At 60.7% G+C, this 55,641-nt stretch carries 55 protein-coding genes (1 of these 55 only partly in view); 36 read left to right on the top strand and 19 right to left on the bottom strand.

Going from position 1 to position 55,641, the window contains the following annotated elements; all coding sequences use genetic code 11:
• Window positions 1-275: 275 nt before the first annotated feature.
• From cobJ to cobG, 4 genes are read right to left on the bottom strand one after another with little or no spacing between them, the layout of a single operon-like run.
• Complete coding sequence (gene cobJ / locus ACP7BO_RS15760) at window positions 276-1,943, bottom strand: precorrin-3B C(17)-methyltransferase (RefSeq protein ID WP_426211312.1); 1,668 nt, start codon at window positions 1,941-1,943, stop codon at window positions 276-278.
• On the bottom strand, window positions 1,940-2,674 hold the full coding sequence (locus tag ACP7BO_RS15755) for a precorrin-2 C(20)-methyltransferase (protein ID WP_171970594.1): 735 nt from the start codon (window positions 2,672-2,674) through the stop codon (window positions 1,940-1,942). Before ACP7BO_RS15755 ends, cobJ begins: the two co-directional genes overlap by 4 nt.
• Window positions 2,671-3,297, bottom strand: coding sequence for a precorrin-8X methylmutase (locus ACP7BO_RS15750; RefSeq protein ID WP_426211310.1), 627 nt, complete (start codon window positions 3,295-3,297; stop codon window positions 2,671-2,673). The genes ACP7BO_RS15755 and ACP7BO_RS15750 overlap by 4 nt, the downstream gene beginning before the upstream one ends.
• Complete coding sequence (gene cobG, locus ACP7BO_RS15745; protein ID WP_426211419.1) at window positions 3,290-4,594, bottom strand: precorrin-3B synthase; 1,305 nt, start codon at window positions 4,592-4,594, stop codon at window positions 3,290-3,292. The genes ACP7BO_RS15750 and cobG overlap by 8 nt, the downstream gene beginning before the upstream one ends.
• A 280-nt stretch (window positions 4,595-4,874) precedes the next feature.
• On the opposite strand from cobG, the gene cbiE reads away from it, so the two are divergent.
• The 26 genes from cbiE (at window position 4,875) to ACP7BO_RS15615 (ending at window position 30,510) form a co-directional block, all read left to right on the top strand.
• Window positions 4,875-6,086 carry a precorrin-6y C5,15-methyltransferase (decarboxylating) subunit CbiE gene (cbiE, locus tag ACP7BO_RS15740; protein WP_426211308.1) on the top strand — a complete coding sequence of 404 codons (1,212 nt, stop codon included), beginning with the start codon at window positions 4,875-4,877 and terminating at the stop codon, window positions 6,084-6,086.
• Window positions 6,079-7,176 (top strand): cobalt-precorrin-5B (C(1))-methyltransferase, encoded by a 1,098-nt coding sequence (locus ACP7BO_RS15735; RefSeq protein ID WP_426211306.1) that lies wholly within the window; start codon window positions 6,079-6,081, stop codon window positions 7,174-7,176. Before cbiE ends, ACP7BO_RS15735 begins: the two co-directional genes overlap by 8 nt.
• Window positions 7,173-7,901, top strand: a complete 729-nt coding sequence (locus tag ACP7BO_RS15730) for a cobalt-precorrin-6A reductase (protein WP_426211304.1) — start codon at window positions 7,173-7,175, stop codon at window positions 7,899-7,901. Before ACP7BO_RS15735 ends, ACP7BO_RS15730 begins: the two co-directional genes overlap by 4 nt.
• Window positions 7,902-7,949: 48 nt before the next feature.
• Entirely contained in the window at window positions 7,950-8,252 is a 303-nt protein-coding gene (locus ACP7BO_RS15725) for a type II toxin-antitoxin system RelE/ParE family toxin (RefSeq protein WP_426211302.1), read from the top strand.
• A gap of 3 nt (window positions 8,253-8,255) precedes the next feature.
• Window positions 8,256-8,546 carry an addiction module antidote protein gene (locus ACP7BO_RS15720; protein ID WP_426211299.1) on the top strand — a complete coding sequence of 97 codons (291 nt, stop codon included), beginning with the start codon at window positions 8,256-8,258 and terminating at the stop codon, window positions 8,544-8,546.
• 112 nt (window positions 8,547-8,658) lie between these two features.
• The gene (locus ACP7BO_RS15715) at window positions 8,659-9,057 is read left to right on the top strand and encodes a DUF2946 domain-containing protein (protein ID WP_426211297.1); all 399 of its coding nucleotides are present in this window, start codon (window positions 8,659-8,661) and stop codon (window positions 9,055-9,057) included.
• A gap of 47 nt (window positions 9,058-9,104) precedes the next feature.
• Window positions 9,105-9,599 (top strand): copper chaperone PCu(A)C, encoded by a 495-nt coding sequence (locus ACP7BO_RS15710; RefSeq protein WP_426211295.1) that lies wholly within the window; start codon window positions 9,105-9,107, stop codon window positions 9,597-9,599.
• A 42-nt stretch (window positions 9,600-9,641) separates the two neighbouring features.
• A complete protein-coding gene (locus ACP7BO_RS15705; protein WP_426211293.1) occupies window positions 9,642-10,013 on the top strand; it encodes a DUF2946 domain-containing protein in 372 nt (123 codons plus the stop codon).
• A gap of 98 nt (window positions 10,014-10,111) precedes the next feature.
• On the top strand, window positions 10,112-12,190 hold the full coding sequence (locus ACP7BO_RS15700; protein ID WP_426211291.1) for a TonB-dependent copper receptor: 2,079 nt from the start codon (window positions 10,112-10,114) through the stop codon (window positions 12,188-12,190).
• Between the two features lie 137 nt (window positions 12,191-12,327).
• Complete coding sequence (locus ACP7BO_RS15695; protein ID WP_426211289.1) at window positions 12,328-13,704, top strand: PepSY-associated TM helix domain-containing protein; 1,377 nt, start codon at window positions 12,328-12,330, stop codon at window positions 13,702-13,704.
• Between the two features lie 165 nt (window positions 13,705-13,869).
• Complete coding sequence (locus ACP7BO_RS15690) at window positions 13,870-15,987, top strand: TonB-dependent receptor (RefSeq protein ID WP_426211287.1); 2,118 nt, start codon at window positions 13,870-13,872, stop codon at window positions 15,985-15,987.
• A 90-nt stretch (window positions 15,988-16,077) separates the two neighbouring features.
• Entirely contained in the window at window positions 16,078-16,866 is a 789-nt protein-coding gene (locus tag ACP7BO_RS15685; RefSeq protein ID WP_426211285.1) for an ABC transporter ATP-binding protein, read from the top strand.
• Window positions 16,863-17,813 (top strand): ABC transporter substrate-binding protein, encoded by a 951-nt coding sequence (locus ACP7BO_RS15680; protein WP_426211283.1) that lies wholly within the window; start codon window positions 16,863-16,865, stop codon window positions 17,811-17,813. Before ACP7BO_RS15685 ends, ACP7BO_RS15680 begins: the two co-directional genes overlap by 4 nt.
• Window positions 17,810-18,820 (top strand): FecCD family ABC transporter permease, encoded by a 1,011-nt coding sequence (locus ACP7BO_RS15675; protein WP_397455013.1) that lies wholly within the window; start codon window positions 17,810-17,812, stop codon window positions 18,818-18,820. Before ACP7BO_RS15680 ends, ACP7BO_RS15675 begins: the two co-directional genes overlap by 4 nt.
• Before the next feature lie 333 nt (window positions 18,821-19,153).
• A complete protein-coding gene (urtA, locus tag ACP7BO_RS15670) occupies window positions 19,154-20,419 on the top strand; it encodes an urea ABC transporter substrate-binding protein (protein WP_397455014.1) in 1,266 nt (421 codons plus the stop codon).
• A gap of 140 nt (window positions 20,420-20,559) precedes the next feature.
• Window positions 20,560-22,062 (top strand): urea ABC transporter permease subunit UrtB, encoded by a 1,503-nt coding sequence (gene urtB / locus ACP7BO_RS15665; RefSeq protein ID WP_426211281.1) that lies wholly within the window; start codon window positions 20,560-20,562, stop codon window positions 22,060-22,062.
• Window positions 22,062-23,141, top strand: a complete 1,080-nt coding sequence (urtC, locus tag ACP7BO_RS15660) for an urea ABC transporter permease subunit UrtC (RefSeq protein ID WP_397455016.1) — start codon at window positions 22,062-22,064, stop codon at window positions 23,139-23,141. The genes urtB and urtC overlap by 1 nt, the downstream gene beginning before the upstream one ends.
• Window positions 23,138-23,998: an urea ABC transporter ATP-binding protein UrtD gene (gene urtD / locus ACP7BO_RS15655; protein ID WP_426211278.1), complete on the top strand. Its 861-nt coding sequence runs from the start codon at window positions 23,138-23,140 to the stop codon at window positions 23,996-23,998. Before urtC ends, urtD begins: the two co-directional genes overlap by 4 nt.
• A 55-nt stretch (window positions 23,999-24,053) precedes the next feature.
• On the top strand, window positions 24,054-24,752 hold the full coding sequence (urtE, locus tag ACP7BO_RS15650; RefSeq protein ID WP_397455018.1) for an urea ABC transporter ATP-binding subunit UrtE: 699 nt from the start codon (window positions 24,054-24,056) through the stop codon (window positions 24,750-24,752).
• 32 nt (window positions 24,753-24,784) lie between these two features.
• On the top strand, window positions 24,785-25,624 hold the full coding sequence (locus ACP7BO_RS15645) for an urease accessory protein UreD (RefSeq protein WP_426211276.1): 840 nt from the start codon (window positions 24,785-24,787) through the stop codon (window positions 25,622-25,624).
• A gap of 156 nt (window positions 25,625-25,780) precedes the next feature.
• Window positions 25,781-26,083, top strand: a complete 303-nt coding sequence (gene ureA / locus ACP7BO_RS15640) for an urease subunit gamma (protein WP_397455020.1) — start codon at window positions 25,781-25,783, stop codon at window positions 26,081-26,083.
• A gap of 9 nt (window positions 26,084-26,092) precedes the next feature.
• Window positions 26,093-26,626, top strand: coding sequence for a GNAT family N-acetyltransferase (locus ACP7BO_RS15635; RefSeq protein ID WP_426211274.1), 534 nt, complete (start codon window positions 26,093-26,095; stop codon window positions 26,624-26,626).
• The gene (locus tag ACP7BO_RS15630; protein WP_397455022.1) at window positions 26,623-27,156 is read left to right on the top strand and encodes a GNAT family N-acetyltransferase; all 534 of its coding nucleotides are present in this window, start codon (window positions 26,623-26,625) and stop codon (window positions 27,154-27,156) included. The genes ACP7BO_RS15635 and ACP7BO_RS15630 overlap by 4 nt, the downstream gene beginning before the upstream one ends.
• Window positions 27,153-27,461, top strand: coding sequence for an urease subunit beta (locus tag ACP7BO_RS15625; protein WP_397455023.1), 309 nt, complete (start codon window positions 27,153-27,155; stop codon window positions 27,459-27,461). Before ACP7BO_RS15630 ends, ACP7BO_RS15625 begins: the two co-directional genes overlap by 4 nt.
• Before the next feature lie 115 nt (window positions 27,462-27,576).
• Window positions 27,577-29,277, top strand: a complete 1,701-nt coding sequence (ureC, locus tag ACP7BO_RS15620) for an urease subunit alpha (protein ID WP_397455024.1) — start codon at window positions 27,577-27,579, stop codon at window positions 29,275-29,277.
• A gap of 99 nt (window positions 29,278-29,376) precedes the next feature.
• Window positions 29,377-30,510, top strand: a complete 1,134-nt coding sequence (locus tag ACP7BO_RS15615; RefSeq protein ID WP_426211271.1) for a sensor histidine kinase — start codon at window positions 29,377-29,379, stop codon at window positions 30,508-30,510.
• 119 nt (window positions 30,511-30,629) lie between these two features.
• Here the strand turns inward: ACP7BO_RS15615 and ACP7BO_RS15610 are convergent, their stop codons facing one another.
• Window positions 30,630-30,938, bottom strand: a complete 309-nt coding sequence (locus tag ACP7BO_RS15610) for a chaperone modulator CbpM (RefSeq protein WP_060695693.1) — start codon at window positions 30,936-30,938, stop codon at window positions 30,630-30,632.
• A gap of 2 nt (window positions 30,939-30,940) precedes the next feature.
• Complete coding sequence (gene cbpA, locus ACP7BO_RS15605) at window positions 30,941-31,852, bottom strand: curved DNA-binding protein (protein ID WP_397455026.1); 912 nt, start codon at window positions 31,850-31,852, stop codon at window positions 30,941-30,943.
• A 281-nt stretch (window positions 31,853-32,133) separates the two neighbouring features.
• Here cbpA and ACP7BO_RS15600 point away from each other — a divergent pair, with 281 nt between their 5' ends.
• On the top strand, window positions 32,134-33,399 hold the full coding sequence (locus ACP7BO_RS15600; protein ID WP_073509438.1) for an Hsp70 family protein: 1,266 nt from the start codon (window positions 32,134-32,136) through the stop codon (window positions 33,397-33,399).
• A 176-nt stretch (window positions 33,400-33,575) separates the two neighbouring features.
• Here the strand turns inward: ACP7BO_RS15600 and ACP7BO_RS15595 are convergent, their stop codons facing one another.
• The 3 genes from ACP7BO_RS15595 to ACP7BO_RS15585 all read right to left on the bottom strand — a co-directional run bounded on the left by ACP7BO_RS15595 (window position 33,576) and on the right by ACP7BO_RS15585 (window position 35,887).
• Window positions 33,576-34,586: an AI-2E family transporter gene (locus tag ACP7BO_RS15595; protein WP_060695699.1), complete on the bottom strand. Its 1,011-nt coding sequence runs from the start codon at window positions 34,584-34,586 to the stop codon at window positions 33,576-33,578.
• Window positions 34,587-34,743: 157 nt separating this feature from the next.
• The gene (locus tag ACP7BO_RS15590) at window positions 34,744-35,034 is read right to left on the bottom strand and encodes a PsiF family protein (RefSeq protein WP_060695701.1); all 291 of its coding nucleotides are present in this window, start codon (window positions 35,032-35,034) and stop codon (window positions 34,744-34,746) included.
• A 64-nt stretch (window positions 35,035-35,098) separates the two neighbouring features.
• Entirely contained in the window at window positions 35,099-35,887 is a 789-nt protein-coding gene (locus ACP7BO_RS15585; RefSeq protein ID WP_397455027.1) for an AraC family transcriptional regulator, read from the bottom strand.
• Window positions 35,888-35,984: 97 nt separating this feature from the next.
• Here ACP7BO_RS15585 and ACP7BO_RS15580 point away from each other — a divergent pair, with 97 nt between their 5' ends.
• Together ACP7BO_RS15580 and ACP7BO_RS15575 are read left to right on the top strand one after the other, a co-directional pair.
• On the top strand, window positions 35,985-36,872 hold the full coding sequence (locus tag ACP7BO_RS15580) for a DMT family transporter (RefSeq protein ID WP_397455028.1): 888 nt from the start codon (window positions 35,985-35,987) through the stop codon (window positions 36,870-36,872).
• Window positions 36,873-36,958: 86 nt separating this feature from the next.
• The gene (locus ACP7BO_RS15575; RefSeq protein WP_003439105.1) at window positions 36,959-37,489 is read left to right on the top strand and encodes a ferritin-like domain-containing protein; all 531 of its coding nucleotides are present in this window, start codon (window positions 36,959-36,961) and stop codon (window positions 37,487-37,489) included.
• A gap of 146 nt (window positions 37,490-37,635) precedes the next feature.
• On the opposite strand, the gene ACP7BO_RS15570 is transcribed toward ACP7BO_RS15575, so the two are convergent.
• Window positions 37,636-39,702 (bottom strand): AsmA family protein, encoded by a 2,067-nt coding sequence (locus ACP7BO_RS15570; RefSeq protein ID WP_397455029.1) that lies wholly within the window; start codon window positions 39,700-39,702, stop codon window positions 37,636-37,638.
• A 275-nt stretch (window positions 39,703-39,977) separates the two neighbouring features.
• On the opposite strand from ACP7BO_RS15570, the gene ACP7BO_RS15565 reads away from it, so the two are divergent.
• The 6 genes from ACP7BO_RS15565 to ACP7BO_RS15540 all read left to right on the top strand — a co-directional run bounded on the left by ACP7BO_RS15565 (window position 39,978) and on the right by ACP7BO_RS15540 (window position 44,293).
• Window positions 39,978-40,253 carry a hypothetical protein gene (locus tag ACP7BO_RS15565; RefSeq protein ID WP_397455030.1) on the top strand — a complete coding sequence of 92 codons (276 nt, stop codon included), beginning with the start codon at window positions 39,978-39,980 and terminating at the stop codon, window positions 40,251-40,253.
• Between the two features lie 186 nt (window positions 40,254-40,439).
• Window positions 40,440-41,072 (top strand): TetR family transcriptional regulator, encoded by a 633-nt coding sequence (locus tag ACP7BO_RS15560; RefSeq protein ID WP_003439093.1) that lies wholly within the window; start codon window positions 40,440-40,442, stop codon window positions 41,070-41,072.
• 160 nt (window positions 41,073-41,232) lie between these two features.
• Complete coding sequence (ureE, locus tag ACP7BO_RS15555; RefSeq protein ID WP_060695711.1) at window positions 41,233-41,733, top strand: urease accessory protein UreE; 501 nt, start codon at window positions 41,233-41,235, stop codon at window positions 41,731-41,733.
• Entirely contained in the window at window positions 41,730-42,404 is a 675-nt protein-coding gene (locus tag ACP7BO_RS15550) for an urease accessory protein UreF (protein ID WP_397455031.1), read from the top strand. Before ureE ends, ACP7BO_RS15550 begins: the two co-directional genes overlap by 4 nt.
• Before the next feature lie 9 nt (window positions 42,405-42,413).
• Window positions 42,414-43,025 carry an urease accessory protein UreG gene (gene ureG, locus ACP7BO_RS15545; protein WP_060695715.1) on the top strand — a complete coding sequence of 204 codons (612 nt, stop codon included), beginning with the start codon at window positions 42,414-42,416 and terminating at the stop codon, window positions 43,023-43,025.
• Window positions 43,026-43,162: 137 nt separating this feature from the next.
• Window positions 43,163-44,293 (top strand): AGE family epimerase/isomerase, encoded by a 1,131-nt coding sequence (locus tag ACP7BO_RS15540; RefSeq protein ID WP_426211265.1) that lies wholly within the window; start codon window positions 43,163-43,165, stop codon window positions 44,291-44,293.
• 89 nt (window positions 44,294-44,382) lie between these two features.
• Here ACP7BO_RS15540 and ACP7BO_RS15535 read toward each other — a convergent pair whose 3' ends face one another.
• The 9 genes from ACP7BO_RS15535 to ACP7BO_RS15495 form a co-directional block, all read right to left on the bottom strand.
• On the bottom strand, window positions 44,383-45,288 hold the full coding sequence (locus ACP7BO_RS15535; protein ID WP_060695717.1) for a cation diffusion facilitator family transporter: 906 nt from the start codon (window positions 45,286-45,288) through the stop codon (window positions 44,383-44,385).
• Between the two features lie 70 nt (window positions 45,289-45,358).
• On the bottom strand, window positions 45,359-46,126 hold the full coding sequence (locus ACP7BO_RS15530) for an SDR family oxidoreductase (protein WP_060695720.1): 768 nt from the start codon (window positions 46,124-46,126) through the stop codon (window positions 45,359-45,361).
• Between the two features lie 792 nt (window positions 46,127-46,918).
• On the bottom strand, window positions 46,919-47,635 hold the full coding sequence (locus ACP7BO_RS15525) for an ABC transporter ATP-binding protein (RefSeq protein ID WP_060695722.1): 717 nt from the start codon (window positions 47,633-47,635) through the stop codon (window positions 46,919-46,921).
• Complete coding sequence (locus ACP7BO_RS15520; RefSeq protein ID WP_426211262.1) at window positions 47,632-48,522, bottom strand: ABC transporter ATP-binding protein; 891 nt, start codon at window positions 48,520-48,522, stop codon at window positions 47,632-47,634. Before ACP7BO_RS15520 ends, ACP7BO_RS15525 begins: the two co-directional genes overlap by 4 nt.
• Window positions 48,519-49,802: a high-affinity branched-chain amino acid ABC transporter permease LivM gene (gene livM / locus ACP7BO_RS15515; RefSeq protein ID WP_060695726.1), complete on the bottom strand. Its 1,284-nt coding sequence runs from the start codon at window positions 49,800-49,802 to the stop codon at window positions 48,519-48,521. The genes ACP7BO_RS15520 and livM overlap by 4 nt, the downstream gene beginning before the upstream one ends.
• Before the next feature lie 2 nt (window positions 49,803-49,804).
• Complete coding sequence (locus ACP7BO_RS15510) at window positions 49,805-50,719, bottom strand: ABC transporter permease subunit (protein ID WP_003439067.1); 915 nt, start codon at window positions 50,717-50,719, stop codon at window positions 49,805-49,807.
• A gap of 189 nt (window positions 50,720-50,908) precedes the next feature.
• Window positions 50,909-52,045 (bottom strand): branched-chain amino acid ABC transporter substrate-binding protein, encoded by a 1,137-nt coding sequence (locus tag ACP7BO_RS15505; RefSeq protein WP_060695730.1) that lies wholly within the window; start codon window positions 52,043-52,045, stop codon window positions 50,909-50,911.
• Between the two features lie 362 nt (window positions 52,046-52,407).
• Window positions 52,408-53,691 (bottom strand): NAD(P)/FAD-dependent oxidoreductase, encoded by a 1,284-nt coding sequence (locus ACP7BO_RS15500; RefSeq protein ID WP_426211259.1) that lies wholly within the window; start codon window positions 53,689-53,691, stop codon window positions 52,408-52,410.
• Window positions 53,692-53,785: 94 nt separating this feature from the next.
• Window positions 53,786-55,276: an L-piperidine-6-carboxylate dehydrogenase gene (locus ACP7BO_RS15495; protein ID WP_397455034.1), complete on the bottom strand. Its 1,491-nt coding sequence runs from the start codon at window positions 55,274-55,276 to the stop codon at window positions 53,786-53,788.
• A gap of 165 nt (window positions 55,277-55,441) precedes the next feature.
• Between ACP7BO_RS15495 and ACP7BO_RS15490 the strand changes: the two genes are divergently transcribed.
• Window positions 55,442-55,641: the 5' portion of a LysR family transcriptional regulator gene (locus ACP7BO_RS15490; RefSeq protein WP_397455035.1), read on the top strand. It continues 706 nt past the right edge of the window; 200 of the gene's 906 nt are visible here — the first part of the coding sequence; it begins with the start codon at window positions 55,442-55,444; its stop codon lies off the right edge, out of view.

The raw sequence follows: 55,641 nt of genomic DNA, 5'->3' as shown, positions 1-55,641 counted from the left end.
AATAAACCGGGCACTGTGGATTACGATCGCTGCGCAATCGGACGTAGCCTTCGGCAACTGCTACGAACCAATCAGCACCATCGTGCGCAACCGGGCCCCGTAGCAGCTGACGAGTGACACGAGGCTGCGTCCGGCGGCGAAGCCGTCGTAAGCTCAGCCCCTGCGATCCCTCACATAAACCGGGCACTGTGGATTACGATCGCTGCGCAATCGGACGTAGCCTTCGGCAGCTGCTACGAACCGCCCATGGCCCCATTGCGGGGCCAGGGTGCCTGTCAGGGCTTTTCGCCGTACCAGCGCGGCGTGTACACCCACTCTCCGCCGTCGGCACGCGGGAAGGTGCAGGTGGTCGACGAACCAATCAGCACCATCGTGCGCATGTCCACCTGGTCCGGGGTCAACGCACCCAATGTGGTTGCCCGTAACGTCTGGCCGGGGCGGCCAATGTCACGGCCCAATACCACTGGCGTCTCTGCGCTGCGGTGCCTGGCCACGATCTCCAGTGCAACCCCCAACTGCCAGGGCCGCGAGCGGGAAATCGGGTTGTAGAAGGCCAGCGCCAGATCCGCCTCGCCAGCAAGGTCCAGGCGCTTTTCGATAATGCTCCACGGCTTGAGGTTGTCCGACAGCGACATAACGCAGAAGTCATGCCCCAATGGCGCACCGGCCTGGGCGGCAGTCGCCAGCGATGCCGAGACCCCGGGCAGGATTTCCAGGTCGACGCTGTGCCACTGTGCATCGCCGGACTCGTGCAAGGCTTCAAGCACGGCAGCAGCCATGGCAAACACCCCCGGATCACCCGAGGACACCACCACCACCGAACGGCCCTGGGCGGCCAGTTCGAAGGCATGGCGCGCGCGCTGCATTTCTTCGCGGTTGTCGGTGCAATGCAGCACCTGATCGTCGCGAAACGGCCCGGCCATCCGCACATAGGTTTCGTACCCCAGGACGTCATTGGCCCGCGCCAACTCGGCCTTGACCGCAGGCACCATCAACTCGGCAGCGCCAGGCCCGAGGCCGATAACGGCCAGGCGGCCCCGAGGACGGCCAATCAACTGTGGGTCCAGCGGCGCCGGAGCGATCCCCAGCAACAGACCATTGCCCGACTCATGCCACACCACCGGCAATACCTGCTCGCCGGCACTCACGAACCGTAACGGCACACCCAGCTCAGCCGCCGCCTCATGCAGTTGCGGGCTGACCATCAAGGCGTCGTCGGCAACAATGCAGGCCAGCGACTGCCAGGCCAACTGCATGTCATGCAACGCCTCGCGGATTGCCTGCGCCGGGACCACGGCTGCGACCCGCGCCACAACATTGCGCGGGTAGATCAGCAGTTCGTTTGCCGCGGGCTCACGCTCGGCACTGCTGACGTGGATCGCCAGCCGCGCCTGCGGGTTTTCAGGCAATTGTGCACCGGCCAGCCAGGGCGCATCGCCTTCGATACGCACTGACTCCCCCGCGAGCAAGTCCGAGACAAAGCGCTTGCCTGTCTCCAGATCGCCCAGGGCATAGCCGCTTGGCGGGTTCAGCAGGCACGTGCCAAAGCGCAATTCGCCACTGGTGGTGATTGCCGCAGCAACCTGCAGACTGGCAGCGATTGCCCGCGCCATGTCATTCACACCGCCCAGACCGCCCAGCAACGGCACTACCGCACTGGCGTCTTCGGCAACGGCCAGCACCGGCGGCTCGGCGCCTTTCTCAATCAGCAGCGGGGCCAGGGTGCGAATCACGATCCCTGCGGCGCACAGCGCAATAATCGGCGTGTCGTGCTGATACAGCTGGCGCAGGGTCGCGCCAAAGTCGCTGTAGGTGCAGTCTGGCGCTTCAACCCGCCCGGCCAGACCGTAAATCAGCGCCTGAGGGTAAAGCTGCTGAATGCGCCGGGCCGTGGCCAGGCTGCCATTGCCCAGAATCACAATGGCCGGGGCCGGGCGGCTCATCCTTGCCACCGTTCGCCGGGCACGATGATCAGCGAGAAGTAAGGCGACGACATCGGCTCCACGTCATTGAGCGCGACGATTTTCTGATTGCTCATGGTCGCGCGCTCGACATACAGCGCACGCTCGGCCAGCCCCAACTCCCCCAGCACCTCGCGGACTTTATGGAAGTTGCGCCCCAGCTTCATGATCACCGCAGCATCCGCATCGGCCAGACGACGCTTCAACTCATCGTGGGGCAACACCCCCGACAACACCGACAAGCTTTGATTGCGATACACCAGCGGCACGCCCAGCACCGAAGCGCCGCCCAGCATCGAGCACACTCCCGGCACCACTTGCGCTTCAAAGCGCTCGGCCAGCCGGTCATGCAAATACATGTAGGAGCCATAGAAGAACGGGTCGCCTTCACAGATCACCGCCACATCACGACCGGCCTGCAAGTGCACGGCCACCTCTTCGGCCGCCTGATCGTAGAAGTCGCTGATGATTTGCTCATACGACAACGGCTCGGGCAGTACCTCGGTGGTCACCGGGTACACCAGTGGCATCAAGGTTTGCGCGCCCTGCAGGTGCGCTTCGATGATGCCGAACGCGTTACCTTTTTTGCCCTTGGCAACGAAGTACGCCACCACCGGCGATTCGCGCAGCAAGCGCAGGGCTTTAACGGTAATCAGTTCCGGATCACCGGGCCCCACGCCCAGGCCGAGCAAACGTCCAGGTTGAGCCATCATTCGATCTCCGTAGCCAGTGCGTTAACGGCTGCCGCTGCCATCGCACTACCGCCGCGGCGGCCCTGCATGATCACAAACGGCACCCCGCGGCTGTCTGCCGCCAGCATCGCCTTGGACTCTGCCGCGCCGACAAAACCGACCGGGAAGCCCAAAATCAGGGCCGGTTTCGGAGCACCGGCATCAATCATCTCCAGCAGGTAAAACAGCGCGGTCGGCGCGTTGCCGATCACCACTACGCTGCCTTCCAGATACGGGCGCCACAGTTCAAGGGCCACCGCCGAGCGAGTATTGCCCTGCTCCAGCGCCATCTCGGCCACGCCCTCTTCCTTGAGCGTGCAAATCACCTTGTTATTGGCCGGCAAACGCGTGCGCGTCACGCCTTCGAGCACCATGCGCGCATCGCACAGGATCGGTGCACCGGCGGCCAGCGCATCACGCCCGGCCTTGCCCGCACCGGGCGAAAAACGCAGATATTCGATGGCATCGACCATGCCGCAGGCGTGAATTACCCGCACCGCGAGTTTTTCCAGGTCTGGCGGGATGCTCTCGAGGTTGGCTTCAGCCCGAATAATGGCGAAAGAGTTGCGATAGATCTCTTGACCATCGCGGATGTAATCAATCATCGGTGTTGCTCCGTTGGCGGGCCTCAAGCCAGGCGCCTGCCGCTTCAATAGTAAGGTTGCGCTCATGCAGAACGCCGAAACCCGGCTGTTCTGGAGCACGTAAATAGAGGTCGTAATGACCGGGCGCCACGGCCAGTAAAGTGACCGGCGCAACATGGGCTGCCGCGCACGAACGCCGGCAACCGGTGAGGTGCACATTCAGCCCCCGGGACAAGCGCCCGGCGAGCTCACGGGCATCCTGCTTGGTGTCCGCCAGGCCTTTGGCGCACGCGTCGGAGCCGGTGCAGGCAACCAGATGTGCCAGCGGCTGCGCCGCATCACACAGCAAACCCAGAGCCTCTAGCTGAAGGGTCACAGCTGGCGCATCGCGGGTCTTGATCTCAGGCAACAAAACGCTTTGCCAGGGGGTGAACCGCAGGGTGGCGTCGCCAAATTCGTCAGCCAGTTGCGCCAGCCCCCGCAGCATGGGGGCATCCAGTCGCCCCAGCCCGGGCACCGCGCCGATATACACCCGGCCTTCTTGACGCTGGGCAAAAGTCCCGATATGCAACACCTGCGGCGCCACACCCCGAGGCCCCAGGGCCAGCGCAATTAACGGCACACTGAGCCGTTGCTGCAACTGCTCGACAAAGCGCTCAACGGCAACCTCCTCAAGCAGATGTCGCATGCGCGTTTGCTCGGGCCGGGCCAGGTCGAGAAACAACAGCAGCACCTGCATGACCAGTTCATGGGCCTGTGCCAGCGGCACAGCGGCCAATGCCGGGTTGTGCGCCGGGCAGCCGGCAAGACCGAAAGCCATCACCCATTGGCCGTCCAGCTCAATCGCTGATAACCACAGATCGTGCGGATGCTCCAGCATCGCCAGGGCTTCGCCACCGTCCAGTTGCAGCGCGAACTTGGCTGACAACTCGGCCAGACGCGGGGTGTTTTGCAAACTGGCGAGCAGCGCCATGGCCAGCGGCCGTGTATCAATGCGCAGCTGCGGGTCGATGCCCGCGGCCGGGCTGAGCATCAGGTTGCGTACATCATCACCCGCCGCAGTGGCAGGCCCCAGCCCTGCCGCCATCAGCGGTTCAACCAGCGCCCGATGTTGCGCCCCGACCCCGCGAATCTGCAGGTTGCCGCGATTGGTCGCTTCAATGACACCACTGGCAAAGCGCTGCGCCACATCGGCGACCGCACGGGCCTGCACCGCAGTGATGCAGCCACCATCGAGCTTGACCCGGCAAATCCCGCCATCCAGCGCCTGCACGATGCGCAGTAACCCCGGGCAAGCCGTAGGGCGCACGGGCGTCATGACAGGGAGTTGAGGTGGCAAGGTCAAAGGTCGATCCAGGCAGGTAACGGGCTGTTGCAGGTGGCGCATTATGCCTGCTTTGGGCGACAGCATGAAAAGCTTGCCGGACGGAATACCCGCTGCGGGCCACCTTATGCGGCATTACCCGCGACGGCGCCCGCCCGGCGGCTTTATGGGCGAGGCGCCGGGAGGCCAAGGCGCGCTATCATGCGCGCCCTGCCCGCGCGTCTTGCAAGAGCGCTGGCGGATGAAAAAATCAGCGTTTACCAAGAGGATCGGCATGTCGCCCTGGCTAACAATTGTGGGAATAGGTGAAGACGGCTTCAGCGGTCTGGGCAAAAACGCCCGACGCGCGTTGCTCAGTGCCAGCAACGTATTCGGCGGCCCGCGCCAGCTGGACTTGCTGCCTGCCTGCATCCGCGCCGAACGCCAGGCATGGCCGAGCCCGTTCTCACTGGCGCCGGTCCTGGCGTTGCGCGGCGAACCGGTGTGCGTGCTCGCCAGCGGCGACCCCATGTGGTTCGGTGTGGGTGCCAGCCTTGCGCGGGTAGTTGCCCGCGATGAAATGCAGGTGCTGTCGGCGCCCTCATCCTTCTCGCTGGCCGCCGCCCGAATGGGCTGGGCCTTGCAGGATGTGCTGACGCTGTCGGTGGTGGCGCGGCCAGTCGCTGCTCTCAATGCACATTTGCACAGCGGCGCGCGCCTGCTGGTGCTGAGCAACGACGCCAGCAGCCCGGCCAGCGTGGCCGCCCTGCTACGCGAACGGGGCTTTGGCCCGAGCCGCCTGTGTGTACTGGAACACTTGGGTGGCCCGGCCGAACGCCGGGTCGAGGCCAGTGCCGATGACTGGAACGACCCGCCCGTGGCGGCGCTCAACCTGATCGCCATCGAGTGCCTGGCCGATGCCGACTGCCGCCCGCTGTCGCGAATCGGCGGGCTGCCCGACAGCGCGTTCCGCCATGACGGTCAACTGACCAAACGTGATGTGCGCGCCATCACCCTGGCCCGCCTGGCCCCCTTGCCGGGCCAGTTGTTGTGGGACGTGGGCGCCGGCAGTGGCTCGATCGGTATCGAGTGGATGCGCACTTACCCCAGCTGCCGCACCCTGGCCATCGAAGCCGATGCCGGGCGCCAGCAACTGATCGAACACAATCGCAAGGCGCTGGGTGTACCGGGCCTGCAACTGATTCGCGGCAAGGCTCCGCAAGCCCTTGAGGGGCTGGAGCGCCCGGACGCGATCTTTATCGGCGGCGGCGTGACCCGCGAAGGCGTGCTCGACACCTGCTGGCAACAGCTCAAACCCGGCGGGCGGCTGGTGGCCAATGCCGTCACCCTGCAAAGCGAAATGCTGCTGATGAACTGGCGCGAGCGCCATGGCGGCGAACTGACGCGAATTCATATCGCCCAGGCGCAACCGCTGGGCGAATTCGACACCTGGCGCCAGGCCTTGCCCATCACCCTGCTCGACATGACCAAGCCTCTCGATGCGTGACGAAACCGCTGAACAACCCGCACCGCTGCGCAGCGGCCTGACCACCGGCAGCTGCGCCACAGCCACCAGCCTGGCTGCGGCGCGCCTGCTGCTCAGTGGCGTCAGCAATGACGCCGTCGCCATCACCTTGCCCAAAGGCAAGGTCGTCACCATGCGCCTGGAGTTTTGCCGCCTGAGCGAACAGGGTGCCGAAGCCGGCACCATCAAGGACGCCGGGGATGACCCGGACGTGACCCACGGCGCGCTGCTTTACTCGCAGGTGAGTCTCAGGCCGCAACCGGGTGTCGGTTTTGTTGCAGGCCAGGGGGTGGGGACCGTGACCCGACCGGGGCTGGTGCTGGCCGTGGGGGAACCCGCGATCAACCCGGTGCCACGCAAAATGATCACCGATCACCTGCTGCTGCTGGCAGCCGAGCTGGGCTACCACGGCGGCTTTACCGTCACCGTCAACGTGCAAGACGGCGCGGCCCTGGCCTTGAAAACCATGAACCCGCGGCTGGGCATTCTGGGTGGCCTGTCGATATTGGGCACCAGCGGTATCGTCCGCCCGTTCTCCTGCGCGGCTTACATTGCCTCGATCCACCAAGGCATCGACGTGGCAAAAACCAACGGCTACCTGCACATCGCAGCCTGCACCGGCAATGCCAGCGAAGACACCATGCGCCGGGTCTACAACCTGCCGGAAATCGCCCTGATCGAAATGGGCGACTTTGTCGGAGCCGTACTCAAGCACCTGCGCAAAGTACCTGTGGATAAGTTGAGCCTCTGCGGTGGCTTCGGGAAAATCAGCAAACTGGCGGCCCGGCATATGGATTTGCACAGTCGCCATTCCAGTATCGACCTGCCGCAGTTGGCCGAATGGGCCGCCGCCATCGGCGCCGACAGCGCGCTGCAAGAAGCGATTCGCCAGGCCAATACCAGCCAGCAGGCACTGGCAATGGCCAGTGCTGAGGGCATCGCCCTGGGTGATGCGGTGTGCCAGCACGCCCTGGACTTCGCCCGCAGCGTGGTGCCGGCACAGGTGCAAGTTGAAGTATTTGCCATCGACCGCCAGGGTGAAATTGTCGGTCACGCCGGAGCCTTTGAATGAAGCGAATCCTGTTGTTGGGCGGCGTCACTGAAGCGCTGGCCATGGCCCGGCGCCTGGGACCGCAACACGTTTACAGCCTGGCCGGGGTCGGTCGCGTGCCCGCGGACTTGCCCTGTGAAGTGCGGGTTGGCGGTTATGGTGGCGCCGAAGGGCTGGCGCAGTACATCCGCGAGCAGCGCATTGATGTGCTGCTCGACGCCACTCACCCCTACGCGGCACAAATCAGCCACAACGCGGCCAGCGCTTCCGCCCTCGCCGGTATCCCGTGCTGGGCCTTGCGCCGCCAGGCCTGGCAGCCCCAGGCCGGCGATGACTGGCGCGAAGTGGCTGACTGGGCCGAACTGGTCGAGGCGCTAAAACCGTTTCAGCGCCCGCTGTTCACCCTGGGCCGCGAACCACTTGAGCATTTGCATGAAATCCCCGAAGGACAGTTCTGGGCTTTGCGCGCCCTGGACACTTACCCCGGCAATGCCCGTTGCGAAGTGATCGGCGCCCGGGGGCCATTTGTGATCGAAGATGAACGCGCCCTGTTCGCCCAACGCCGCATCGACGTACTGATCAGCAAAAACAGCGGCAGCAGCGCCACTGAACCCAAGCTCGAAGTCGCCCGCGAACGCGGGACTCCGGTGTTGATTCTCAAACGCCCGAAGTTGCCAGAGGTTGACCGGGCATTTTTGACCAGCGATGAGGTGCTGGAGGCGCTGAAGCGGGAGAGTTATTTGTGAATGTGTAATCGCTGGCGATGATGTATCCTTAGGGATACGATTTTAGCCATGATTACTTTCGAACAAACCCGTGAATTTGCCAAATGGCTGAGCGCTCTTAAAGACAAGACCGGACAGGCCCGTATTCTTGCTCGTCTAAGGGCCGCGACGATGGGCCACTTTGCGGACTGCGAGCCCATAGGTGGACGGGTTTACGAAATGCGCATTCATTGCGGGCCCGGGTACCGCGTTTACTACACACGCAAAGGTGCAGTGATTTACCTGCTGCTCATCGGCGGCAATAAAACCACTCAGGCACGAGACATAAAACGCGCAAAAGAAATCGCACACCTACTGGGTAGTGAGGACTGACAAATGACCGAGCAATTTACCCGCTTCGATAGCGCTGACTACCTGAAAACACCTGAAGACATGGCGGCGTATCTGGATGCCTGTTTCGAGGAAGACCCAGGTGATGGCAGCTTGATCCGCGCCGCCCTTAACGATATTGCCCGCGCCAAAGGCATGACTCAGATTGCCCGTGATACCGGACTGGGCCGCGAGAGCCTTTACAAGGCACTGGGCAGCACCGGTAATCCCGAATTCACGACTATCATCAAAATCATGAAGGCTCTGGGTCTCAAACTTCATGCAACTGCAGCATGAAACCGCTAGCCCCCGCACTGACGCGACATTTCGCCACACAGCCTGTGTTTTTACTTACGCCGGTCATTCAGGCTAAATAGCCGCCTTGATCGCATCACTCATGGAATTCTTCATGTCCCGACAACGCTTTGCATTTGCCTGGATCGCCTGCTTCGCAGTGCTGTTCAACATGCTCGCCATGTCGACGGCCGGAGCCATGGGCGGGGCAAGGCAAGATGCGAGCGAACAGTTTATGTGGAGCAGCTTTTGCACCTCCACCGGCACCAAGATGGTGGCCGTGTCACTGGGCAAGCTTGACGCCGGCGACAGTCGCAAAGACGATCACTCGAACATGCAGCATTGCTGGTGCTGCTCGGGCTCGTCGCCTCTGGTGGCCTTGCCGGCGCATATCCCGACACTCTATTTCGCCGCCATCGAACACGGCCACAGCCAAATCCCCGATCACCTCAAACGCCCCACCCCGCGCCAGCAATGGCCGAGCCTTAACCCCCGCGCGTCACCTCTGGCCTGATTCATCCTCGCAACCATTTTGCGTTTGAATCGTTCCGGAGAATTGCCATGTTGAACCTGTCACTGGTCAAAAACGTCCTGATTGCGGCGGCTGTGCTGCTGCCTGCCTGTTTCGCCAACGCTCACCAATACCAGAGCGGCGCGCTGCAAATCGCTCATCCGTGGTCCCAGCAATTGCCGCCCAACGCGCCGACCGTGGCCGCGTATTTCGTGATTCAAAACACCGGCAATAGCGCCGACCGCCTGGTCAGTGTCGACACGCCGATTGCCGATAAAGCCGAACTGCATCAACACGTGATGCAGGGGGACTTGATGAAGATGCAACCAGTGGCCAGCGTCGAGGTCCCGCCCGGCGGCACCGTCACGTTCGCGCCCATGGAGTACCACGTGATGTTGGTCGGCCTCAAAGACCGCAGCCTGCTGCAGGACGGCAAACACTTCCCCATGACCCTGCACTTTGAAAAGGCCGGTGCCATTACGTTTGATGTGAACGTGCAAAAACAGGCGCCGCCCGACAGCATGGAAGCCATGCACACCCACTAACGGTCACTGATCCCCGTGGGCGCCCCTCGCGCCAGGCACGCCATGTCGCAGATTCGCGGCAGCTGGCTGAGCCTGTTTGCCATGCTGATGATCTTTATCGGCCCGCTGATTTCCCAAGCGGTGCCGATGGATCATCACGCCTCCATGAACATGACCATGCCGATGGCGGCCGGCATGTCGATGGAGGCGCACGGCGAGCATGAAAAGCCGTCCGCCGATCACCACGCCATGTGGGAAAAGTGCGGCTATTGCACCCTGCTGTTCAGCTGCCCGGCCTTGCCCAACGCCTCGACCCTGACCCTCCACGCAGCGCCCCCAGCCGTCCATTATCTGGCGGCAACCACCCGGCTGGGCCACGCCCGGCAACCGGTCTTCCCCGGCGCCCGCTCCCGCGCCCCACCGGCATTCCTTTAAGCACCGACACAACAAACTCACAGGCCCGCCTGCTACTGCCGCTTTAGACGGCCGAAGGCCGCTGGCCGTGTTGTATTCGCTTGAATATTGGAATGTATATGTCCCGTTTTACTGCTGCCTCCCGTTTGCCTCATGCCCAAACGGTATTCCCTTTCGCCCTGAGCGCACTGTGCTGCGCCTTGTTCGCGCCGCTGGTTGCGGCCGACGAACACTCCGGGCATGCCAACGAAATCAGCCCGCTGGTGATCACGGCCATCGCTCCCAGCTCGCCACTGACCATCGTCACCAACCCCAAGGACCCGCGCCAGCCGGTACCGGCCAGTGACGGTGGCGACTACCTCAAGACCATTCCCGGCTTCGCCCTGATCCGCAACGGCGGCACCAACGGCGACCCGGTGTTGCGCGGCATGTTCGGTTCGCGCCTGAACATCCTCACCAATGGCGGCATGATGCTCGGCGCCTGCCCCGGCCGCATGGACGCCCCCACGTCCTACATCTCGCCGGAAACCTACGACAAACTCACCGTCATCAAAGGCCCGCAAACCGTACTCTGGGGCCCTGGAGCCTCAGCCGGCACCATCCTGTTCGAGCGCGAACCCGAGCACTTCGGTGAACTGGGCACGCGGGTCAACGCCAGCGTACTGGCCGGCTCCAACGGCCGTTTCGACAAGACCGTCGACGCGGCAGCCGGCGGCCCGCTGGGCTACGTGCGGGTGATCGGCAACACTGCGCACTCCGATGACTACAAGGACGGCAACGGCGACACCGTGCCGTCGCGCTACGACAAATGGAACGGCGATGTCGCCCTGGGCTGGACCCCGGACCCGGACACCCTGCTGGAACTCACTGCGGGCAAGGGCGATGGCGAAGCCCGCTCTGCCGGGCGCGGCATGGACGGCAGCCAGTACAAGCGCGAGAGCCTGGGCCTGCGCTTCGAGAAAGCAAATATCGGCGATGTTCTCGACAAGATCGAAGCACAGGTCTACTACAACTATGCCGATCACGTCATGGACAACTACAGCCTGCGTACGCCGTCAGGCACCGGCATGATGAGCGGGCCGATGGCCTCCAACGTCGACCGGCGCACCCTCGGCGCACGGATCAAGGCCACCTGGCACTGGGCCGACTACCAATTGATCAGCGGTATCGACGCGCAGACCAACGAACACCGCAAACGCTCCGGCATGGGCATCGATACGTATAAGGATCAGAACTGGAGCAAAGACGCCGACTTCCACAACTACGGTGTCTTCAGCGAACTGACCTGGTACGCCGCCGAGCGTGACCGGGTGATTACCGGGGCCCGTCTGGACCGTGCTTCGGCCAAGGATTACCGTGCCCGGATCGGCTCCGGGATGATGAGCAAACCCAACCCGACCCTGGATAAAACCCGCGCCGACACCCTGCCCAGCGGCTTTGTGCGTTACGAACATGACCTGGCCGACAGCCCGGCCACGCTGTATGCCGGCCTGGGTCACGCCGAACGCTTCCCGGATTACTGGGAGCTGTTCTCTCCGACCTCAGGGCCTGCCGGTTCGGTCAACGCTTTCGATGCAATCAAGCCGGAAAAAACCACTCAGCTCGACATGGGCCTGCAATACAAAACCCGGGACCTCGAAGCCTGGGTCTCGGCCTACGCCGGGGTGGTTCACGACTACATCCTGTTCGACTACGCCCAGGGCTCGTCCCAGGCACAAAACATCAACGCCCGGATCATGGGCGGCGAACTGGGCGCGGCGTATCAGCTGACTTCAAACTGGAAAGCCGACGCCACCCTGGCCTACGCCTGGGGCAAGAACACCACGGACGGCAAGGCACTGCCGCAAATGCCACCGCTGGACACCCGCCTGGGCCTCACTTACAGCCAGGACGACTGGAGTGCCGGGGCCTTGTGGCGGCTGGTTGCGCCACAAGACCGCATCGACCGCAACGCAGGCAACGTGGTCGGCAAGGACTTCGACAAGAGCGCCGGTTTTGGTGTGTTCTCGTTGAACGGCGCCTACCGCATCAACAAAAACCTCAAAGTCAGTGCCGGGGTCGACAACCTGCTGGACAAAAACTACAGCGAGCACCTGAACATGGCGGGCAACGCCGGTTACGGCTACCCGGCGAACGACCCGACCCCGATCAACGAACCGGGCCGCACGTTGTGGACCAAGGTTGATGTGAGCTTCTGACAACAGATTGCTCTGTAGGAGCTGGCTTGCCAGCGATGAACGCGACTCGGTATTTCTGGAAAACCGAGGTGATGCCATCGCTGGCAAGCCAGCTCCCACAGGGTTCAAAGACCAATTACCTTGCGGAGCCGCTCCTGATGAGCCGACCAACCCCCTCTTTCTACAACCTGGCCTGGCGCTGGCATTTTTATGCCGGGCTGTTTGTCGCCCCCTTCATGATTCTGCTGGCACTGACCGGGATCATTTACCTGTTCAAGCCCCAGCTCGATCCCTTGATGTATGACCACCTGCTCAATGTCACCCCGGGCCATCACCGCCTCAGTGCCGATGAGCAACTGCAACGCGTGCGCCTCGACTATCCACAGGGCCATGTCAGCCAGTACCTGCCCCCGGTCAACCCTGAGCGCAGCGCTCAATGGGTGGTCAGCAATGACGGGCGCGAGCTCAACGTGTTTATCAACCCCTACAGCGGCGAAGTGCTGGGCGAGCAGGATGCCAAGTTCAATCTGCAAGCCGTGGCCCGGGCGCTGCACGGGGAATTGATGATCGGCACTGTCGGAGATCGGCTGGTCGAGCTCGCCGCCGGCTGGGGCGTGGTGCTGGTGGTTTCCGGCCTGTACCTGTGGTGGCCGCGCGGGCAATCCGCCGCCGGGATTTTATGGCCACGCCTGAGCCGTCGCGGCCGCGTGCTGTGGCGCGACCTGCATGCTGTCACCGGCTTCTGGGGCGCCGCCCTGTTGCTGTTCATGCTGCTCAGCGGCATGACCTGGACCGGTTTCTGGGGCAAGCAATACGCCGATCTGTGGAACCGCTTCCCGGTGGCAATGTGGAATAACGTCCCGCAGTCAGACATCGAGGCACGCAGCCTCAACACGCCAACCCGTCAAACCGTGCCCTGGGCGCTGGAAAACACCCCGCTGCCGGTCTCCGGTGCCCACGCTGAACACATGGCCCATGCCGCCCACGCAAGCGGCCCGGCGGCACCCGGCATCAGCCTGCAACAGGTGGTCGACACCGCCACTGCTCGCAAGGTCGAACCCGGCTACAGCATCACCTTGCCCACCACCGCCACCGGCGTATTCACCATCGCCGTATTCGCGGACGACCCGCGCAACGACGCCACCCTGCATGTCGATCAATACAGCGGCCAGGTGCTGGCCGATGTGCGCTGGGAGCAATACGCCAACCTCGCCCGCGCCACCGAAATGGGGGTGATGCTGCATGAAGGCAAACTGTTCGGCACCTTGAACCAGATTGTGATTTTGCTGGTGTGCCTGATGATCCTGCTGAGCTCGGTCAGCGGTCTGGTGATCTGGTGGAAACGCCGTCCGAAGGGCCGCCTGGGCGTCCCGCCGCTGCGCCACGACTTGCCGATCTGGAAGACCGGCGTGCTGATCATGCTGGCCCTGGCGATTGCCTTTCCGCTGGTGGGCGCCTCGCTGCTCGCGGTGTGGCTGCTGGACCGCCTGCTGATGATTTTGCGCAAAACACCGCCGCTTGAGCTTCGCTCATAAACAACATGAAGCATCCGAGATGCGCGATCTAGAGCCTTGGCTATACTGGCATGCCAGTATCAGCCAGAAAACTATTGTTACTGTATAACAAATGCATTTAAGCTCCATCACCCGCCGCCAGGAGGCAGCGGGTACACCTCTTGAAATAAGCGACTCACTGCCCCGATGAACAAGTACCTTTTTTCCAGCCTTTGCCTGTTGGCGATCAACAACGCGCATGCGGATGACACCGCCCCGTCCCTGATGCTGCCGGCCGCGAGCATTACCGCACCTGAAATCGATGCCGAACACATCGACCTCAAGACCGCCACCAGCGCCGGTTCGCGCCTGAACCTCAACAGTCTCGAAACCCCGGCCAGCGTCGAAAGCCTGAGCGGCGAACGGATTCGCGCCCGCGGCGACCGCAGCGTCCAGGATGCCGTGACGCGGACCACCGGCATCACCAATAACGGCACCCCGGGCAACGGCGGCTCGTCGTACTCGGCCCGTGGCTTTGTCGGCCAGGGCTCGGTCATGCAGTTGTATGACGGGATTCGCATGTACAGCGGCGCCGGCACCGTGACCTTCCCCGTGGACGACTGGTCGGTGGAACGCATCGACGTGCTGCGCGGTCCGGCATCGGTGCTGTACGGCGAAGGTGCGACCGGCGCGGTGATCAACGTGATCCCGAAAAAACCGTTCAGCGGCGAAATCGAAAATCATCTGCGGGTTGGCTACGGCTCTTACGACAGCCAGCAGCAAGCGCTGGACAGCGGCGGCTCGCTGACCGACACCCTGAGCTACCGGTTGAACCTCAACCACACCCAAAGCAATGGCTGGATCGACCACGGCGACTCCGAAAACACCTTTATCAGCGCCGCCCTGCGCTGGCAGGCCCGGGATGATCTGGCGTTTACCCTGAGCCACGATTACGGCGACCAGGAGCCGCAGAACGACTTCGGCGTGCCCCTGATCAATGGCCGATATCACAAGAGCCTGCGGGACAAGAACTACAACGTGCGCGACGCCAAGCTGCATTACAACGATCAGTGGACGCGCCTCAATACCGAATGGCAGATCAACGACGACCTGGTTGCCAGCAACGAACTGTATTACCTCAAGGCCCAGCGCCGCTGGCAGAACGCTGAAAAACACGGCTGGGACGAAAACCGCCTAAGCCTGATACGCAGCGGTTACTACAGCATCAAACACCAACAGGAACAGGTCGGCGACCGTCAGACCTTCACCCTCAACCACGACCTGTTCGGCCTGAAAAGCAAAACCCTGGTGGGCGTGGACTACAACCGTATCCACTTCGACCTGCACAGCAACTCGCCTTACAAGGATGTAGTGGCTGGCGGCACACCGATTGACATGTACCACCCCGATCGCGGCGAGTTCACCAGCGATTCGCCCTACCGCGACCAGTTCAAGACCACCACCCGGCAAGTGTCGCTGTTTGCCGAAAACCGCACACAACTGAGCGAGCAACTGTCACTGGTCACCGGCGTGCGGCGCGATATCGTGCATCTGGACCGTGACGACTTGATCGAAGACTCGCGCAGTGATCGCAGCCTGTCGGCCAACAGCTGGAAAGTCGGCCTGGTGTATGAACTGACGCCGGACATGTCGGTGTATGCGCAACAAGCCACCAGTGTCGATGGCGTGGCCGGTCTGATCAGCCTGTACCCGGCCGAGCAAGGCTTTGACATGGCCCATGCGCGCCAGACCGAAGTCGGCTTCAAGCAAATGTTCTGGGACCAGCGCGGCGAGTGGACCCTGGCGGCGTATCACATCGTCAAAAAGGACTTGCTGACCCCCGACCCGAACACCCCGGGCAACTCGCTGCAAGTTGGCCAGCAGTCGTCCAACGGCCTTGAAGCCAGCCTCGATTTGCAACTGCCGAACCGCTGGCAGCTGCAGGCCAATGCCGCCTTCGTGAGGGCTGAATACGACAAGTTCGATGACGAAGGCGTGTCCCGCAAAGGCAACCGCCCCACCGACGTACCCCGTCGCACCGCCAACCTGTGGTTGAGCAAAACCCTTACCGACGACGTGAACGCCGGTGCCGGGGTGCGTTATGTGGACTCGCGTTACGCCGACCTTGCCAACACCGTCGAATTGCCGAGCTACACCGTGGTAGACGCCACTGTCAGCTGGAAAGCGCTGCCAAAAACCACCCTGGGCCTGCGCCTGAATAATTTGTTCAACCGCCAGTACGCTGTAAGCCAATACAATGGCGGCCAGCAATGGATCATGGGCGAACCGCGCTCGTTCTTCGTCACGGCGGATTACACCTTTTAAGCACCCACCCCCTGTAGGAGTGAGCGTGCTCGCGAGATTTTCAAAAGCTCGCGAGCACGCTCGCTCCTACAGGGTCAACACCGGAATTTTATGACCCGCCTCACCCTCACCCAACTCGCCTGGACCCCGCTGGGCCATGGTCACTGTCATCACCAGTTCCAGCTGCGTGATGCCAATCTGCACGTGGCCGCAGGCGAGTTCGTGGGGCTGATCGGGCCCAACGGCAGCGGCAAAACCAGCCTGCTGCGTTGCGCTTATCGCTTCAGCAAGCCCGAGTCGGGCCAGGTCAGCCTCGGCCCGCACAACCTCTGGCAACAATCGCCGCGCTGGTGTGCTCAACGCATCGCCGTGGTGCTGCAGGAATTTCCGGACGCCTTTGGCCTGACCGTCGATGAAGTGGTCGCCATGGGCCGTACCCCGCATAAAGGCCTGTTCGACGGCGACACCGAGGCCGACCGCGAGCTGGCGAAACACGCCCTCGAATCGGTGGGCCTGCAGGGCTTCGAAGACCACGCGTTCGCCACCCTGTCCGGCGGTGAAAAGCAGCGGGTGATTCTGGCCCGGGCCCTGGCCCAGCAACCCGAATTGCTGATCCTCGACGAGCCGACCAATCATCTCGACCCGCGCTACCAGCTGGAGTTGCTGCAACTGGTCAGGCGCCTGAACATCGGCACCCTGGCCAGCATCCACGACCTCAATCTGGCCGCGGCTTTTTGCGACCGGCTGTACGTGATCGACCACGGCAGGATCATCGCCAGCGGCACCCCGCGCGAGGTGCTGACGGTCGAGTTACTGCGTGAGGTGTTTGGCGTCGACGCGCTGATCGACGATCACCCGCTGTCCGGCTACCCGCGCATTACCTGGATAACCCAAGCATGAAATTGATCCGCCTGGCCCTCTGCCTCAGCGCATTGTCCGGTGCCCAGTGGGCACAGGCCCAAGTCACGAAATACCCGCTGACCGTCACCAGCTGCAACCGCGAGGTGACCTTCAACCAGGCGCCCGAACACGCCGTCAGCCATGACATCAACATGACGCAAATGATGCTCGCCCTGGGCCTCAAACCGCGCATGGCCGGCTACAGCGGCATCAGTGGCTGGAAAGCGGTAACGCCCGAGATGAAGGTCATTCTCGATGGCCTGCCAGAGCTCGCGAGCAAGTACCCGTCGGTGGAAACCCTGCTCAACGCCAACGTCGACTTCTTCTTTGCCGGCTGGGATTACGGCATGCGCGTAGGCGGCGACCTCACGCCGCAAACCCTGACCCCACTGGGCATCAATGTGTACGAGCTGACCGAGTCCTGCGCGTTCGTGATGAAGCGCCCGCCCGCCAGCATGGAGGACACTTACAACGACCTGCGTAACCTGGGCAAAATCTTCGACGTGCAAGACCGCGCCACCGCGCTGATCACGCAGATGCAGGAGAAAATCGCCACCGTGCAAAAGACCCTGCCCGCCTCAAGACCGCGGGTGTTCCTGTATGACAGCGGCGAAGACCGTGCCATGACCTCGGGCAAGCTGGGCATTCCCCATGCATTGATCGAAGCCGCGGGCGGCAACGATATTCTCAGTGACATCGACGCCAGCTGGACCCGCATCAACTGGGAAACTGTGGTCGAGCGCAACCCTGAAGTGATCGTCATCGTCGATTACAGCGAAGTCACCGCCGCGCAAAAACAGCGCTTCCTCGAAACCAGCCCCGCCCTGCAATCGGTCGACGCGATTCGCAACAAACGCTTCATCGTCATCCCTTACGTGCAGGCCACCCCCGGCATCGACAACGTGCTGGCCATCGAAACCCTGGCCAAAGGTTTCCACCCCCAATGATGACGCGCCGCTATGCCTTGTTGCTGGTCGGCCTCGGCGCGCTGCTGCTGGTGTCGTGCGTGGTCTCGCTGGGCTTTGGCCCGGCGCGGGTACCGGTGGACGTGGTGTGGCACATTTTGCTCAATAAACTGTTCGGCCTCGGCGAGGTCAGCTGGAGCGCCGGGCAGGAACATATCGTGTGGCTGATCCGCGTGCCGCGCATGCTGCTCGGGGCGCTGGTCGGCGCCGGGCTGGCATTGATCGGTGCTGTGTTGCAAGCCGTGACCCGTAACCCGCTGGCGGACCCGCACCTGCTGGGCGTAACCAGCGGCGCCACCCTCGGGGCAGTGATCGTGGTGCTGCACGTGGGCGAAATCGTCGGCTTGCTGACCTTGCCCATCGCGGCCTTTATCGGTGCGTTGCTGAGCATGGTTCTGGTGCTCGCCATTGCCAGCCGCCAGGGCCGCCTGGACAGCGACCGGCTGCTGCTGTGCGGCGTGGCCGTGTCATTCGTGATGATGGCCATCGCCAATACCCTGCTGTTTTTGGGCGACCACCGCGCCAGTTCGGCCGTACTGTTCTGGATGCTTGGCGGCCTGGGGCTGGCGCGCTGGGAGCTGCTGTTGGTGCCCAGTACCGTGGTGTTGCTGGGGCTAGTGCTGCTACTGGGCATGGCCCGCCCGCTCAACGCCTTGATGGCAGGCGAGCAAACCGCTGTCACCCTGGGCCTGAATGCACGCAATGTGCGGCTCAAGGTGTTCTTGATCGCCTCACTGATGACCGGCGTACTGGTGGCCATCAGCGGTTCGATCGGCTTTGTCGGGCTGATGATTCCGCACATCGCCCGACGCCTGGTGGGCGCCGAGCACCGACGCTTGCTGCCGGTGTCGGCGTTGCTGGGCAGCGTGTTCCTGGTGTGGGTCGACGTCGCCGCGCGCACCCTGATCGCCCCCGAAGACCTGCCCATCGGCGTGGCCACGGCAGCGATTGGCGGCCTGTTCTTTATTGGCCTGATGCGCAAGCGTTAACGCCTCCCCCCGTAGCAGTTGCCGAGTAGAACGAGGCTACGTCCGATTGCGCAGCGATCGTAAATCTTCAGCGCCCGGATTTACGACGGCTGCGCCGCCGGACGTAGCCTCGCTCCGCTCGGCAACTGCTACGGATCACAGGCCTGGCACCAACACGGCGCATGCCGCGCACCAAAAGCGTCTTTAGGCGCCGCGCTGGTGCACGGACGCCTCAAATATCACCGCAAAGCCCCGTTCCAGAGCCTACGCACCATTTCGGCACAGCCCTTGCTATAGACCTTCCCAGTGTCCCCGTCGAACCATTAAAAAAATCAGACATCTGGAGATCGCCCCATGAAGCGTCGTAGCTTGCTCAAAGCTTTTACCCTCACGGCATCCATTGCCGCCATGGGCATGACCTGGACGGTGCAAGCCGCCGAGACCATCAAGGTGGGGATTTTGCATTCGTTGTCCGGGACCATGGCGATCTCCGAAACGTCGCTCAAGGACATGGCGCTGATGACCATCGACGAGATCAACGCCAAAGGCGGCGTGAACGGCAAGATGCTCGAAGCGGTCGTGGTCGACCCGGCGTCCAACTGGCCGCTGTTTGCAGAAAAGGGTCGTCAGTTGCTGACCCAGGACAAGGTCGCCGTGGTGTTCGGTTGCTGGACCTCGGTGTCGCGCAAATCGGTGTTGCCGGTATTTGAAGAACTCAACGGCTTGCTCTTCTACCCGGTGCAATACGAAGGTGAAGAGATGTCGCCCAACGTCTTCTACACCGGCGCCGCACCTAACCAACAGGCCATTCCGGCCGTTGAGTATTTGATGAGCGAGGACGGCGGCAGCGCCAAACGCTTTGTGTTGCTGGGCACCGACTATGTGTACCCGCGCACCACCAACAAGATCCTGCGCGCCTTCCTGCATTCCAAAGGCGTGGCCGACAAGGATATCGACGAGGTCTACACCCCGTTTGGCCACAGCGATTACCAGACCATCGTCTCCAACATCAAAAAATTCTCCGCCGGTGGCAAGACGGCGGTGATCTCCACGGTCAACGGCGACTCCAACGTGCCGTTCTATAAAGAGCTGGCCAACCAGGGCCTGAAAGCCACCGACGTACCAGTGATTGCCTTCTCGGTGGGCGAAGAAGAACTGCGCGGCATCGACACCAAGCCGCTGGTGGGCAACCTCGCCGCCTGGAACTACTTTGAGTCGGTGCAGAACCCGGTGAACCAGAAGTTCGTCACCGACTGGAAAGCCTACGCCAAGGCCCACAACCTGCCGGGTGCAGACAAGGCCGTGACCAATGACCCGATGGAAGCCACCTACGTCGGCATCCACATGTGGGCGCAGGCAGCAGAAAAAGCCAAGTCCACCGATGTCGATAAAGTCCGTGAAGCCATGGCCGGCCAGACATTCGCCGCGCCGTCGGGCTACACCCTGACCATGGACAAGACCAACCATCACCTGCACAAGCCGGTGATGATCGGCGAGATCCAGGATGACGGTCAGTTCAACGTGGTGTGGCAAACCAAGGAGCCGATCCGCGCCCAGCCGTGGAGCCCGTATATCCCGGGCAATGACAAAAAGCCGGATTACGCAGTGAAGAGCAACTAACGGTCACTGTCATTCCCTTGTGGGAGCCGGCTTGCCGGCGATGCAGCCAACGTGGTCGATCATGAACCGACGCGACTCCATCGCCGGCAAGCCGGCTTCCACAGGATTTGAGTTAATCCTGTCAGCGCAAGGCCCTGTCTATGCCAACTGCCCTTTACCGTTTTATCTTCGCCTGCCTGCTGTTGCTGCCCCTGGGCGCATACGCCGACGATGCCAGCGACTTCGCAGCGGCCGACAATTCCCGCCAGGCCCAGCTGCTCGAAAGCTGGGCGGCACAACCGACACCTGAGCGCGCGGCGCTGATCAACGAGTTGCAGCAAGGCCAGATCAGCATCGACGGTCAAACCAGAGCGCTGCGCCTGAACAACCGTCTGCGTGGTTTGATTGAAACCGCGCAGGCCAGTCAGCAATTGCTCGCCACAGACCCGGCACTGCGTCTGGCGGCCGCCCTGCAATTGCAAAAATCCGCCAAACCGGCACAACGGGTATTCCTCGACCGGCAACTGGCCGGCGAAACCGACAGCGCTGTGCATACCGCTTTGAGCCTGGCGCTGGCCAACCTGCAACTGGTGGACCCCGACCCGGCAGTGCGTCTGGCGGCCGTGCGCCTGCTCGGTGAAACCGGCGAGCCACTGGCCCGTACCCGTCTCGAAACCCTGCTGCAAGCCGGTGTCGAAACCGATGCCAATGTGCGCACTGCCGCTGAAACCAGCCTGGCGCAAGTCAAACGCAAACTGCTGATCGGTGACTTGCTGGGCCAGGCCTTCAGCGGTTTGTCCCTGGGTTCGATTCTGTTGCTGGCAGCGCTGGGGCTGGCCATCACCTTCGGCCTGCTCGGGGTGATCAACATGGCCCATGGCGAGATGCTGATGCTCGGCGCCTACTCAACCTACTGCGTGCAGTTGCTGTTTCAGCGCTTCGCGCCCGGCGCCATCGAGTTCTACCCGCTGCTGGCGCTGCCTGTGGCGTTCTTTGTGACGGCCTGCGTGGGCATGTTTCTGGAACGCACCATCATTCGCCATCTGTACGGCCGGCCGCTGGAAACCCTGCTCGCCACCTGGGGCATCAGCCTGATCCTGATTCAACTGGTGCGGGTGCTGTTCGGCGCGCAAAACGTCGAGGTGGCCAACCCGGCCTGGCTCTCGGGCGGGCTGCAAGTGCTGCCCAACCTGGTGCTGCCGTACAACCGGCTGGTGATCATCGTCTTCGCCCTGGCCGTGGTGTTCCTGACCTGGCTGCTGCTGAACAAAACCCGGCTGGGCCTGAACGTGCGTGCGGTCACCCAGAACCGCAACATGGCGGCTTGCTGCGGCGTACCCACCGGCCGTGTCGACATGCTCGCCTTTGGCCTCGGCTCGGGGATTGCCGGGCTCGGCGGCGTGGCCTTGAGCCAGATCGGCAACGTCGGCCCGGACCTGGGCCAGGGCTACATCATCGACTCGTTTCTGGTGGTGGTGCTGGGTGGTGTCGGCCAACTGGCGGGCACGGTATACGCAGCCTTCGGCCTGGGCATCGCGAACAAGATTCTTGAACCGCAGATCGGCGCCGTGCTGGGCAAAATCCTGATCCTGGGGCTGATCATTCTGTTTATCCAGAAGCGTCCGCAAGGTCTCTTCGCGCTTAAAGGACGGGTGATCGACTGATGAATCAGCCTCTGATGATTACTGCCACGCAAAAGGCCGGGCCTGCCGTCACCGCCATAGTCGGTGGCCTGGTATTGCTGGTGCTGCTGGCCCTGCCGCTGCTGTCGCTGCTGCCTGCCGACAGCCCGTTTCAGGTCTCGGCCTATACCCTGACGCTGACGGGCAAGATCCTCTGCTACGCCATCGTCGCCCTGGCGCTGGATCTGGTCTGGGGCTACGCCGGTCTGCTGTCGCTGGGCCACGGCCTGTTCTTCGCCCTGGGCGGCTACGCCATGGGCATGTACCTGATGCGCCAGGCCTCGGGCGATGAATTGCCGGCATTTATGACCTTTCTGTCGTGGACCGAGTTGCCCTGGTACTGGATCGGCACCGAGCATTTCTGGTGGGCCATGTGCCTGGTGGTGCTGGCCCCCGGTTTGCTGGCGCTGGTGTTCGGCTTTTTCGCCTTCCGTTCGCGGATCAAGGGCGTGTATTTCTCGATCATGACCCAGGCCCTGACCTTCGCCGGGATGCTCCTGTTTTTCCGTAACGAGACCGGCTTTGGCGGCAACAACGGCTTCACCAACTTTCGCAGCATTCTGGGTTTTGGCATCACCGAGCCCGGCACCCGCGCGGTACTGTTTTTCGCCACCGTGATGTTGCTGGTGGTCAGCCTGTTTCTCGGCTGGCGCCTGGCGCGCAGTAAATTCGGGCGCGTGCTGACTGCGCTGCGCGACGCTGAAAACCGCCTGATGTTCTGCGGCTACGACCCTCGCGGCTTCAAGCTGTTCGTCTGGGTGCTCAGTGCTGTGTTATGCGGCCTGGCCGGAGCGTTGTATGTACCGCAAGTGGGCATTATCAACCCCGGCGAAATGTCGCCGACCAACTCCATAGAAGCTGCCGTGTGGGTTGCCCTGGGCGGGCGCGGCACCCTGATCGGTCCGTTGCTGGGCGCGGGCGTGGTCAACGGCATGAAGAGCTGGTTCACCGTGGCCTTCCCCGAGTACTGGCTGTTCTTCCTCGGCGCGCTGTTCATCGTCGTGACCCTGTACTTGCCCAAAGGCGTGATCGGCCTGCTGAAGAAAAGGGGCGAACAATGAGAATCACTGCAACGGCTGAATTCATGCTCGAACCCGCATTCGATCCAAACAAGGATGCCGGCAGCAGCCGCGATGCCATCGGTCTGGGCCAGGCCGCCGGAACCGGCCTCAATACCCGCCACGGCACCATCCTCACGCTGGAAGACATCAGCGTCAGCTTTGACGGTTTCAAGGCCCTGAACAACCTCAACCTGTACATCGGCGTCGGCGAGTTGCGCTGCATCATCGGCCCCAATGGCGCAGGCAAGACCACCATGATGGACGTGATTACCGGCAAGACCCGACCCAGCGAAGGCCAGGCCTGGTTCGGTGAAACCCTGGACCTGCGCCAGATGAGCGAAGTACAGATCGCCCAGTCCGGGATTGGCCGCAAGTTTCAGAAGCCCACGGTATTTGAAGCCCTGAGCGTGTTTGAAAACCTGGAGCTGGCGCAAAAAACCGACAAGTCGGTATGGGCCAGCCTGCGCGCCAGACTCACGGGCGAGCAACGGGACCGTATCGGTGAAGTGCTGGACACCATTCGCCTGAGCACCTCTGCCCGGCGCCCGGCGGGCCTGCTGTCCCATGGCCAGAAACAGTTTCTGGAGATCGGCATGCTGCTGGTGCAAGACCCACAACTGTTACTGCTGGATGAACCGGTGGCGGGCATGACCGATGCCGAAACCGAGTTCACCGCCGAGCTGTTCAAAAGCCTGGCCGGCAAGCACTCGCTGATGGTGGTGGAGCACGACATGGGGTTTGTCGGCTCGATTGCCGACCACGTCACCGTGTTGCACCAGGGCAGCGTGCTGGCCGAAGGCTCGCTGGAACAGGTGCAGGCCGATGAGCGGGTGATCGAGGTTTATCTGGGCCGTTAACGCCCCGCTGCAATCGCTGGCAAGCCAGCTCCCACAGGGTATTAGGGGATTCACGATGCTACAGATACAAAATCTGCATCAGTTCTACGGCGGCAGCCACATTCTTCGCGGCCTGTCGTTTGAGGTCCAGGTCGGCGAAGTCACTTGCCTGCTGGGCCGTAACGGCGTGGGCAAGACCACATTGCTCAAGTGCCTGATGGGTTTGCTGGCGGTCAAGGAAGGCAGCGTGACCTGGGAGGGTAAACCGATCACCACGCTCAAGCCCCACCAGCGGGTTCACGCCGGGATCGCTTATGTGCCGCAGGGCAGGGAGATTTTCGGGCGCCTGACGGTGGAGGAAAACCTGTTGATGGGCCTGTCCCGCTTCCCCGGGGCCGAGGCCCGGGAGGTGCCCGGTTTTATCTATGAACTGTTCCCGGTGCTGCTGCAAATGAAGCATCGGCGCGGTGGCGACTTGTCCGGCGGCCAGCAGCAACAGCTGGCGATTGGCCGGGCGCTGGCCAGCCGCCCGCGCTTGCTGATCCTCGATGAGCCCACCGAAGGGATTCAACCGTCTGTGATCAAGGAGATCGGCGCGGTGATCAAGATGCTCGCGGCCCGGGGCGATATGGCCATCCTGCTGGTGGAGCAGTTCTACGACTTTGCCGAAGAACTGGCGGACCAGTATCTGGTGATGTCCAGAGGCGAAATCGTGCAACAGGGCCGTGGTGAAAATATGCAAACAGAGGGTGTGCGCGGGCTGGTGACGATTTAATCTGTAACTCTTTTTGACGATAACAACGACCTATGAATCTGCCTGCCAACACCGCATTGTTCACCCCCAGCTGGCACGCCGAGCTGGAGCTGGGCTATGGCCGTTTTGGCGACAGCACGCGCCCCACCCTGCGTCGTCATTTCGGCCCGCTGCGGGTGCAGAAGCACCTGTACGCCGAAGGCCCCGAGGTGTGCCAGCACATCATTGTCCACCCGCCCGGCGGCATTGCCGGCGGCGACCGGCTGAACATCTGCGCCAGTGTGGGGCCTGATGCCTGGGCACAACTCACCAGCCCCGGTGCGGCCAAGTGGTATCGCGCGGCCGGCCCGGCCTATCAGAGCCTGACCTTGAACGTGGCTGGCGGTGCGACCCTGGAATGGCTGCCGCAAGAAACCATCGTGTTCAGCGCCGCCCGGGCCGAACTGACGACCCGCATTGAACTTGAAGGCGATGCGCGCCTGTTTTACTGGGACATGGTGGCGCTGGGACGACTGGCCAGCGGTGAACGTTTTGAGCACGGGCACTTTCAGTCGCAGCTGGATATTCGCCGCGACGGCCAGTTGCTCTGGCATGAACGCCAGCGCATTAGCGGCGGCGACGGCTTGCTGGATTCGCCGATTGGCCTGGACGGCAACCCGGTGTTTGCAACGTTATTGGTGACGGGGGAAATCAGTGCGCAGCTGCTGGAAATATGCCGCAACCTGCCCGGCCCGGTCCGTGCCGACCTGACCCAGTTGCCGGGGTTGCTGGTCGCTCGCTGCCTGGCGGTAGAAGCCTTGCAGGCCCGAGCCTGGCTGATTGAACTGTGGCGCTTGCTACGCCCGGCATTGCTGGGGCGTGAAGCCTTGGCCCCAAGGATCTGGAGTACCTGAGAACCGTCCCGAATTTTTTGAGGATCCCTGTGGGAGCTGGCTTGCCAGCGATGCAGACGACTCGGTACAGCTCCCCCCGAGGCGATGCAATCGCTGGCAAGCCAGCTCCCACAGAGGTCCTCGACCAATAATCCTTAATTAAACAACGGACCCACCATGGACCTGACCTCACGCGAAAAAGACAAGATGCTGATCTTTACCGCCGGCCTGCTGGCCGAGCGGCGGTTGGCACGCGGGGTGATTCTTAACTACCCGGAAACCATCGCCTATATTTCCGCCGCCCTGCTCGAAGGCGCCCGCGATGGCCGTACCGTCGCCGAGCTGATGCACTACGGCACCACCCTGCTGACCCGCGAGCAGGTGATGCAGGGCATTCCGGAAATGATCCCCGACATCCAGATCGAAGCCACCTTCCCCGATGGCACCAAGCTGGTCACTGTCCACCAACCCATCGCCTGAGGCTGCCCCATGTCTTATGTCACCCGTGATGCTGTCGCGGCCGACCTGCCGGCGATTCGCGACATCTACAACGATGCGGTGCTCAACACCCTCGCGATCTGGAACGAACAGACGGTCGATCTGGCCAACCGTCAGCAATGGTTCGATGCCCGCCTGGCCCAGGGTTATCCGGTGCTGGTGATCGTCGATGACAGCAATGAGCCGCTGGGCTACGCCTCGTTTGGCGACTGGCGCCCGTTTGAAGGGTTCCGCCATACCGTGGAGCATTCGGTGTACGTGCACCCCGAACAACGGGGCAAGCGCCTCGGCCCGCAGTTGCTGGCAGCGCTGATTGAGCGCGCCAGAGCTTGCGGCAAACACGTAATGGTCGCGGCCATCGAGAGCGGCAATGGCGCCTCGATCCATGTGCATAAACAGCTTGGTTTTGTAACCAGCGCACGCATGCCGCAAGTCGGTATCAAGTTTGGCCGCTGGCTGGACCTGACCTTTATGCAACTGATGCTCAACCCCGGCGCGCTGCCGCCTCAGGAGTGCGGTAAATGAATAGCGAACAGGTGCTGCAAGTGACCGCCCAGAGCTTTGCCCAGTATCGCGACGGGCTGATTGCGTTGCTGGTGGATGCGGTTCACTACGGTGCGTCCGTGGGGTTCATGGACGATCTTGACCAACCCCAGGCCAGCCATTACTTCAACGAAGTGCATGCCCAACTGGAGCAAGGCTCCCTGCTGCTGTGGGTGTTGATCGAAGACGGGCGGGTGCTGGCCAGCGTGCAGCTGGCCCTGTGCCAAAAGCGCAACGGGCTCAATCGCGCCGAGGTCCAGAAACTGCTGGTGCTCAATGAAGCGCGGCGTCGGGGTCTGGGGCAAATAATGATCCATGCCCTGGAACAAGGGGCACGGGAACTCAAACGCGGTTTGCTGCACCTGGACACCGAAGCCGGCTCGCCCGCTGAAAACTTCTACAGCGCACTGGGTTACACCCGGGTCGGCGAGTTGCCCAACTATTGCCGCAGCCCCGACGGTCACTACAGCCCCACCGCCATCTATTACAAAACCCTGGGTGAGCCGCAATGATTCCGGGCGAATACCGCATTGCATCCGGTGACATCGAGCTGAATGCCGGCCGCCGCACCCTGAGTATCAGCGTGTCGAATCGAGGCGACCGCCCGATCCAGGTGGGTTCGCACTATCACTTTTTCGAAACCAACGATGCCCTGATGTTTGAACGTGCTGACAGCCGCGGCATGCGCCTGAATATCCCGGCGGGCACCGCCGTTCGTTTCGAGCCGGGGCAGACCCGCGAAGTGGAACTGGTGGAACTGGCCGGGCTGCGTCGGGTGTTCGGCTTTGCCGGTCGGGTCATGGGCAATCTGGACTGACCCCACTGCCCAATCCTCTGTAGGAGCGAGCTTTTTCTCAAGAGCGCTTAAGGGCTCGCGAGCAAGCTCGCTCCTACAGGGGATGGGGCTTGGTTTATCTATTTAGGAACTCACAATGAAAATTTCCCGCCAGGCCTATGCCGACATGTTCGGCCCTACCGTTGGCGACAAGATCCGCTTGGCCGACACCGAGCTGTGGATCGAGGTCGAGCAGGACTTCACTACCTATGGCGAAGAAGTGAAGTTTGGCGGCGGCAAGGTGATTCGTGACGGCATGGGCCAGAGCCAGCTGCTCGCCAGCGAGGTGGTCGACACGCTGATCACCAACGCGCTGATTGTCGATCACTGGGGCATCGTCAAAGCCGATGTGGGCCTGAAGAACGGCCGGATCCACGCCATCGGTAAAGCCGGCAACCCGGATATCCAGCCCGATGTGACCATCGCCATCGGCGCCAGCACCGAAGTGATTGCCGGCGAAGGCATGATCCTCACGGCAGGCGGCATCGATACCCACATTCACTTCATCTGCCCGCAACAGATCGAAGAAGCCTTGAACAGCGGGGTCACTACCATGATCGGCGGCGGCACCGGCCCGGCCACCGGCACCAATGCCACCACCTGCACCTCGGGCCCGTGGCACATGGCGCGCATGCTGCAGGCCGCCGATGCGTTCCCGATGAACATGGGCTTTACCGGCAAAGGCAACGCCAGCCTGCCGCAACCGCTGATCGAACAGGTCGAAGCCGGGGCCATCGGCCTCAAGCTGCACGAAGACTGGGGCACCACGCCCGCAGCCATCGACAACTGCCTGAACGTGGCCGACCTGTATGACGTGCAAGTGGCGATTCACAGCGACACGCTGAACGAGTCGGGCTTTGTCGAAACCACTCTGGCCGCGTTCAAGGGCCGCACCATCCACACCTATCACACCGAAGGCGCAGGGGGCGGCCATGCCCCGGACATCATCAAGGCCTGCGGCCTGAGCAACGTGCTGCCAAGCTCGACCAACCCGACCCGGCCTTTTACCCGCAATACCATCGACGAGCACCTGGACATGTTGATGGTCTGTCATCACCTGGACCCGGCCATCGCCGAAGACGTCGCCTTCGCGGAAAGCCGTATCCGTCGTGAAACCATCGCCGCCGAAGATATCCTGCATGACCTCGGCGCGTTTTCGATGATCAGCTCCGACAGCCAGGCCATGGGCCGGGTCGGCGAGGTCATCACCCGTACCTGGCAAACCGCCGACAAGATGAAAAAACAGCGCGGCCCGCTACCCGAAGATGCACCGGGCAATGACAACTTCCGCGCCAAACGCTACATCGCCAAATACACCATCAACCCGGCCATTACCCACGGCGTCAGCCATGAAGTGGGCTCGATCGAGGTGGGTAAATGGGCCGACCTGGTGCTCTGGCGTCCGGCGTTTTTCGGGGTCAAGCCGACCCTGATTCTCAAGGGCGGTGCAATTGCCTCAAGCCTGATGGGCGACCCCAATGCTTCGATCCCGACCCCGCAGCCGGTGCACTACCGCCCGATGTTTGCCAGCTACGGCGGCTCGCGTCATGCCACCTGCCTGACCTTTATCAGCCAGGCGGCGGCGGATGCCGGGGTACCCGCGGCACTGGGGCTCAAGAAGCAAATCGCCGTGGTCAAAGGCTGTCGCGACGTGCAGAAAACCGACCTGATTCACAACGGCTACCTGCCCGAAATCGAAGTCGATCCACAGACCTATCAAGTCAAGGCTGACGGTGTACTGCTGTGGTGCGAGCCCGCAGAAGTCTTGCCGATGGCGCAGCGTTACTTTCTGTTTTGAGCACAGGGGGCTGTCCCGGCAAGCGGTTGTATTGAAAGCCATCATTAGGGGCTAAGATGCGACACCTTTTTATAACCGCTCTCGCAGCAAGGTTTGGCTATGCGCCTATCTGAGTTCATCGTGCAAAACGCTGACCGTATCGTCGATGAATGGGAGCAGTTCGCCGAAACCATCACCCCGGCTGCCGAATCAATGGACAGCGCGGCCCTGCGTGATCATGCCAAGGCCATTCTGCTGGCCGCCTCGCGGGACATGAACACGGCGCAAACAGCCAGCGAACAACGGGCCAAGGCTGAAGGCGAAGGCGTGGAAAAAACCCCGGCCCTGGACGTTGCCGCGGCCAGTCATGGCGAGTTGCGCCATACCGTGGGCTTTGATCTGGTGCAGATGACCTCCGAGTTCCGGCACTTGCGCGCCTGCGTGATCCGCCTGTGGGTCGCCAGCCTCGAAACGCCGCTGGCAGTGCACTTCCAGGACATGATCCGGTTCAATGAGGCCATTGATGAGGCCCTGGCCGAATCCACCGCGGCCTATGCCGAGCAGGTCAACCGTTCGCGGGATATCTTTTTGGCGATTCTGGGCCATGACCTGCGCGCGCCACTGCAAGCGGTGAGCATGTCCACCGAGATGCTGGAGCGCAAAACCACCCTGGACGCCAATGCCCTGAACTACGTGAAGGCCATCAAGACCGGGGCCCATCACATGCATGCGATGGTCAGCGACCTGCTGGAGTTTGTGCGCAGCCGCCTGGGTACCCAGTTGCCTGTGGAACCCTGTGCCATGAACATGGCCCACGCTTGTCAGACCGCACTGGATCAGGCCCGTGCCGGGCACCCCGACTGTGAGCAGAGCTTGCAGGTCAACGGCAATGTTGAAGGCCACTGGGATCCGCGACGCCTTGGCCAGCTGTTGCAAAACCTGATCGGCAATGCGCTGCAGCATGGCGCCAGCAAGAGTGCTGTAAGCCTGACCCTCAATGGCACCGCGGATAGCGTGACCCTCAAAGTGCACAACAACGGCACTCCGATTGCAGAAGAGGCGCTGACCACCTTGTTCGACCCGCTGGTACGCAGCCCGAGCGAAGACATCTGCGAACCGGGGGCCTCCACCAGTCTTGGCCTGGGATTATTTATCGTCAAGGAAGTGGTGGACGCCCACAAAGGCAGCATTGAAGTGACCTCGACCGAAGCCGAAGGCACGACGTTTACCGTGGTGTTGCCGAAAAATATCTAACAGGTAGAAAACCTGTAGGAGCGAGCTTGCTCGCGATCTCTATCTGGCGTGCAGCCCGCCATGGTGGACAGCACATTGAAAAGATCGCGAGCAAGCTCGCTCCTACAGAGAGGTGGCGGCTACAGGTCGCCGACAAAGCGTCCCAATTGCTGCTTGAGCCGCTGGTTCTCGGCGCGCAATTGCTGCACTTCCTCGATCAGGTCCAGCGCCAGGGCGACGCCTTCCCACTCCATCTCCAGGTCGTTGTGCAACTTGGTCGCACGCTGTGCGATGGCCAGTTCGTAGTCGTCAAAACGCCACACGTCCGGCGTGCGGCCCTGAGGTTCGATAATTCCGTGTTCGACAATCTCTATCACGTAAGTGGCCGGGATACCGGCCTCTTCGCAGAACCTTTCCATGTCCAGCTGAACGATCAGGGTGCTGCTCATGATCAGTTACTCCATTGGGCTCTCGGGTCGAATGCCGATTTGTCGGCCAGGTCTTGCCACAGGGCTTTTGTGGCCTCGTCGCTCTGTTTGGGCATGACCACTTTCAATTGGGCATACAAATCGCCGCGCTCGCCTTGCTTGTTCACCAGGCCATGTCCTTTGATGCGCAAGCGTTGACCGCTCTGGCTGTCGGGGCGAATGGTCAGGTTGATTTTGCTGGTCAGGGTCGGCACGGCCACTTTGGTGCCCAATGCAGCTTCCCACGGCGCCACTGGCACAGTGATGACCAGATCATGACCTTCCACATCGAACTTCGGATGCGGGGCAAAGCGAATGATCAGGTATAGATCACCATTGGCACCGCCACCAACACCCGGACCACCCTGCCCTTTAAGGCGAATACGTTCACCGTCGGTGACACCGGCCGGGATTTTCACGTTCAGGGTCTTGCTGGCCCCGCCAATCTGGAAGCTGATCTGCTTCGATTCGCCAGACAGGGTCTCTTCAAGGAAAATCGGCAGTTCCATTTCTACATCCTGTCCGCGACGTCCCGCACTGCGGCCGCTCTGGCCGCCGAAGCCATTACCGCGCGAACCGAAGATCGAGCTGAAAAAGTCTGAAAAATCGCCCTGATCCTCGAAACCGCCGCTCGAGTGACCCTGCCAGCCCGGTGGCCCCTGGAACGGTTGGCCATGCTGGCCGTATTTGCGCATTTCATCGTATTCGGCGCGTTTATCGGCACTTTTCAGTGCTTCATACGCTTCGTTGACGTCCTTGAATTTCTCTTCGGCGTCCTTTTCCTTGCTCACATCCGGGTGATATTTGCGCGCGAGCTTGCGATAAGCGGTCTTGATTGCCTTATCGTCAGCCGTGGGCTCGACACCCAGGATCTTGTAATAGTCTTTGAAGTCCATGTAAGGATCACCATCCGTTATCAATATCGCGCAGCTCGAAGCCACCCAGAATGCTCTGGCTGACCGGCCTGAGGGTTGACCGATCTCAATCGTGTGACTGATCAGCGCTGCAAAAGTTTATCGGCAGCCTTAAGACCACCAAACCAATGTCTGGAAGTTTGGGGGTCAAGGATAGTCTTTCAAGGGGATTAAAACCTGCGATTTAAAGAATCGTCGCGCTTCGATTCTGCGAGCGTCTGACATACACTGCGCGGCCGTTTTTTAACCGGAACTCGAAAGACATGAAAAGCGCCTCTCCAGCACGTGCCTGCGGTATCGACTTTGGCACGTCCAACTCCACCGTCGGCTGGCTGCGTCCAGGCGTGGAAACCCTCATCGCGCTGGAGGACGACAAGATCACCCTGCCCTCCGTAGTGTTCTTCAACATTGAAGAGCGCCGCCCGGTGTACGGTCGTCTGGCGCTGCATGAGTACCTGGAAGGCTACGAGGGCCGCCTGATGCGCTCGCTCAAGAGCCTGCTGGGTTCCAAGCTGATCAAGCACGACACCAGCGTTCTGGGCACGGCCATGCCGTTCAAGGACCTGCTGGGGCTGTTTATCGCCCAGCTTAAAAAACGTGCTGAAGCGACCGCCGGTCGTGAATTTGAAGAAGTGGTACTGGGCCGTCCGGTGTATTTCGTCGATGACGACCCCCTGGCCGACCAGGAAGCCGAGAACACCCTGACCGACGTGGCCCGTGCCATCGGCTTCAAGGAAGTCTCGTTCCAGTACGAACCCATCGCCGCGGCATTCGACTATGAGTCGACCATCGAACGCGAAGAGCTGGTGCTGATTGTCGACATCGGCGGTGGTACCTCCGACTTCTCGCTGGTGCGCCTGTCGCCCGAGCGCCGGGGCATGGACCACCGCCAGGACGACATCCTGGCAACAGGCGGCGTGCACGTGGGCGGAACCGACTTCGACAAGCAACTGAGCCTGCAAGGGGTCATGCCGCTGTTCGGCTATGGCAGCCGGATGAAAAGCGGTGCCTACATGCCCACCAGCCATCACATGAACCTGGCGACCTGGCACACCATCAACTCGGTGTATGCACAGAAAACCCAGATCGCCCTGAACAGCATGCGCTACGACATCGTCGATACCGGCGGGATCGACCGTTTGTTCAAGTTGATCGAACAGCGTGCCGGTCACTGGCTGGCGATGGAAATCGAAGAAACCAAAATCGAACTGACCCACGCCCAAAGCCGCCATGTGCCGCTGGACCGGGTTGAGCCGGGGCTAAGTGTTGAACTGAGCCGGGCGCTGTTTGAAGCCTCCATCGACAACCAGCTGGAGCGCATCCGCAATAGCGTGACTGACTTGCTCAGCAGTGCAGGTGTGGGTGTCGAGCAAGTGGATACGGTGTTCTTCACTGGCGGTTCGAGCGGTATTCCGGCGTTGCGCCAGAGCGTCGCGGCCATGTTGCCTAACGCCAATCACGTCGAAGGCAACATCTTCGGCAGCATCGGCAGCGGTTTGGCGATTGAAGCCAAAAAGCGTTACGGCTAGAACACACCATCTGTAGCAGCTGACGAAGGAACGAGGCTGCGTCCGAGGACGCAGGCCTCGTAAACCCGGTAACCCCGGTATTTCTGAATGACCGGGTTGCCTGGTTTTTACGACTGCTGCGCAGCCGGACGCAGTCTCGTGCCTTCGCCAGCGGCTACCAGGATTGGTGTTAAGCGTTAAACCAGCTCCACCTGCTTGAGTTCACTCTTCAAATACGCGTAGTAGATCGGCCCGGCCACCACCCCCGGCAGGCCGAAGGCTGCCTCGAATACCAGCATCGCCAGCAATAGCTCCCACGATTTGGCACTGATCTGGCCGCCAACGATCTTGGCGTTGAGGAAGTATTCGAGCTTGTGGATAACGATCAGATAGCCCAGTGCCGCGACCGCGACCCAGATCGACAGGGACAGGCCGACGATGGTGATCAGGGTGTTGGAGATCAGGTTGCCGATCACAGGCAGCAAGCCCAGCAGGAAGGTCAGCACAATCAGGGTTTTGGTCAGCGGCAGATGCACGCCGAACAGCGGCAGGATCACCGCCAGAAATATCCCGGTAAACGCGGTATTGAGCAGCGCGATTTTGATCTGCGCAAACACGATGTTGCGAAATGCCTGCACCAGCAGGTGCAAACGGTCGAACAACGCGGCTGACAGTGGCTTGCGACGGCTGATATCCGGGATGCGCTGCAACGCGATGATGGCGCCCAGCACCATGCCGATCAGCAACGTCACGAACATGTGCGCGGCATCTTTGCCCACCAGTTGCAGATCGCTGAGGTGCTTGTTGCCCCATTCGCCAATCGCCACCCGGAATTCAGCCGCGCTGGCCGGCAGGTAGCCGTCCAGAAACGGCGGCAATTGCCCGCGCGCCCGATCAACCACGACCATGAATTTGTTCAGCGATGCTCCGGGGTTTTCTGCTTCATGCAGCAAAAAGCTGATGGCGCCGGCAAAGATCAACGCCAGGACGCTGACCACCAGCGTGCCCAGCAACGCCACTGCCAGCCAGCGCGCACGGCGCCCGGCAATCAGCCGCTGCAGTTGTGGCGTAAGCATGTTGACCAGTTCGAATACCAGCAACCCGGCCAGCAGGCTGGGTAACAGGCGCAACGGAAAAACCAGCAACAGGCCGCCAGCAATGATGATGTAGCTGGCAAACAAAATGTGACGCTGAGAAAACGATGGCATACAGCCTCAAAACAAGCAGCGCGAAAGGACAGGCAGTCTGCCAGCCTTCAGCGGGTAGCACTAGAAATTGTGATGCAGGCCAGCTGCAAGAGCGGGGCTGCTCGCGATTGCGCTGGGTCTGACAGCTTCGCGAGCAAGCCCGTTCCTGCCGGGTGCATTATTTCTTCTTCAGGCAATCGCTCATAAAGGCTTTGCGTGCATCTCCTTTGAGGGCCTGGGTGCCGGCAGTGGCGTTACAGGTTTTCATTTTTTCCTGCTGGGTCGCAGGTGCTGCCGGAGTGGCTTTAAGGCAGGTGCTCATAAACGCTTTGCGCTCATCACCCTTGAGGGTCTTGGCACTCGCCTCGGCATTGCAGGTGGTCATTTTGTTTTGTTGGGCCGTGGCCGCAAAACCCTGGGTGCACAGCAACAGGCCCATCAGCAGCAGAGGAATACGCAGCATCTTCATGGAGTTTTCTCCTTGTAGCCGCACCGGGTGGCAGCGGACTTCCCAGGAGTGTAGACAAACTCTGTTACATCACTCCACGGGCCTGGCGCCGATATTGCTCAGGCGTACACCCGGCCTGACGCGCGAACATGGCAATAAATGCCGATGACGTGCTGTAGCCCAGATCAAAGCCCACATCCTGCACGCTGCGCGCAGACTCCAGCGCTTCAATCGCCGCCAGAAACCGCAGACGCTGGCGCCACTCGCCAAAGCTCATCCCCAGTTCACGTACAAACAGTCGCGCCAGGGTCCGCTCGCTGACATGCACCTGCCCGGCCCACTCCCCCAGCGGCCGGTTGTCGCCGGGCTGGCTCTGCAGCGCCTCAAGGACCACCTGCAGACCGGGATGACTGGCGTAGGGCAAATAGCATTGATGCACCGGCGCCTGACGCAACTGGTCAACCAGGACCTGGGCCAGCCTCTTGTCAGACTCGCTGCGGGGAATGTTGATATCGCGCCGGGCAAAGTCGCTGAGGATGGCTTTGAGGATGTCGCTGATGGCCAGCGTGACGGGTGTTTTCGGCAAGTTCTGGCAATGGTCGACATCCAGGTAGACCGAGCGATAGACAATCGCCTGCGGGTTGTAGGCACTGTGCTCGGTATGGGGCGGCACCCAGACCGCGTACTGCGGCGGCGACATGAAGCGCTGGCCGTTAACCTCATAGCGCATTACCCCGTGGGCCACATAGTCCAGCGAACCCCAGGCATGGACATGGGGCGCGGCATGGCTGTCGGCATCAAATTCGGCATAACGGAAGTACACCGGAGCCGGCAAGCCATCGAATTCGGGGACGTTGATCAGATTCTTGCGCATGCTGTCTGGATACAGGGGGAGATTGGCCGGATCGAAGTATAGCCTTGCAGACAGACAGGCGGATAATCGCTGCTCATTAACCCTGTGGTTGTTCCTGATGCAATACGCTTACCCGCTACTGGCCATTTTTATCTGGGCCGGCAATACCGTTATCAACAAACTCGCGGTCGGGGCCATCTTCCCGTCAGAGATCGGTTTTTATCGCTGGCTGCTGGCCGGCCTGCTGTTCACCCCGTTCATGCTCAAGCCGGTGATCGCCAACTGGTCGGTGATCCGCCCCAACCTGGGCAAGATCTTTGTCCTTGGCGTGCTCGGCATGGCGATCTATCAAAGCCTGGCCTACTACGCGGCGGCCCGGACCTCGGCCACCAACATGGGGATCATCCTGTCGTTGATGCCGTTGATGGTGCTGGCCATGTCGATCATCAGCCTGGGGCAGCGCCTGACCGCAGGAGCCTTGGTCGGCGCGATAGTCTCGTTTATCGGGGTGCTGGTGGTGGTATCGAGCGGCAGCCTCAGTGCCTTGCTCGACCACGGCCTTAACCTGGGCGACGCGATGATGCTGGTTGCCACCCTGGCTTATGCGATCTACAGCACCTTGCTGAAAAAATGGCAGTTGCGTCTGCCGCCCCTGCAAATGCTCTACATGCAGATTCTGGTGGCGATCCTGGTGTTGCTGCCGCTGTACCTGATGTCCCCCAAAGTCGGCCTCACGGTGCACAACATCGGGCTGGTGCTGTATGCCTGCATTCTGGCCTCCATGCTCGCGCCGCTGGCCTGGATGAAGGCCGTCACCGTGCTGGGGCCGAGCCGTACCACGTTGTTCTTCAACCTGTTGCCGTTGATCACGGCGCTGATTGCGGCGGTGGTACTCAAAGAACAATTGCATGCTTACCACCTGATTGGCGGCGCACTGACGCTGGCCGGGGTGATCCTCTCGGAACGCTGGACCACGCCGTTAAGGAAAGCGCCCAAAATCGGATAAAACTTTCTCCTCGCGCTGAACTCACAACTTGTGAACCGATCTTGCCAGCAGAGCGAGGCGGCAACCTGATGAGTGAGGAGATAGAAATGAGCGACATGCAATTGACCGATAAAAAGACCCTGCGCGAGCGTGCCCGCAAGAACGTCGAGGAAGGTGCCGTCACCGAAGGCTACAGCGCTAACCGCGAAGAGATCCTTCGCCTGCTCAACGAATCTCTGGCCACAGAGTGGGTGTGCGTACTGCGCTACAAGCGCCACTACTTCATGGCTACCGGGATCAAGGCGCACGTGGCCGCGCAAGAGTTCCTGGAGCACGCCACCCAGGAGATGGAGCACGCCGACAAACTGGCCGAGCGCATTGTGCAGCTGGGAGGCGAACCTGAATTCAACCCGGACTTGTTGTCCAAGAATTCCCACGCCCAGTACGTGGCGGGCAAGAATCTGAAGGAAATGGTCTACGAAGATTTGGTGGCCGAGCGCATTGCGGTCGACAGCTATCGCGAAATCATTCAGTACATCGGCGACAAGGATCCGACCACACGCCGGATCTTCGAAGAGATCCTCGCCCAAGAGGAAGAGCATGCCGATGACATGGCGGACCTGCTCAAAGGGCTGTAAACAGACCCGCAAACGCAAATGCCCGCCCTCATGAGATGAGGGCGGGCATTTTTTTGTCTGAATCTAACCCTGTAGGAGCGAGCTTGCTCGCGATCTTTTGATCTTAAAAAGCTCGCGAGCAAGCTCGCTCCTACAGGGTTTATGGGTTATTTCACCGTTTTCGGGACTTTGCCCTGCTGCATCTGTTGCAGCAGCGGCGCGCACTGGTTGGGTTCACCGCCACTGGGGGCGATCAACGCCAGCAGACCGGCCGCCGGGCCGGCAATCACGCCCAATGCCACCATGCCTGCACCGCGCAGCAGCAGCGGGACCGCCTCTACTCCCGCCGAAGGGTTGCCAAAGGTGCCTTTCACGTACAACGGTGAGCGTAACGAGAACAAACGCAGGCCCTTGGACTCGGGGGTGATTTTCAGGTCGAGCTGCTCGGTGGCGAAGTTTGCAGTGCCGTCGATGTAGATGATCGCGTTCTCGGTATCAAACACAAACAACTGCGAAGTGGCCAGACCATTCTTGATCCCGAAGTCTGCCGCCGCACAGTTGATCTTCACGTCTTCGTCGCCAAAGATTTTGCCCACCACATAGTTACCGACGTTCAGGCCGGCAATTTCCATAAGGCTGCGGCTGATGGCGCCATCATTGATGATCATCTTCAAGCCGCCATTGGCCGTGCCCAGTAACTTGGCCACCGAGTTGCCAGTGCCCGAAAGCGTGGCATCGCCATTGAGCTCACCAAAACTGGTCTTCATCGGTTCAAAGGTGGGGAACAGCTGCTTGAGCTTGAAATTGCGCGCGGTGAGTTTGGCCCGCCCCTGCAACGGCGTACTGCGCCCGTTGAGGTTGATTTGCGCATCCAGCTTGCCGCCCGCCACGCCGAAACGCAGGGGTTCGAGTTTCAGCTCGCCATTGTCCAGCACCACGTGGGTGTACAGGTCAGTGAACGGCAGCTCGGCACTCTGGACGATGCGCTTGCCGGTGAACTCCACATCGGCATCCATATCGCGCCAGCGTTCAGTGCGGAACTCTTCAACCGGCAGCACTTTGCCCGCCGGTTGCTTGCTGTCACCGCCACGGGCTTTTTGCTTGGCGTTGGAGTCAGCGCCAATCAACGGGGCCAGGTCAGCCATCAGCAATTGATTGGACACCAGTGCGCCGCTCAGTTTGGGCCGTGGCTGGCTGGCGACGTATTTCAGGTTGCCATGAATATCGCTGCTACCGATTTTGCCGTTGAAGTTTTCGTAGGTGAAGATTGCGCCGTCCGGCTCATGCAGTTTGGCAATCAGGTGGCCATCGGTTGAGTACGGCGGCGAGTCAGGCAGGGTTACGCCGGTCAGTGGATACAGGTTGCCCAAGCTGCTGCCTGCCAACTTCAGGCGCAGGTCCAGCGCCCCCAGATGGAGCGGGTCGGTCAGGGTGCCGGCCAGCTCGACTTTGGTGTCGGCAATGCTCACTTGCGCCTGCAAAGGGAAGGGTTTGGCCGCGTCCTGCAAGGCCAGCAGGCCGCCAATTTTCCCGGTGCCGTCGAGGCTCTGGCCGTGGTACTGACCTTTGACCTTCAGGGCGAAGGCATAGTCTTGTGGTGCGCTACCTTTCTCCAGCGCTTTTTTTGCAGCGCTCTGGCCGACGATGTCGCTGAACGGGACGGGTTTGCCCAGCGGATCAATCAGTACATCAAGACGGGTTTTCAGGGTCTGGTCATTAAGCGTTACATGGCCCTTGTCGAAACCAATGGCGCCTATGTCCACTGTCCAGTCCGAGGGTTTTTCGTTCGGGTCTTTGGGGTCGAACGTGAATGTCCAGTTCGCCCGGCCATCGGCCAGACGTTCAAGGCTGGCCGAGGGTTCGGTCAGATCGATACGCGGGATATCCACGGTCTGCGTCAGCAACGCCAGCGGCGACAGACGCAGCTCAACCTTCTTGAGGCTGGCCATTTGCGGTGCCTTGGACCACTCGGGATTGCCCAGGGTCAGGTCTTCGGCAATCACGTGGGGCCAGGGCACCCAGGCACGCCAGCCCCCTTCGTCCGCTTCACGCTGCCAGCGCACGGCGAGGTTGCCGTTAATGGCAAAGGGACGATGGAGGATGTCAGACACCTTGGTATTGATTGTGGGCTTGATCCGGTTCCAGTCGAAGGTAGCGAGGATCACCACCAGAACCACCACCAGCAGAACCAAAATACCGCCAATCCAGGCAAGGATTTTACGGGTGCGTGTCATGTAACGGCTCCTTATTACGGCTGAACGTCCCAACTGCGGCATTTATGAAGGGCTGCGACGCTAATAAAAGTACGACTGTCTGAGAGCGCTCAAGGTTTAACCGGCGTACGACTTTAGTAAAAAAGCTGCCCGAAAGCCGCGTACCAGAGCACTCAAGACTGAACAATCAATTGTGTTGATTATCACCATTGGCCGTATGAACTTTGATATCCAGGATCCAAGCGTAGCATTGCCTCCATACACAGTTCATTGCACTGCTACGGAGCACCCACCTCATGAAACGCCCATTATTGCTTGGTCTTACCCTTTCACTGTTTGCCATTAACGCCTTTGCGATGCCTGCCGACGATGAGCCGACACCTATGGCTCAACCCGCTTCCAGCACCTTGAGCCAACCGCTCAACCCTGTGGCTGAAGACGGTGCACAACGCACCCTGGACCAGCAGAACCGCGTGGCTGAAGACGGCTACGATCGCACTCAACGCCAGAACAACCTGGTGGCTGAAGGCGGCGCGGATCGTCTTGCCGAAAGGAATCAACGTGCCAGCTAAGCCAATACTTGTAGTCGCTGCCGCAGGCTGCGATGGGGTGCACAGCAGCCCCAAGACGCTATAGGTCCTGCAGCCCTTATCGCAGCCTTCGGCAGCGACTACAGGGATTGATCATCACACCGTTCGACGTCATCAAAGCCGATTTGCTAGAGTGCGCCGCTGTACTTGTCTGGAATGCCAGCCCCGATGCTGCCTCGCGCCGAACAGAAACAACAAACCCGCCTTGCGCTGATGGATGCCGCCCGCCACTTAATGGAATCGGGCCGCGGCTTTGGCAGCCTTAGCTTGCGTGAAGTCGCTAAAACCGCCGGCATTGTGCCTACCGGCTTTTATCGCCACTTCAGCGACATGGACCAACTGGGCCTGGCGCTGGTCAGTGAAGTCGGTCAGACCTTTCGCGAAACCATTCGCCTGGTGCGTCACAACGAGCTGTTCATGGGCGGTGTCATCAACGCCTCGGTACGGATCTTTCTCGATGTGGTGCAAGCCAACCGTTCGCAGTTTTTGTTTCTGGCCCGCGAGCAATACGGCGGTTCTCAGCCTGTTCGCCAGGCCATCGGTGCGTTGCGCGAAGACATCACCTCGGACCTTGCGGCAGACCTTGGGTCCAAGCCCAAGTTGCAGCACTTGAACCATGCAGGCCTCACGGTGATTGCCGATCTGGTAGTTAAAAGTGTGTTTGCCGCCTTGCCCGATGTCATCGACCCGCCCGCAGAGGCGCTCCCCGACTACCTGCAACCCCAGGCAAAAATCAGCCAGCAGCTGCGCTTTATCTTTATCGGCCTCAAGCACTGGCAAGGGCTGGGCAGTACCGAGTAAAAGCGCGCACCTTGTTGGTGCGGCATAACACTCGCAGCGCACCATTATCGCTCACCCCTGCCCGCTCCCCTTCCCCGGATCACTCGCCTTTGTTGTGCAACCCAAGGTTGGCAAGCCCCTTGCTCTGTTCAAGGCATTGTCAATTGCAGGAAGCCTACCGATGTTGGTGATTCATCGCAGAGTTCAGCCCCACCCCGTGTGGAGCGCCGAGTTACACCTCAACTTCGAAGCCCGAAGCAAAAGCCGTTTGCGTTGTTTCAGCAGTGACGCCGAGGACGTAGGCCTGTTCCTTGAGCGCGGACAAGCGCCCCTGCATGACGGCGAATTTCTGCAAGCCCAGGACGGGCGCATCGTGCGGGTGTGTGCCAGCCCCGAAAAGTTGCTGCACGTGACCTGTCTCAATGCCTTTGAGTTGACCCGCGCGGCCTATCACCTGGGCAACCGCCATGTCGCCTTGCAAGTCGGCGATGGCTGGCTGCGCCTGCTCGATGACTACGTGCTCAAGGCCATGCTGGAACAATTGGGCGCGCAGGCCGAAGCCATTGAGGCGCCGTTCCAGCCTGAGCATGGCGCCTACGGCGGCGGTCATCACCATTCCCGCGCAGGCGAAGAAGACTTCAACTACGCGCCGCGCCTGCATCAGTTTGGCGTGCGTTTGTGAATCCGGCATGGGCGCTGTTGCGCCTGGCCAGCCCACAGCTGCCGATTGGCGGCTACAGCTATTCCCAGGGCCTGGAAATGGCCGTCGAGAATGGCCGGGTATGTAACCCGGCAACTGCCAGCCGCTGGATCAGTGATCAATTGCTGCTCAATCTGGCGCGCTTCGAGGCTCCGTTGCTGCTCGCCCATTGCCGGGCGGCGGCCGACGAAGACTGGAGTGCCTTGCAGCAGTTTTGCGACGAACACCGCGCCAGTCGTGATACCCGCGAATTGCATCAGGAGAGCCGGCAAATGGGCTACTCCCTGCAGCAACTGCTGGTGGGCTTGCCCGAGCTGGATGAGCCTGCACGGCTGTTTCTGGCACAGCAAACCGAGCCGCATCTGGCACTCGGCTGGGCGCTGGCCGCCCGCGCCTGGGGCATCAGCCCGGCGGATGCGCTGGCAGCCTGGTTATGGAGCTGGCTGGAGAACCAATTGGCCGTGCTGATGAAAACCCTGCCGCTGGGCCAGCAAGCAGCTCAACGCATGACCAGCGAATTGTCACCGGCGCTGCAGCAGGCACAGCAACACGCCAGCACCCTCGATTTATCCCGTTTGGGCAGCGCCGCTTTCGGCCTGTCATTGGCGAGCATGGCCCACGAGCGCCAGTACAGCCGTCTGTTCCGTTCCTAGGAGAATGCAATGAACACACAACCTTTACGCGTTGGTATCGGCGGCCCGGTGGGCTCCGGCAAAACTGCCCTGACCCTGGCCCTGTGCCTGGCGTTGCGCGACAAATACAACCTGGCGGTGGTCACCAACGACATTTATACCCGTGAAGATGCCGACTTTCTGGTGCGCAACGAGGCGCTGGCGCCGGAGCGGATCATCGGTGTTGAAACCGGCGGCTGCCCGCACACGGCCATTCGTGAAGATGCGTCGATCAACCTCGAAGCCGTGGATCAGCTGAACCGGCGCTTCCCCGGGCTGGATCTGATTCTGGTGGAGTCGGGTGGGGATAACTTGTCGGCCACCTTCAGCCCGGAACTGTCCGACCTGACGATCTACGTGATCGATGTCTCCGCGGGGGACAAGTTGCCGCGCAAGGGCGGCCCCGGGATTTGCAAATCCGACTTGCTGGTGATCAATAAAATCGATCTCGCGCCGCTGGTGGGCGCATCGCTGGAGCTGATGGACAGCGACACCCGACGCATGCGCGGCGCCAAGCCCTTTGTGTTCAGCAATCAAAAAACCGGCCACGGCCTGGACACCATCGTGGCGTTTATTGAAAAGCAGGGACTGTTGATCACGTAACCCGTTGTTCGCAGGAGCGAGCTGGCTCGCGATCTTTGTGGGCGCTTTAAAAGATTGCGAGCAAGCTCGCTCCTACAGAGTTTTGCATCACGGTGTATCATGTCGCGCAAACGCCCCAGCCGTGACGACGCCTGCCAATGCCCCATGTAGCCAGCTCCGCCTTCCCGCTTGAACTGACCGCCCTGTTTGCGGCGGTACAGCAGCATTTTCGCCAGGTCATTGTGCCGCTCTGGCAAGGCCCAGGCTGGAATGCCGAGCTGGAACTGCCCTATGAGGCACTCAGCCCCGAGCACCGGCCCCTGGCGCCCCAGCGCTATCGCGCCATGGCCTGCGCCCGTCAACTGTATCTATTCGCCAGCCTGATCGATGACCCCGCCTTCCCCGGCGCCGCCGAGCGGGCGGGCATGTTGTTTCGCTCGCTGCAGAGCCACTTTCACGACGCGGTACACGGTGGCTGGTTTTACAGCATCGACCCCGCCGGCGCGCCGCTGGACCCGCGTAAAGACCTCTACACCCACGCCTTCATCATCTTTGCCTGCGCTCATTACTGGGCCAAAGTGCGTGAGCCTTGCGTGGAGTCAGTGCTTAATGCAGCGCTGAAAGTTGTCGCCGAGCGCTTCAGTGACGGTAATGGCCTGTACGAAGCCAGCCTCGACCAGGACTGGTCAACGCTAAATAGCGGCCCGCTGCAAAACCCGTTGATGCATTTGGCCGAAGCGTTTCTGGCAACTCTGTCGGTCCGCGACGATGCGCAGGTACACACAGCTTTGCTGGCACTGGCCCATGGCATGCAGCAACGCTTTATCGAGCCTGTGCATAACGCATTGCTCGAAAAGCCGCTGGGAGCTGTGGATAACTGGTTTGAACCGGGGCATCAGTTTGAGTGGTTCTACTTGCTGGAGTCCTCGCCGCTGCTGCGTCAAACAGCGTTGCACGACTCGCTTGCGGTCGCCTTCGACTTTGCCGAGCAGGTTGGGGTTGACCCGCAGACCGGGGCGGTCTGCGGCATGCTGGCCCCGGATGGCACGCTGCGTGATGGCACCCAGCGCATCTGGGCCCAGGCCGAGTACCTGCGCGCCCTGACCTTGCGCCCTACCCCCCTGCCCCGTCTGCAACGCCAATTGCAGGCGCTGCAGCAGAACTTTTTACATGCGGGCGGCTGGTATGAATGCCGTGATGCGGCAGGTGATGTGAGCCGCCAGGACATGCCTTCGACGACCCCGTATCACCTGGCCACCTGCTACAGCGGCCTGGCGCAATTTTTGTAGGAGCGAGCTTGCTGTAGGAGCGAGCTTGCTCGCGAGCTCTTTCCATATGTTCACGGGAAAATCTCGCAAGCAAGCTCGCTCCTAAAGGGTCAGGCAATCCACTTGCGATCGCCGGTGAAGCAGATGGTCAGCCAGCGGGCGCTGTCAGCGGCGCCCAACATGCCTGAGATTTCTTCACGAATCGCGTCCAGAGTCTTGATACCGGTCAGCGGGTAACCCGCCGGCAGCACAATGTGAATCTCGATAAAGCGCGCCCGCCCATGCTTTTGCACATAGGTTTTGTAGCCCTCAAAGCCATGGCGCGCCGAGATGTCTTCGAGCACCTCACGCACCTTGTCATCGAGCTTGTCCGGGGCGATACCCAGGACGTCGCGCAAGGCCGGCCTGAGAATTTTGAACGAGGGCGCCAGCATGCTGAAAGCCAGCAAAATCAGGATCGCCGGGTCAACATAGGCCGCCCACTGTGCATAACCCTGCTGTTTCAAAATCAGCGCCGTGACAAAACTTATCAACAGCCCCACCGAGAGCATGGCGTCCACCAGCCAACTGATGTTGTCGAACTGGATCAGGGTTGATTTAAGCTTGCGGTTTTTACGCCGGACCCAGAAGTAATACGCGAACTCGATCACGGTAAACACCGCCGCGTAGACGATCACCAGACCCAGTTCAATATCGCGCCCGCCATTGATAATGCCGAACACGCCATTGAGAAAGGCGTAGATCGCAATCAAAAACAGGAAACTGCCTTCGATCAACAAGACCATGGGCTCAAGGTGCCAGAAGCCGAACTGGAACCGCTGATTGCTTTCCTTGGCGATCAGCTGTGCCGTAATCAGCATCAGTACTTTGATAAAGGTCGCGATCAAAGAGAAAAATCCATCGAACAAGATGGATTGGGAACCCGAAATGACGCCTGTCACGATGCCGGCAATGGCCACCGCGAACATAAGAATGGTCGATTGTTTGAGCAGGTTCTGCTCACCACGGTTACTCACAAAAACTCCTTTTCAGCCCGGTTGAATGCGACCCCCTCAAGAGGTCGCTAATGGGCTGCCAGGGGTGAGTTTACTCCTTGGCATGGCGCTCGATGGCAAAACCGCTCCAGGACTGCGTGACGGGCATCAGTTCCAGGCGATTAATATTGATGTGGGCCGGGGTATTGAGTACCCAGAAAATCGTGTCGGCGATGTCTTGCGGCTGGATCGGCTCAGCCCCTTGGTAGGTGGCGTCATAGCGTGCCTTGTCGCCGCCAAAGCGCACCATCGAGAATTCGCTTTCGCACAGACCCGGCTCAACGTTGCTGACCCGCACGCCCGTGCCCTGCAAGTCGCAACGCAAGTTCAGGGAAAACTGTTTAACGAAGGCTTTGGTGCCGCCGTACACATGGCTGCCCGGGTACGGATAGCTGCCGGCGATGGAACCCAGATTGACGATGCCCGCACCGCGGCCGTAGGCAATCAGACGGGGTAACAGCAGGCGCGTGGTGTAGAGCAGCCCCTTGATGTTGGTATCGACCATGGTTTCCCAATCGTCGAGGTCGCACTTGGGCGCCGGGTCGGTGCCCAGCGCCAGGCCCGCATTGTTGATAAGTCCGCGCAGCTTGCTGAACGACGGTGGCAAATTGGCAATTGCCTCTTCCATTGCCTTGCGGTCACGTACATCCACGACCAGGCCATGCACTTCGGTCTGGGTGGACAGTTCCGCACACAGTGCATCCAGACGCTCTTTACGGCGACCGGTCAGCACCAGCTTCCAGCCTGCTTGCGCAAACTTGCGTGCGCAGGCCTCACCAAATCCGGAAGTCGCGCCCGTAATAAACAGGGTGGAAGTCATCGTGTTCTCCTTGGCTGGCGGGCATCGGCCGCCGTTGAATAAGACGGGGAGCAGAATGCCCCGACTGCGATTGGGCGGCAAGCGGGCACATGGTTGCGGGCCACGCCTGTACAAAAAACGATCAACCCCTTGCAGGCCATGCCACGTAAGGGCTTGAGCCATATACGCTCATGTTATCCACAGGCCCGTCCACAGTCTTTGGGGGCAACTCTAAAATGCTCGAAGCCTCTAACCACAAGGGCTTGAGCACTTACTCAAGAGTTTTTAACTTGACCGCAACACAGCCAACATGCAGGCGCCCCAAAAAGGTGCAACCCGGTAAAACCTCTTAGATAGCCAGAGGCCAGTAATTACGTAGCTCCGAGCATTCTTTCCAGAGTTTAACCACAGACTTATCCACAGGTTAGTTATCGACTAAGGACTATGTTAATAACTGAACAAATCTGTTGACAAATCCTGCAGCAAGCCAGGTAAAAACCACTGATCAAAAAACAACCACACCCACGCAAGCCCCGAAAACAAAGGCCTGCAGCCAACTACTCCCACGTTACCCACAGCCACCTCCACAGCAAACGGGGACAAGTCAAAATGATGACAAAACAGCTATTTACAGCGGCTTTATGTCGCGCTTTGGCAAGGTCGGAATATTGTTTTCCACAATTTCAAAAAGGCGCTCTGAGAAAGCAAAAAGCCCCTGCAAAGGGGCTGTGAGAATTGTAGGAGCAAGCTTGCCCGCGAGATTTTCAAAGAGCTCGCGAGCAAGCTCGCTCCTACGGGTACAGGGTGAACGGTTTAGTGCCCGCCTAAATACGCATTGCGTACTTCTTCGTTGCTTAACAGTTCCTTGCCGGTACCGGTCAGACGGATTTCGCCGTTGACCATCACGTAAGCGCGGTCCGACAGGCGCAGGGCGTGGTTGGCGTTTTGCTCGACCAGAAAGATGGTCATGCCCGTGGAGGCCAGTTCACGCAAGGTCGCGAAAATCTGCTTCACCACGATCGGCGCCAGCCCCAGGCTGGGTTCGTCCAGCAACAGCAGCTTAGGACGGCTCATCAGGGCCCGGGCAATGGCGAGCATTTGCTGCTCGCCGCCCGACATGGTCATTGCCCGCTGATTGCGCCGCTCCTTGAGCCGCGGGAACAGTTCAAACATGCGCTGCATGTCTTCGTCGACGTGCTTGTCCCCGATGGGGATGGTGCCCATCAGCAGGTTTTCCTCCACCGTCATGTCCGGGAAAACGCGGCGACCTTCCGGCGATTGGGCGATACCGTTGGAAGCAATGTAGTGCGAAGACTTCTGTGTGATGTCCACCCCCTGATAGAGGATCTGCCCGCCGCTGGCCCGTGGCTGGCCGAAAATTGACATCAGCAGCGTGGACTTGCCCGCGCCGTTGGAGCCGATCAGGCTCACGGTTTCACCTTCTTCGATGTGCATCGAGACTTTCTTCAGGGCCTGGATCGGCCCGTAGTGAACGTCCAGTTCCTTGAGTTCGAGGATCGTGCCCGTCATATCAGCTCCTCTTCATCTGCGCCAAGGTAGGCCGCGATCACTTTCGGGTCGTTGCGAATGGTTTCCGGCCCGCCCTGTGCGATCACGTTGCCGTGGTCGAGCACCACGATGTGATCAGAAATACTCATGACCATCCCCATGTCGTGTTCGATCAGCACCACGGTCAAGTCGTGGTCGTCACGCAGCAGGCGAATCATCGCACTGAGCGCCTCGGTTTCTTGCGGGTTAAGCCCTGCCGCCGGTTCGTCGAGGCAGATGATTTGCGGGCGCGTGCACATGGCCCTGGCAATTTCCAGGCGCCGCTGCTGGCCGTAAGACAACTCCCCGGCCAGACGGTTGGCGCAGCCCTCCAGGTCGACGACCTCCAGCCAGTAAAACGCATGGTCCAGCGCATCGCTTTCGGCCTTGCGGTAGCCCTTGGTGTTGAGGATGCCCGCCAGCATGTTGCGGTTGACCCACATGTGCTGGGCCACCAGCAGGTTTTCCAGCACGGACATTTCCTTGAACAGACGAATGTTCTGGAAAGTCCGCGCCAGCCCTGCCCGGTTGACCAGATGGGTACCCCCGAACATCTTGTAGAACAGGCGGCTGGCAAAGGCTTTGGGCGAGATAAAGTCAGTCAGCCTGAACGGCTCGCCCAGCAGCTTGATGACATTGGTGCGCGTGCCACGGGCATTGAGTTCGATCCTGCCGCCGCTGGCTTTATAAAACCCGGTCAGACAGTTGAACACCGTGGTTTTCCCCGCCCCGTTAGGGCCGATCAGGGCAAAGATCGAGTTGCGCTTGACCTGCAAGCTGACATCGCTCAGGGCCTTGATCCCGCCGAAGTGCATCATGAGCTTGTCGACCGAGAGCACTACATCATCATTCGTGGAGAGTTCTTTCATGGCGCGACTCCCTTACGTGGCTTGACCCCGACACGACTGACCCGAATCAGGCCCCGCGGCCGCCAGATCATCATCAACACCATCAATACGCCAAACAACAGCACCCGGTACTCGGCAAAACTGCGCAACAGTTCCGGCGCCACCGTCAGGACAAATGCCGCGATCACCACCCCCACTGTCGAGCCCATACCGCCGAGCACCACAATGGCGAGGATCAGCGCCGACTCAAAGAACGTGAACGAAGACGGGTTGACGAACCCTTGATAGCTGGCAAAAAACACACCGGCCAGGCCCGCCGTCGAGGCACCGAGGGTGAAGGCGGAAAGTTTGACCAGCACGTGATTCAGGCCCATGGAGCGACAGGCGATTTCGTCTTCACGCAATGCTTCCCAGGCGCGCCCGATCGGCATGCGAGTCAGGCGGTGCTTGATGTACAGCACCAGCAACACCACCAGAAACAGCACAATGTAGATAAACAGGAATTTGATATTGGGGTTGTAGTCCAGACCGAAGAACTGATGAAACGGCACCCCGCCATCCTTGGCCACACGACCGAACTCTAGGCCGAAAAACGTCGGCGATGGCACCGGCATGCCGTTGGGGCCACCGGTAAAGGAGAGCCAGTTGTTGAGCACCAGCCGAATGATTTCACCGAAGCCCAAAGTCACGATGGCCAGGTAATCACCATGCATTCGCAACACCGGGAACCCGAGAATGCACCCGGCCATCGCCGCCGCAATGGCCGCCAGCGGCAACACCGACCAGAAACCCAGGCCCAGATACTGATAACCCAGAGCCAGACCGTAGGCACCGATGGCATAGAACGCCACGTAGCCCAGGTCGAGCAGACCCGCCAGGCCGACCACGATGTTGAGCCCCAGCCCCAGCAACACGTAGATCAGGCCGAGGATGACCACCGTCAGGATGTACTTGTTGGCGAAGAACGGAAAAACGATGGCAATCACGATCAGCAGCGGCACGATCCAGCGCAGTCGTGACTTGTAATCCGGTGGCAGCACGTGCACGCCGGAGCCGGTGGACTCGAACCCCTGAAGGATTTTCAGGCCCCTGCCCGTTTGCAGGAACAGGCTGAGAACGAAGCGCCCCACCATCACGATCGCAACCAGCCAGCCGACCCGCGCCGGTTGCAGGTTAAAGCTGTAACCGTCGAGCACTACGCCGACGATGGGTCCAAACACAATCAATGAGATCAACCCGGCAAGGATCGAGTCAACGACGCTTTTCTTGATATCAACCGGTTTATTAATGGCTGCAGACATACTTACACCTTCGCCACGAGAGGACGACCCAGCAGGCCTTGGGGACGGAAAATCAGAATCAGCACCAGCAGTGAGAAACTGAACACATCTTTGTAATCGGAGTTAACCAGGCCAGCAAAAAGCGACTCGGAAATACCCAGGATGATCCCGCCGAGCATGGCGCCGGGCAACGATCCGATCCCGCCGAGTACCGCAGCCGTGAAGGCCTTGATCCCGATAATGAAGCCGGCGTAAAAGTCGAACGTGCCGTAGTTCATGGTAATCAGCACCCCGGCCAGCGCGGCCATGGCAGCACCTATTACGAACACGTAGGAAATCACCCGATCGGTGTTGATTCCCAGGATCGACGCCATCTTGCGGTCTTGTTGGGTCGCACGGCACATGCGCCCCAGCTTGGTGTATTTGATGATGTAGGTCAGCAGGCCCATGCCCGCGAAGGCCGCGATCAGAATGAAGACTTTGGTGTAGGTCAGCTGGACAAAGCCGGTGCCGATATCGACGCGCCAGGAACCACTGAGCAGTGTCGGGACGCCTTGCTGGCGCGAGCCCTGGGCAATTTGCACATAGTTCTGCAGGATCAGGGAAATACCGATGGCGCTGATCAGCGGCGCCAGCCGTGTGGAGTTTCGCAGGGGTTTGTACGCCACGCGTTCGATCACCCAGCCATACACGCCAGTCACTATGACGGTGAAGACCAGGGTGCCCAACATCAGCAGCGGGAAAGACTCAACGCCGAAGTATGCCAACAGAGCCAGACTGATCGCCGCGAGGTAAGCGGAGATCATGTACACCTCGCCGTGGGCGAAGTTGATCATGCCGATGATGCCGTAGACCATTGTGTAGCCGATGGCAATCAGGCCGTAAACAGACCCGAGGGTCAGGCCGTTCAGCAGTTGCTGTAGGAATATACCGTCCATAACGCAATCTCACGCACTTGAGCCATTGCACAAACGTGCCTGCAAGGCACGGTTTGCGCGGCTCCTGGAAAAGAAGACAGGTGATGCAGACATGCCTGATGCCCTTTGTCCGTAGGAGCGAGCGTGCTCGCGATCTTTAACAGCTCGCGAGCACGCTCGCTCCTACAGAAGAAGGCAGAGCGGCTTATCTCACTTCTGTTTTTCCAGCTGGTGATACTTGCCGTCCTTGTCCCACTGGTAAACCACGTAGTCAGAGACTTTGAGGTCGCCTTTGGCGTCCCATTCCTTCTTGCCCATCACGGTTTCTACCGGGTGGGCCTTGAGCCACTTGGCAGCGTCTTCGCCCTTGTTGGACTTGGCGCCGTTGAAGGCATCTGCCAGGGCCTGTACCGAGGCGTAGGCGTACAGGGTGTAGCCTTCCGGCTCGGTGCCGGCTTTACGGAACTGCTCAACCACCGCCTTACTGTCCGGTAGCAGGCGCGGGTCGGCGCCGAAGGTCATGTACACACCATCGACATACTGCGGGCCGCCTGCGGTGGCCACCAGTTCGTCGGTTACAACACCATCATCGGACATGAACTTCACATCCTTGAGGCCGGCCTCACGCAGTTGACGCACCAGAGGCCCCGCTTCCGGATGCAGGCCACCGAAATACACCACATCGGCTCCCAGCGAACGGATTTTGGTTACCAGGGCACTGAAGTCTTTTTCGCCACGGGTAAGCCCTTCTTCCAGGATCGGCTTCACGCCGCGCTTGGTCAGTTGGGCGCTGGTGGCATCGGCCAGACCTTTACCGTAGGTGTCCTTGTCGTTGATAACGGCGACTTTCTTGCCCTTGAGCACGTCGACAATGTAGTCGCCCGCCACGATGCCCTGCTGGTCATCGCGCCCGCACATACGGAACACCGCGTCCAGCTTGCGCTCGGTAACCTGCGGGTTGGTCGAGCCCGGCGTAATCATGATGACACCGGCATCGGCATACACATCCGACGCCGGGATGGTGTTCGAAGAACAGAAGTGACCTACAACCCCGATGACCTTGTCCTGATCGACCAAACGGTTGGCAACCGCTACAGCCTGCTTGGGCTCACAGGCATCGTCGCCCGCCACCAGCTTGATTTGCTCGCCGTTAATCCCGCCTGCCTTGTTGATTGCATCCGCAGCCGCCTGCGCACCCTTCATGTACTGCTCGCCAAATGCAGCATTGGCACCGGTCATCGGGCCCGCCACACCGATTTTCACATCAGCCTGAACAAACGAAGAAACACCCAACGCTGCTGCTACTGCGAGGGCCAGAAAACCTTTCTTGTAGAACGTCTGCGACATGAGGTGGTGCTCCTGAGGTTTTATTAGATGGCACTTCGACTTCACGTGAAGCTCAGAGCAAGGCGCGTGCCATTGGTTTTTTATTCTTAAAAAAGCCGTTGTCTTATTGTTATATCGACTGTTTTGAGCCCATTTTCATTGGGCGTGCAACCGTCTAGACCGAGGAAGGTGAAACCGTTTTTGATGGGCTGGTGATACCTGAAACGACAAGTGTTGCAACCGGGTTGCCCAGCACCGGGCAACCACTCTGTAACCACCCGCGTCACCTAACTGCACACTCCCGGTGCACGACTGCTACAGGCCGCACCATCAGAGGCTGGTCGCCGCCGGGGCAAATGCGTCAGGGAGGATGAAAAACGTTGTCAGATGACAATCCGCAAGCATTGACCGGCGTGGTACAGCGAAAACCCGGCTTCGTACAGGCAACTGCGCAGCCCCGTGCCAGACAGCGGCCGCATCGGCGCAAAGGGTATCGGCAGGGCTTGGGCATCGCCGTTACACAGGTAATCGGCAAATGCTTTACCCACCACGGTGCCGGTGGTCACGCCCCGGCCGTTGTACCCGGTTACTGCCACCAAACCGGGCGCGGGCTCGAACAGACGCATCAAATGATCAGGGGTAAAGGCGATGCAGCCGGTCCAGGTGCATTCCCACTCCACCCCTTTGAGGTACGGGAAGTAGTGTTGCTGCACGCGATCGGCCCAGGCTTTTAGAAACCAGGCCGGTTTTTGATTGCCGTTGCCCAGGCTGCCCAGCAACAAACGGCCTTCGGCGTCACGGCGGATACTGCTCAATACCTGACGGGTGTCCCATGAGCCCTGCCCGCCGGGCAAGATGCGGTCGGCGCTGCCATCGGTCAGCGGTCTGGAGGCCACCTGGTAGTAATAACCGGGGAAAAAGTTGCGTCGCAAGTCAGTCCATTCACCCTCGGTGTAGGCATTGGAGGCCAGCACCACTTGCTCGGCACTCACCGCGCCCTGAGCGGTTTGCACCGACCAGCGCTGGCCTTGGCGCTCCAGCCCGGTCACGGCGGAGTGATCAAATAAACGGCCGCCCAGGTCACTGGCGGCCTTGGCCAGGCCCGAGGTGTAGGCCATTGGGTTGAGTGTGCCTGCACGCCTGTCGAGCAAGGCAGCCGCTATTTTCGGGGTGCCGGTCGCTTCGGCGCAGGCCGCCCCGGTAAGCAGTTGCACAGGTGCGCCCCGACGCTTCCACTGTTGCTCGCGACTGCGCAGGTCCGCTTCGCCACGGGCGTTGTGAGCCATGTGCAGCGTACCTTCACGGCGCAGTTGGCAGTCGATGCGGTATTTGTCGACCAGGCTGAAGACCAGTGCCGGGGCAGCACCGAGCATGCGGTTGAGCTGACTGCCCACCGCTTCGCCGAAACCGGCTTCGATCTCGTCCGGAGGGATCCACATCCCGGCATTGACCAGCCCCACGTTACGCCCCGAACCGCCGTGCCCGGTGCGATGAGCCTCGAGCACACAGACGCTTTTGCCCTGCTCAAGCAGGTGAATGGCGGCAGACAAGCCGGTGATACCGGCACCAATCACACACACATCAACGCTCAGTTCGCCCTTGAAGGCTGGCGACTGAGGACGTTGTGGCGTCAGGTTTTCCCACAGACATTGTTCGAGTAAAGGCATTGCCAAGCTCCAGAGATGAAACCCAACGGTGTTGCATTTTTATCCACTAACTGCGGGAGCCGGCCAGCTCCCGCAGTGGCCCTTCACACGAGACTCAATCGAACGTAATACCCTGCGCCAGCGGCAGTTCCAACGAGTAGTTAACGGTATTGGTCTGGCGCCGCATGTAGCCGCGCCACGCATCGGAGCCGGACTCGCGGCCGCCGCCGGTTTCTTTCTCACCGCCAAAGGCGCCGCCAATTTCTGCACCGCTGGGCCCGATGTTGACGTTGGCAATACCGCAATCACTGCCGGTGGCGGACATGAACTGCTCGGCCTCGCGTACATCGGTGGTGAAGATGCACGACGACAGGCCTTGAGGCACGGCATTGTTCAGGCGCAGGGCCTCGCTGAATTCGCTGTAACCGACCACGTACAGGATCGGGGCAAAGGTTTCGCTGCACACCACATCGCTCTGCTCGGGCATTTCCACGATGGCCGGGGCAACGTAATACGCATTCGGGTACTGGCCGGCCAGCTGGCGCTCTCCGCCAAACACCCGACCGCCTTCGCTCAGGGCTTGCTCAAGGGCGTCCTGCATGTTTTCAAAACTGTGTTTGTCGATCAGCGGGCCAACCAGATTGCCTTCCAGCGGATGACCGATGCGCACCCGGGAATAGGCGGCCTTGAGCCGGGTAACGATTTCGTCTTTGACCGAGTCATGGGCGATCAGCCGACGCAGGCTGGTGCAGCGCTGGCCTGCGGTGCCGACGGCGCTGAACAGGATGGCGCGCACGGCCATATCCAGGTCGGCGCTCGGGGCGAGGATCATCGCGTTGTTGCCACCCAGCTCAAGGATGCTGCGGGCAAAGCGTGCGGCAATCTTTGGCGCCACTTCACGCCCCATGCGGGTGCTGCCGGTGGCGCTGATCAGGGCAACGCGCGGGTCATCGACCAGGGCCTCACCTGCGTCCCGGCCACCGATGATCACTTGGGCCAGGTACTTGGGTGCATCGCTGAACGTGTTCAGCACCCGCTCGAACAGTGCCTGACAGGCGAGTGCGGTCAGCGGCGTTTTCTCCGAGGGTTTCCAGATCACCGCGTTGCCGCATACCAGCGCCAGCGTGGTGTTCCAGGCCCAGACGGCCACCGGGAAGTTAAAGGCGCTGATCACCCCCACCACGCCCAGCGGGTGCCAGGTTTCACGCATGTGGTGGCCCGGGCGCTCCGAGGCAATGGTCAGGCCGTAAAGCTGACGCGACAGGCCGACGGCGAAGTCGCAGATGTCGATCATTTCCTGAACTTCGCCCAGGCCTTCCTGGGTGATCTTGCCCGCTTCCCAGGACACCAGCTCGCCCAGATCCGCCTTGTACTCACGCAACAGGTCGCCAAACTGACGCACCAGTTCGCCACGGCGCGGAGCCGGAACCTTGCGCCAGGCCTCGAATGCATGCTCGGCGCGGGTCACGTGTTGCTCGACCTCAGCCGCACCTTCCCAGTGCACTGCGCCAATCCGGCTGCCATCAATGGGCGTGTGTACCGGTTGTTTGCCCTGCTGATACAGCGCAGGGTCAATACCAAGACGATCCAGTAATGCAGCAACCATGGGACACTCCTTTAGCTCAAAAATCGGGTTTTCAGGCCATTAGTTGTAGCTGGCCCACCGCGCGGCAACAAACGACCTTTAAGCGAGATATCATTCCAAAAATTCATGCTGCGCTGGTAACGTTGCCTGACAACAAGAATGAGGGGCCTTTTATGCTCAGCGCTTATGCTAAATAAACGCCATCTGCCATCGATCACCGCCCTCCAGTGTTTCGAGGCGGTAACCCGGCACCTGAGTTTCACCCGCGCCGCCGAAGAGCTGAACCTGACCCAGAGTGCGGTCAGCAAACAGGTCGCGCAGCTGGAGGAGCTGTTACAGCACTTGCTGTTTCGCCGCGTGCGTCGGCGTCTGCAACTGACCCCCGC

The organism is Pseudomonas sp. TWR2-1-1 (genome assembly GCF_049897045.1).
In the GTDB taxonomy this organism is placed as follows: Bacteria; Pseudomonadota; Gammaproteobacteria; order Pseudomonadales; family Pseudomonadaceae; genus Aquipseudomonas; species Aquipseudomonas versuta.
This window is presented reverse-complemented; position numbering and strand designations above follow the sequence as displayed.

Coding starts and splice junctions, on each gene's coding strand:
- cobJ (WP_426211312.1), bottom strand. CDS start 1,943: ATGAGCCGCCCGGCCCCGGCCATTGTGATTCTGGGCAATGGCAGCCTG.
- ACP7BO_RS15755 (WP_171970594.1), bottom strand. CDS start 2,674: ATGATGGCTCAACCTGGACGTTTGCTCGGCCTGGGCGTGGGGCCCGGT.
- ACP7BO_RS15750 (WP_426211310.1), bottom strand. CDS start 3,297: ATGATTGATTACATCCGCGATGGTCAAGAGATCTATCGCAACTCTTTC.
- cobG (WP_426211419.1), bottom strand. CDS start 4,594: ATGACGCCCGTGCGCCCTACGGCTTGCCCGGGGTTACTGCGCATCGTG.
- cbiE (WP_426211308.1), top strand. CDS start 4,875: ATGTCGCCCTGGCTAACAATTGTGGGAATAGGTGAAGACGGCTTCAGC.
- ACP7BO_RS15735 (WP_426211306.1), top strand. CDS start 6,079: ATGCGTGACGAAACCGCTGAACAACCCGCACCGCTGCGCAGCGGCCTG.
- ACP7BO_RS15730 (WP_426211304.1), top strand. CDS start 7,173: ATGAAGCGAATCCTGTTGTTGGGCGGCGTCACTGAAGCGCTGGCCATG.
- ACP7BO_RS15725 (WP_426211302.1), top strand. CDS start 7,950: ATGATTACTTTCGAACAAACCCGTGAATTTGCCAAATGGCTGAGCGCT.
- ACP7BO_RS15720 (WP_426211299.1), top strand. CDS start 8,256: ATGACCGAGCAATTTACCCGCTTCGATAGCGCTGACTACCTGAAAACA.
- ACP7BO_RS15715 (WP_426211297.1), top strand. CDS start 8,659: ATGTCCCGACAACGCTTTGCATTTGCCTGGATCGCCTGCTTCGCAGTG.
- ACP7BO_RS15710 (WP_426211295.1), top strand. CDS start 9,105: ATGTTGAACCTGTCACTGGTCAAAAACGTCCTGATTGCGGCGGCTGTG.
- ACP7BO_RS15705 (WP_426211293.1), top strand. CDS start 9,642: ATGTCGCAGATTCGCGGCAGCTGGCTGAGCCTGTTTGCCATGCTGATG.
- ACP7BO_RS15700 (WP_426211291.1), top strand. CDS start 10,112: ATGTCCCGTTTTACTGCTGCCTCCCGTTTGCCTCATGCCCAAACGGTA.
- ACP7BO_RS15695 (WP_426211289.1), top strand. CDS start 12,328: ATGAGCCGACCAACCCCCTCTTTCTACAACCTGGCCTGGCGCTGGCAT.
- ACP7BO_RS15690 (WP_426211287.1), top strand. CDS start 13,870: ATGAACAAGTACCTTTTTTCCAGCCTTTGCCTGTTGGCGATCAACAAC.
- ACP7BO_RS15685 (WP_426211285.1), top strand. CDS start 16,078: ATGACCCGCCTCACCCTCACCCAACTCGCCTGGACCCCGCTGGGCCAT.
- ACP7BO_RS15680 (WP_426211283.1), top strand. CDS start 16,863: ATGAAATTGATCCGCCTGGCCCTCTGCCTCAGCGCATTGTCCGGTGCC.
- ACP7BO_RS15675 (WP_397455013.1), top strand. CDS start 17,810: ATGATGACGCGCCGCTATGCCTTGTTGCTGGTCGGCCTCGGCGCGCTG.
- urtA (WP_397455014.1), top strand. CDS start 19,154: ATGAAGCGTCGTAGCTTGCTCAAAGCTTTTACCCTCACGGCATCCATT.
- urtB (WP_426211281.1), top strand. CDS start 20,560: ATGCCAACTGCCCTTTACCGTTTTATCTTCGCCTGCCTGCTGTTGCTG.
- urtC (WP_397455016.1), top strand. CDS start 22,062: ATGAATCAGCCTCTGATGATTACTGCCACGCAAAAGGCCGGGCCTGCC.
- urtD (WP_426211278.1), top strand. CDS start 23,138: ATGAGAATCACTGCAACGGCTGAATTCATGCTCGAACCCGCATTCGAT.
- urtE (WP_397455018.1), top strand. CDS start 24,054: ATGCTACAGATACAAAATCTGCATCAGTTCTACGGCGGCAGCCACATT.
- ACP7BO_RS15645 (WP_426211276.1), top strand. CDS start 24,785: ATGAATCTGCCTGCCAACACCGCATTGTTCACCCCCAGCTGGCACGCC.
- ureA (WP_397455020.1), top strand. CDS start 25,781: ATGGACCTGACCTCACGCGAAAAAGACAAGATGCTGATCTTTACCGCC.
- ACP7BO_RS15635 (WP_426211274.1), top strand. CDS start 26,093: ATGTCTTATGTCACCCGTGATGCTGTCGCGGCCGACCTGCCGGCGATT.
- ACP7BO_RS15630 (WP_397455022.1), top strand. CDS start 26,623: ATGAATAGCGAACAGGTGCTGCAAGTGACCGCCCAGAGCTTTGCCCAG.
- ACP7BO_RS15625 (WP_397455023.1), top strand. CDS start 27,153: ATGATTCCGGGCGAATACCGCATTGCATCCGGTGACATCGAGCTGAAT.
- ureC (WP_397455024.1), top strand. CDS start 27,577: ATGAAAATTTCCCGCCAGGCCTATGCCGACATGTTCGGCCCTACCGTT.
- ACP7BO_RS15615 (WP_426211271.1), top strand. CDS start 29,377: ATGCGCCTATCTGAGTTCATCGTGCAAAACGCTGACCGTATCGTCGAT.
- ACP7BO_RS15610 (WP_060695693.1), bottom strand. CDS start 30,938: ATGAGCAGCACCCTGATCGTTCAGCTGGACATGGAAAGGTTCTGCGAA.
- cbpA (WP_397455026.1), bottom strand. CDS start 31,852: ATGGACTTCAAAGACTATTACAAGATCCTGGGTGTCGAGCCCACGGCT.
- ACP7BO_RS15600 (WP_073509438.1), top strand. CDS start 32,134: ATGAAAAGCGCCTCTCCAGCACGTGCCTGCGGTATCGACTTTGGCACG.
- ACP7BO_RS15595 (WP_060695699.1), bottom strand. CDS start 34,586: ATGCCATCGTTTTCTCAGCGTCACATTTTGTTTGCCAGCTACATCATC.
- ACP7BO_RS15590 (WP_060695701.1), bottom strand. CDS start 35,034: ATGAAGATGCTGCGTATTCCTCTGCTGCTGATGGGCCTGTTGCTGTGC.
- ACP7BO_RS15585 (WP_397455027.1), bottom strand. CDS start 35,887: ATGCGCAAGAATCTGATCAACGTCCCCGAATTCGATGGCTTGCCGGCT.
- ACP7BO_RS15580 (WP_397455028.1), top strand. CDS start 35,985: ATGCAATACGCTTACCCGCTACTGGCCATTTTTATCTGGGCCGGCAAT.
- ACP7BO_RS15575 (WP_003439105.1), top strand. CDS start 36,959: ATGAGCGACATGCAATTGACCGATAAAAAGACCCTGCGCGAGCGTGCC.
- ACP7BO_RS15570 (WP_397455029.1), bottom strand. CDS start 39,702: ATGACACGCACCCGTAAAATCCTTGCCTGGATTGGCGGTATTTTGGTT.
- ACP7BO_RS15565 (WP_397455030.1), top strand. CDS start 39,978: ATGAAACGCCCATTATTGCTTGGTCTTACCCTTTCACTGTTTGCCATT.
- ACP7BO_RS15560 (WP_003439093.1), top strand. CDS start 40,440: ATGCTGCCTCGCGCCGAACAGAAACAACAAACCCGCCTTGCGCTGATG.
- ureE (WP_060695711.1), top strand. CDS start 41,233: ATGTTGGTGATTCATCGCAGAGTTCAGCCCCACCCCGTGTGGAGCGCC.
- ureG (WP_060695715.1), top strand. CDS start 42,414: ATGAACACACAACCTTTACGCGTTGGTATCGGCGGCCCGGTGGGCTCC.
- ACP7BO_RS15540 (WP_426211265.1), top strand. CDS start 43,163: ATGCCCCATGTAGCCAGCTCCGCCTTCCCGCTTGAACTGACCGCCCTG.
- ACP7BO_RS15530 (WP_060695720.1), bottom strand. CDS start 46,126: ATGACTTCCACCCTGTTTATTACGGGCGCGACTTCCGGATTTGGTGAG.
- ACP7BO_RS15525 (WP_060695722.1), bottom strand. CDS start 47,635: ATGACGGGCACGATCCTCGAACTCAAGGAACTGGACGTTCACTACGGG.
- ACP7BO_RS15520 (WP_426211262.1), bottom strand. CDS start 48,522: ATGAAAGAACTCTCCACGAATGATGATGTAGTGCTCTCGGTCGACAAG.
- livM (WP_060695726.1), bottom strand. CDS start 49,802: ATGTCTGCAGCCATTAATAAACCGGTTGATATCAAGAAAAGCGTCGTT.
- ACP7BO_RS15510 (WP_003439067.1), bottom strand. CDS start 50,719: ATGGACGGTATATTCCTACAGCAACTGCTGAACGGCCTGACCCTCGGG.
- ACP7BO_RS15505 (WP_060695730.1), bottom strand. CDS start 52,045: ATGTCGCAGACGTTCTACAAGAAAGGTTTTCTGGCCCTCGCAGTAGCA.
- ACP7BO_RS15500 (WP_426211259.1), bottom strand. CDS start 53,691: ATGCCTTTACTCGAACAATGTCTGTGGGAAAACCTGACGCCACAACGT.
- ACP7BO_RS15495 (WP_397455034.1), bottom strand. CDS start 55,276: ATGGTTGCTGCATTACTGGATCGTCTTGGTATTGACCCTGCGCTGTAT.